At 38.1% G+C, this 56966-nt stretch carries 58 protein-coding genes and 2 pseudogenes (1 of these 60 cut by a window edge); 9 read left to right on the plus strand and 51 right to left on the minus strand.

The window, feature by feature from the left end:
- Positions 1-71: 71 nt before the first annotated feature.
- From F3G91_RS08550 to proA, 8 genes and pseudogenes are all read right to left on the minus strand, one after another.
- Positions 72-275, minus strand: a pseudogene (locus F3G91_RS08550) (hypothetical protein); the annotation flags it as partial.
- A gap of 290 nt (positions 276-565) precedes the next feature.
- A complete protein-coding gene (locus F3G91_RS08555) occupies positions 566-1204 on the minus strand; it encodes an HAD family hydrolase (RefSeq protein WP_149701290.1) in 639 nt (212 codons plus the stop codon).
- A 72-nt stretch (positions 1205-1276) separates the two neighbouring features.
- The gene (locus F3G91_RS08560; protein ID WP_009294838.1) at positions 1277-2293 is read right to left on the minus strand and encodes an OmpA family protein; all 1017 of its coding nucleotides are present in this window, start codon (positions 2291-2293) and stop codon (positions 1277-1279) included.
- Between the two features lie 155 nt (positions 2294-2448).
- Positions 2449-2838 (minus strand): 30S ribosomal protein S9, encoded by a 390-nt coding sequence (gene rpsI, locus F3G91_RS08565; RefSeq protein ID WP_002939337.1) that lies wholly within the window; start codon positions 2836-2838, stop codon positions 2449-2451.
- Between the two features lie 2 nt (positions 2839-2840).
- Positions 2841-3269, minus strand: a complete 429-nt coding sequence (gene rplM / locus F3G91_RS08570; RefSeq protein WP_002939292.1) for a 50S ribosomal protein L13 — start codon at positions 3267-3269, stop codon at positions 2841-2843.
- An 80-nt stretch (positions 3270-3349) separates the two neighbouring features.
- A complete protein-coding gene (locus F3G91_RS08575) occupies positions 3350-6169 on the minus strand; it encodes a RecB-like helicase (RefSeq protein ID WP_149701291.1) in 2820 nt (939 codons plus the stop codon).
- Complete coding sequence (locus F3G91_RS08580) at positions 6166-8511, minus strand: PD-(D/E)XK nuclease family protein (RefSeq protein ID WP_149701292.1); 2346 nt, start codon at positions 8509-8511, stop codon at positions 6166-6168. The genes F3G91_RS08575 and F3G91_RS08580 overlap by 4 nt, the downstream gene beginning before the upstream one ends.
- A gap of 231 nt (positions 8512-8742) precedes the next feature.
- Positions 8743-9102 (minus strand): annotated as a pseudogene (gene proA / locus F3G91_RS08585) (glutamate-5-semialdehyde dehydrogenase); the annotation flags it as partial.
- 187 nt (positions 9103-9289) lie between these two features.
- On the opposite strand from proA, the gene nhaA reads away from it, so the two are divergent.
- Complete coding sequence (gene nhaA, locus F3G91_RS08590; protein WP_103573807.1) at positions 9290-10450, plus strand: Na+/H+ antiporter NhaA; 1161 nt, start codon at positions 9290-9292, stop codon at positions 10448-10450.
- A gap of 105 nt (positions 10451-10555) precedes the next feature.
- On the plus strand, positions 10556-10684 hold the full coding sequence (locus F3G91_RS10600) for a hypothetical protein (RefSeq protein WP_258030348.1): 129 nt from the start codon (positions 10556-10558) through the stop codon (positions 10682-10684).
- 81 nt (positions 10685-10765) lie between these two features.
- Here F3G91_RS10600 and F3G91_RS08600 read toward each other — a convergent pair whose 3' ends face one another.
- From F3G91_RS08600 to F3G91_RS08715, 24 genes are all read right to left on the minus strand, one after another.
- Positions 10766-11236 carry a FixH family protein gene (locus tag F3G91_RS08600; protein ID WP_149701293.1) on the minus strand — a complete coding sequence of 157 codons (471 nt, stop codon included), beginning with the start codon at positions 11234-11236 and terminating at the stop codon, positions 10766-10768.
- Positions 11229-11798 carry a hypothetical protein gene (locus tag F3G91_RS08605; protein ID WP_149701294.1) on the minus strand — a complete coding sequence of 190 codons (570 nt, stop codon included), beginning with the start codon at positions 11796-11798 and terminating at the stop codon, positions 11229-11231. Before F3G91_RS08605 ends, F3G91_RS08600 begins: the two co-directional genes overlap by 8 nt.
- Positions 11799-11904: 106 nt before the next feature.
- Positions 11905-12117 carry a DUF4006 family protein gene (locus F3G91_RS08610; protein WP_021084770.1) on the minus strand — a complete coding sequence of 71 codons (213 nt, stop codon included), beginning with the start codon at positions 12115-12117 and terminating at the stop codon, positions 11905-11907.
- Entirely contained in the window at positions 12117-12980 is an 864-nt protein-coding gene (locus F3G91_RS08615; RefSeq protein ID WP_149701295.1) for a cbb3-type cytochrome c oxidase N-terminal domain-containing protein, read from the minus strand. Before F3G91_RS08615 ends, F3G91_RS08610 begins: the two co-directional genes overlap by 1 nt.
- Positions 12968-13180 (minus strand): cytochrome c oxidase, cbb3-type, CcoQ subunit, encoded by a 213-nt coding sequence (locus F3G91_RS08620; RefSeq protein WP_149701296.1) that lies wholly within the window; start codon positions 13178-13180, stop codon positions 12968-12970. Before F3G91_RS08620 ends, F3G91_RS08615 begins: the two co-directional genes overlap by 13 nt.
- A gap of 9 nt (positions 13181-13189) precedes the next feature.
- Entirely contained in the window at positions 13190-13855 is a 666-nt protein-coding gene (ccoO, locus tag F3G91_RS08625; protein WP_149701297.1) for a cytochrome-c oxidase, cbb3-type subunit II, read from the minus strand.
- Entirely contained in the window at positions 13855-15345 is a 1491-nt protein-coding gene (gene ccoN / locus F3G91_RS08630) for a cytochrome-c oxidase, cbb3-type subunit I (RefSeq protein ID WP_021084787.1), read from the minus strand. Before ccoN ends, ccoO begins: the two co-directional genes overlap by 1 nt.
- A 92-nt stretch (positions 15346-15437) precedes the next feature.
- The gene (locus tag F3G91_RS08635; RefSeq protein ID WP_012001191.1) at positions 15438-16121 is read right to left on the minus strand and encodes a response regulator transcription factor; all 684 of its coding nucleotides are present in this window, start codon (positions 16119-16121) and stop codon (positions 15438-15440) included.
- Entirely contained in the window at positions 16114-16854 is a 741-nt protein-coding gene (locus F3G91_RS08640) for a sensor histidine kinase (protein ID WP_149701298.1), read from the minus strand. The genes F3G91_RS08635 and F3G91_RS08640 overlap by 8 nt, the downstream gene beginning before the upstream one ends.
- Entirely contained in the window at positions 16847-17491 is a 645-nt protein-coding gene (locus F3G91_RS08645; protein ID WP_149701299.1) for a sulfite exporter TauE/SafE family protein, read from the minus strand. The genes F3G91_RS08640 and F3G91_RS08645 overlap by 8 nt, the downstream gene beginning before the upstream one ends.
- A gap of 22 nt (positions 17492-17513) precedes the next feature.
- Positions 17514-18632, minus strand: a complete 1119-nt coding sequence (carA, locus tag F3G91_RS08650; protein ID WP_103601096.1) for a glutamine-hydrolyzing carbamoyl-phosphate synthase small subunit — start codon at positions 18630-18632, stop codon at positions 17514-17516.
- Positions 18632-19183: a DUF507 family protein gene (locus tag F3G91_RS08655; protein ID WP_002939254.1), complete on the minus strand. Its 552-nt coding sequence runs from the start codon at positions 19181-19183 to the stop codon at positions 18632-18634. The genes carA and F3G91_RS08655 overlap by 1 nt, the downstream gene beginning before the upstream one ends.
- A gap of 49 nt (positions 19184-19232) precedes the next feature.
- Positions 19233-19673 carry an isoleucyl-tRNA synthetase gene (locus tag F3G91_RS08660; protein WP_107935572.1) on the minus strand — a complete coding sequence of 147 codons (441 nt, stop codon included), beginning with the start codon at positions 19671-19673 and terminating at the stop codon, positions 19233-19235.
- 249 nt (positions 19674-19922) lie between these two features.
- Positions 19923-20783, minus strand: a complete 861-nt coding sequence (locus tag F3G91_RS08665; RefSeq protein WP_103569455.1) for a formate/nitrite transporter family protein — start codon at positions 20781-20783, stop codon at positions 19923-19925.
- A gap of 185 nt (positions 20784-20968) precedes the next feature.
- Entirely contained in the window at positions 20969-21415 is a 447-nt protein-coding gene (locus F3G91_RS08670) for a hydrogenase 3 maturation endopeptidase HyCI (RefSeq protein WP_021085388.1), read from the minus strand.
- Positions 21415-21759, minus strand: coding sequence for a formate hydrogenlyase maturation HycH family protein (locus tag F3G91_RS08675; protein WP_021084790.1), 345 nt, complete (start codon positions 21757-21759; stop codon positions 21415-21417). The genes F3G91_RS08670 and F3G91_RS08675 overlap by 1 nt, the downstream gene beginning before the upstream one ends.
- Positions 21756-22580 carry an NADH-quinone oxidoreductase subunit B family protein gene (locus F3G91_RS08680; protein WP_103567767.1) on the minus strand — a complete coding sequence of 275 codons (825 nt, stop codon included), beginning with the start codon at positions 22578-22580 and terminating at the stop codon, positions 21756-21758. The genes F3G91_RS08675 and F3G91_RS08680 overlap by 4 nt, the downstream gene beginning before the upstream one ends.
- Positions 22577-23116, minus strand: coding sequence for a formate hydrogenlyase complex iron-sulfur subunit (locus tag F3G91_RS08685; RefSeq protein WP_002939210.1), 540 nt, complete (start codon positions 23114-23116; stop codon positions 22577-22579). Before F3G91_RS08685 ends, F3G91_RS08680 begins: the two co-directional genes overlap by 4 nt.
- A complete protein-coding gene (locus F3G91_RS08690) occupies positions 23113-24849 on the minus strand; it encodes a hydrogenase large subunit (protein ID WP_009294856.1) in 1737 nt (578 codons plus the stop codon). Before F3G91_RS08690 ends, F3G91_RS08685 begins: the two co-directional genes overlap by 4 nt.
- A complete protein-coding gene (locus F3G91_RS08695; RefSeq protein ID WP_012001182.1) occupies positions 24846-26327 on the minus strand; it encodes a hydrogenase 4 subunit F in 1482 nt (493 codons plus the stop codon). Before F3G91_RS08695 ends, F3G91_RS08690 begins: the two co-directional genes overlap by 4 nt.
- Positions 26328-26329: 2 nt before the next feature.
- Entirely contained in the window at positions 26330-26974 is a 645-nt protein-coding gene (gene hyfE / locus F3G91_RS08700) for a hydrogenase 4 membrane subunit (RefSeq protein WP_012001181.1), read from the minus strand.
- Position 26975: 1 nt separating this feature from the next.
- A complete protein-coding gene (locus tag F3G91_RS08705) occupies positions 26976-27896 on the minus strand; it encodes a respiratory chain complex I subunit 1 family protein (protein WP_002939300.1) in 921 nt (306 codons plus the stop codon).
- Positions 27897-27905: 9 nt separating this feature from the next.
- Positions 27906-29873, minus strand: coding sequence for a proton-conducting transporter transmembrane domain-containing protein (locus F3G91_RS08710; RefSeq protein ID WP_149701300.1), 1968 nt, complete (start codon positions 29871-29873; stop codon positions 27906-27908).
- Between the two features lies 1 nt (position 29874).
- Positions 29875-30444 carry a 4Fe-4S dicluster domain-containing protein gene (locus F3G91_RS08715; RefSeq protein WP_009294859.1) on the minus strand — a complete coding sequence of 190 codons (570 nt, stop codon included), beginning with the start codon at positions 30442-30444 and terminating at the stop codon, positions 29875-29877.
- Between the two features lie 416 nt (positions 30445-30860).
- Here F3G91_RS08715 and F3G91_RS08720 point away from each other — a divergent pair, with 416 nt between their 5' ends.
- A complete protein-coding gene (locus F3G91_RS08720; RefSeq protein WP_149701301.1) occupies positions 30861-31946 on the plus strand; it encodes an MBL fold metallo-hydrolase in 1086 nt (361 codons plus the stop codon).
- Positions 31947-31990: 44 nt separating this feature from the next.
- Positions 31991-32278, plus strand: coding sequence for a hypothetical protein (locus F3G91_RS08725; protein ID WP_103574025.1), 288 nt, complete (start codon positions 31991-31993; stop codon positions 32276-32278).
- 409 nt (positions 32279-32687) lie between these two features.
- Here F3G91_RS08725 and F3G91_RS08730 read toward each other — a convergent pair whose 3' ends face one another.
- Together F3G91_RS08730 and topA are read right to left on the minus strand one after the other, a co-directional pair.
- Positions 32688-33407 (minus strand): leucine-rich repeat domain-containing protein, encoded by a 720-nt coding sequence (locus F3G91_RS08730; RefSeq protein WP_149701302.1) that lies wholly within the window; start codon positions 33405-33407, stop codon positions 32688-32690.
- Between the two features lie 59 nt (positions 33408-33466).
- A complete protein-coding gene (gene topA / locus F3G91_RS08735; RefSeq protein ID WP_149701303.1) occupies positions 33467-35581 on the minus strand; it encodes a type I DNA topoisomerase in 2115 nt (704 codons plus the stop codon).
- Between the two features lie 202 nt (positions 35582-35783).
- Between topA and F3G91_RS08740 the strand changes: the two genes are divergently transcribed.
- A complete protein-coding gene (locus F3G91_RS08740) occupies positions 35784-37277 on the plus strand; it encodes a flagellin B (RefSeq protein ID WP_149701304.1) in 1494 nt (497 codons plus the stop codon).
- Between the two features lie 267 nt (positions 37278-37544).
- Here F3G91_RS08740 and F3G91_RS08745 read toward each other — a convergent pair whose 3' ends face one another.
- Both F3G91_RS08745 and pseI read right to left on the minus strand, forming a co-directional pair.
- Positions 37545-39563, minus strand: coding sequence for a motility associated factor glycosyltransferase family protein (locus tag F3G91_RS08745; RefSeq protein WP_149701305.1), 2019 nt, complete (start codon positions 39561-39563; stop codon positions 37545-37547).
- Positions 39560-40591 carry a pseudaminic acid synthase gene (gene pseI / locus F3G91_RS08750; RefSeq protein WP_149701306.1) on the minus strand — a complete coding sequence of 344 codons (1032 nt, stop codon included), beginning with the start codon at positions 40589-40591 and terminating at the stop codon, positions 39560-39562. The genes F3G91_RS08745 and pseI overlap by 4 nt, the downstream gene beginning before the upstream one ends.
- An 84-nt stretch (positions 40592-40675) precedes the next feature.
- On the opposite strand from pseI, the gene pseF reads away from it, so the two are divergent.
- A complete protein-coding gene (gene pseF, locus F3G91_RS08755; RefSeq protein WP_149701307.1) occupies positions 40676-41386 on the plus strand; it encodes a pseudaminic acid cytidylyltransferase in 711 nt (236 codons plus the stop codon).
- Entirely contained in the window at positions 41383-41937 is a 555-nt protein-coding gene (locus tag F3G91_RS08760) for a hypothetical protein (protein WP_149701308.1), read from the plus strand. Before pseF ends, F3G91_RS08760 begins: the two co-directional genes overlap by 4 nt.
- 21 nt (positions 41938-41958) lie before the next feature.
- Here the strand turns inward: F3G91_RS08760 and F3G91_RS08765 are convergent, their stop codons facing one another.
- The 7 genes from F3G91_RS08765 to F3G91_RS08795 form a co-directional block, all read right to left on the minus strand.
- The gene (locus tag F3G91_RS08765; RefSeq protein ID WP_188116821.1) at positions 41959-42948 is read right to left on the minus strand and encodes a 3-oxoacyl-[acyl-carrier-protein] synthase III C-terminal domain-containing protein; all 990 of its coding nucleotides are present in this window, start codon (positions 42946-42948) and stop codon (positions 41959-41961) included.
- A gap of 77 nt (positions 42949-43025) precedes the next feature.
- Positions 43026-43262 (minus strand): acyl carrier protein, encoded by a 237-nt coding sequence (locus F3G91_RS08770; protein WP_149701310.1) that lies wholly within the window; start codon positions 43260-43262, stop codon positions 43026-43028.
- Positions 43263-43270: 8 nt separating this feature from the next.
- A complete protein-coding gene (locus F3G91_RS08775) occupies positions 43271-44113 on the minus strand; it encodes an AAC(3) family N-acetyltransferase (RefSeq protein WP_149701311.1) in 843 nt (280 codons plus the stop codon).
- Positions 44113-44856, minus strand: coding sequence for an SDR family oxidoreductase (locus F3G91_RS08780; protein ID WP_149701312.1), 744 nt, complete (start codon positions 44854-44856; stop codon positions 44113-44115). The genes F3G91_RS08775 and F3G91_RS08780 overlap by 1 nt, the downstream gene beginning before the upstream one ends.
- The gene (locus F3G91_RS08785) at positions 44853-45575 is read right to left on the minus strand and encodes an SDR family oxidoreductase (protein ID WP_188116822.1); all 723 of its coding nucleotides are present in this window, start codon (positions 45573-45575) and stop codon (positions 44853-44855) included. Before F3G91_RS08785 ends, F3G91_RS08780 begins: the two co-directional genes overlap by 4 nt.
- Complete coding sequence (locus F3G91_RS08790; protein WP_149701314.1) at positions 45556-46665, minus strand: ketoacyl-ACP synthase III; 1110 nt, start codon at positions 46663-46665, stop codon at positions 45556-45558. Before F3G91_RS08790 ends, F3G91_RS08785 begins: the two co-directional genes overlap by 20 nt.
- Positions 46665-46883 carry an acyl carrier protein gene (locus F3G91_RS08795; protein ID WP_149701315.1) on the minus strand — a complete coding sequence of 73 codons (219 nt, stop codon included), beginning with the start codon at positions 46881-46883 and terminating at the stop codon, positions 46665-46667. Before F3G91_RS08795 ends, F3G91_RS08790 begins: the two co-directional genes overlap by 1 nt.
- A gap of 90 nt (positions 46884-46973) precedes the next feature.
- Here F3G91_RS08795 and F3G91_RS08800 point away from each other — a divergent pair, with 90 nt between their 5' ends.
- Positions 46974-48473 carry an amino acid adenylation domain-containing protein gene (locus tag F3G91_RS08800; RefSeq protein ID WP_149701316.1) on the plus strand — a complete coding sequence of 500 codons (1500 nt, stop codon included), beginning with the start codon at positions 46974-46976 and terminating at the stop codon, positions 48471-48473.
- 2 nt (positions 48474-48475) lie between these two features.
- Positions 48476-49747, plus strand: coding sequence for an FkbM family methyltransferase (locus tag F3G91_RS08805; protein WP_149701317.1), 1272 nt, complete (start codon positions 48476-48478; stop codon positions 49745-49747).
- A gap of 28 nt (positions 49748-49775) precedes the next feature.
- Here F3G91_RS08805 and F3G91_RS08810 read toward each other — a convergent pair whose 3' ends face one another.
- From F3G91_RS08810 to dcd, 8 genes are all read right to left on the minus strand, one after another.
- A complete protein-coding gene (locus F3G91_RS08810) occupies positions 49776-51116 on the minus strand; it encodes an ANL family adenylate-forming protein (RefSeq protein WP_149701318.1) in 1341 nt (446 codons plus the stop codon).
- Positions 51116-51817: an SDR family NAD(P)-dependent oxidoreductase gene (locus F3G91_RS08815; protein WP_149701319.1), complete on the minus strand. Its 702-nt coding sequence runs from the start codon at positions 51815-51817 to the stop codon at positions 51116-51118. The genes F3G91_RS08810 and F3G91_RS08815 overlap by 1 nt, the downstream gene beginning before the upstream one ends.
- 1 nt (position 51818) lies before the next feature.
- A complete protein-coding gene (locus F3G91_RS08820; protein WP_103638830.1) occupies positions 51819-52112 on the minus strand; it encodes a hypothetical protein in 294 nt (97 codons plus the stop codon).
- Between the two features lie 3 nt (positions 52113-52115).
- On the minus strand, positions 52116-53498 hold the full coding sequence (locus F3G91_RS08825; protein ID WP_149701320.1) for an MBL fold metallo-hydrolase: 1383 nt from the start codon (positions 53496-53498) through the stop codon (positions 52116-52118).
- Positions 53491-54441 carry a hypothetical protein gene (locus F3G91_RS08830; protein ID WP_149701321.1) on the minus strand — a complete coding sequence of 317 codons (951 nt, stop codon included), beginning with the start codon at positions 54439-54441 and terminating at the stop codon, positions 53491-53493. The genes F3G91_RS08825 and F3G91_RS08830 overlap by 8 nt, the downstream gene beginning before the upstream one ends.
- A 15-nt stretch (positions 54442-54456) precedes the next feature.
- Positions 54457-55563, minus strand: coding sequence for a UDP-4-amino-4,6-dideoxy-N-acetyl-beta-L-altrosamine transaminase (gene pseC, locus F3G91_RS08835; protein WP_149701322.1), 1107 nt, complete (start codon positions 55561-55563; stop codon positions 54457-54459).
- Positions 55560-56555, minus strand: a complete 996-nt coding sequence (gene pseB, locus F3G91_RS08840; protein ID WP_009295416.1) for a UDP-N-acetylglucosamine 4,6-dehydratase (inverting) — start codon at positions 56553-56555, stop codon at positions 55560-55562. Before pseB ends, pseC begins: the two co-directional genes overlap by 4 nt.
- 216 nt (positions 56556-56771) lie before the next feature.
- Positions 56772-56966: the 3' end of a dCTP deaminase gene (gene dcd / locus F3G91_RS08845; RefSeq protein WP_002939953.1), read on the minus strand. It continues 366 nt past the right edge of the window; only the last 195 of its 561 coding nucleotides appear in the window; its start codon lies beyond the right edge, outside the window — the gene reads right to left on this strand; it ends in the stop codon at positions 56772-56774.

Consider the following 56966-nt stretch of genomic DNA (forward strand, 5'->3'; position numbering starts at 1 on the left):
ATGATAGAGATCAAAAAGCGTTGCCATGCCACCAAGGTTAGCCAACGCTTCTACTACGCACTCTTTTTGGTTCATTTCTCACTTAGATACTCTTGTAAGCTTTTTACTTCAAGTGCTTTGCCAGTTTGAACTGTGCTTAGCGACTTAGCAGCTGCGAGTGCTGCACGGATAGTTGTGAAGTAAGGGATTTTAAATCTAAGTACATTTTGGCGGATCTTTTTGCCATCATCTACGCTTGATTTTGTATCGCTTGTGTTTATAACAAGTGCGATATCTATGAATTCCGGCTCCATTTCGATACCAATAAAATCTCTACCTAGTAAATTCAGTCCAAGCAAATTTATTGCATATTTTGTTAGTAAATTTATAAAAAATAACAGGCTTTAAATAATAAAACAAATGCAAATTTATTTAAAAAAGAATTAAAAATAGCGATAGATGTTTTTGATATAAAATTTTTGTATCTGAGCGAACTATTTTACAGTAAGTTATAATCAAAAATTTTTATGAATAGCATTGCGTTTAAAATAGTATAAGGCTCAAGAGCCTTAATAAATTTTAACTATCATGCCTCTTTTATAAAACCAACAGCTTCAAGTGGATTTGCAAATATACGCTCGCTAAACTGCTTTAAATCAGACACTTTGCCATATCCACACGTAAGACCAACACCAGTTATAAGAGCGGCCTTAGCAGCCTTTAGATCCATGATAGTATCGCCAACCATAAAGACATGATCTTTTTCTTTGTCTAGCCTCTTTAAAGCCAGATTTATAGGTTCTGGATCTGGCTTTGGATTAACAACATCGTCTCGTCCAACAACCGTTTTTATAAATTTCATAACGCCTAAATGCTCTAGCAAAATGATAGAAAATTTCGATGTCTTTGTTGTAACAACGCCAACATCAGCAAACGTGCTAGCTTCTTTTAAAGCATCCATAGCATATGGTAAAAGCACAGTCTCATCTAAATAGATCTTCTCGTAGCAAGCTTTATACTCTTTTACATATTCATCAATCAAATTTTTCTTGGCACCGAGTTTTTCAAACATTATTTCAAGCGGATATCCTACTAGAGATTTTAGTGCATCATGATCAGGCACTTTTTTATCGTGAGCTAAAAACGCCGCATCAAAACCTTTTAAAATAGCAGAAGTAGAGTCTATAAGTGTGCCATCTAAGTCAAAAAGTATAGTTTTTTTCATGAAATTCTCCGCAGAAATAAAAAAGGGCTCAGCCGAAGCCAAGCCCTAAAGAAGTAATTTTAAATAATAAAATTATTTATTGAAAGTAGCTTCAACACGTCTGTTTTGAGCGCGACCTTCTTTAGTTTTGTTTGTAGCGATTGGTTTAAGTTCACCGTAACCAACTGTAGAAATTTTAGCTTTTTCTACGCCGTAACCAGCAAGAACCTCAGCCACTGCTTTTGCTCTTTTTTCAGATAGTTTTTGGTTGTAAGCTTCTGCACCTACGCTATCAGTGTGACCAGCAAGTACAACTTTATAATCTGGGTGTTCACCCATAAAGTCAGCTACTTTTTTGATCTCAGCTGCATATTTTGGTCCAACTTTGTAGCTATCAAATGCGAAGTTAACATCTAGGTCTCTAAGAACGATAACTTTCTCGCATCCTCTTTCGTCAACAACTACACCAGCTGGAGTGTTAGGGCATTGATCGATATCATTTGGCACGCCATCATTGTCATCATCAAGAACTGGAGCTGGAGCTGCTGCTGGAGCTGCTGCTGGAGCTGCTGCTACAACTGGAGCTGCTTTTGAATCAAGACCTATGCCAAAGCCTAGTGAATAGAATAGGTTGTGATCAGCGTGCTCAAATTTGATAGCATCTCTTGCCTCTGCTTTAAGAGCAAATCTATCAGTTACTTGGTATCTTAAACCAAGACCATATTGACCAAAACCGCCATCTTCGTTTTTAACAAAAATAGCTGGAACATCTTCATAACCAGCACCGATTAAACCATATAGGCTAACTGGTCCAAAATCAACGATATTTTTTACAAGGTTAGCGTGGTATCTAAGAGCTCTACCCTCTCTTACAACGTTACCTGTTCTCTCTTTAAGTTTTTGAGAGTAATCAACACCAAGTTCAACTTGATCAAAGAAGAAATCTTCAAGGTTTCTAGCCGCTCTAATACCAACAAAGTTGTGGTCTTTTACACGTAGATTTCCTTCTGGATGAACACCACCGATAGTTGGAGTGATCTCATAGTTGTATGCTGCGTTAGACGCAAAAACCGCTGTTGCGGCAACCATAGCTAAAGCAATCTTTTTCATAATAGAATTCCTTTCAAATAGGGATTTTTAATGTTGACTATAATTTTACCTAAATAAAAATAAATCAACTTTAAATTATAACCAAATTCTTAATGTAAATCTGACAATTTACATAACCTAAATTTTGCAAATGCGAAAGCACTTGCAAAAAACCATTAACGTTTAGAGAATTGTGGGCTTCTTCTAGCCTTTCTTCTACCAAATTTTTTACGTTCAACAACACGAGAATCTCTAGTTAGCAAGCCTTTTGGTTTAAGAGCTGCTCTAAAATCAGCATCCATATCAGCTAAAGCACGTGAAATGCCGTGCCTTAAAGCTTCAGCCTGTGCTGAATAACCGCCACCTAAAGTTGTAGCTACTACGTCTATTAAACTCTCTTGTTTTGTTACTAAAAGTGGTTGAATAACTTTAAGCTTGATAGCCTCGTGACCGCCAAGCCAAGTGTTAAGATCCATACCATTTACTACGATTTTACCGCTTCCAGACTTTATCCAAACCTTTGCTACGGCAGTTTTTCTTTTACCAGTTGCATAAACTTTTGCCATAATTATTTTCCTTCTTTTTTAGCTATTTGTGCCGTATGAGGATGCTCACTGCCAGCATAAACTTTTAGTTTTTTTATCATCTCTCTTCCAAGTTTTGTCTTTGGAAGCATGCCACGAACAGCTAATTTAAATAGTTTTTCTGGCTTATTTGCTATCAAATCGCCAAATTTCTCGCTCTTTACGCTGCCAAAATATCCTGAGTGTCTGTGATAAAGTTTATCTTCAGCTTTGTTATTACCAGTAAATTCTACTTTAGAAGCATTTATGATGATAACATAGTCGCCACAATCTACGTTTGGCGTGAAGCATGGTTTGTTTTTGCCACGAAGTATAGTTGCTACCTCAGTTAGCAATCTACCAAAGCGCTTACCAGCTGCATCAACTACGATCCAGTCTCGCTTAACTTCGTTTGGCTTTGTTATTTTTGTCATTTTCTTACCTTTGCCAAGTTAATTTTTGAGTTGTGATTGTATTTAAAGAATGCTTTGACAAAGCTTAAATTAAGTAGCATTTAAACTTCAATATATAAAATTTTGCCTTCAAGAGCATAGAAAATGACGGCGATTATACTATGTTTTTCGTAAAATTTAGAAAGCGCATCTTTATACTCTTTTACCTGCTTTTTGTTCTCTTCTATATTTTTATCTGTCGTTTTATAATCAATCACACAAATTTCACGCTCATTAAAGCAAAAAAGATCCATCTGTTTTAGCTCATTTTTTACTTTAAACGGCTGCTCTTTATAAATTTCTTTGTCTTTTATGCACTCTATAAATTTTGGCTCACTTATAAGCATTTTTGCCCTAGAAAAGACATCTTCAAGTGCTTCAAGTGGCAAAAATTTATGAAATTTATTTAGCATCAAATTTTTAGCTTTTTCTAGTGAAATTTCATCAAATTTCTCGCTCATCTCAAGCAGATAGTGAAACGCCAGACCAAAATATATCGCACTTAAGTTTTTACCACTCGTCTTTTGCTCTTTCGCCTCTACCTCTTGCCTCTCTATCTTTAAAATTTCAGGCATTTTTTCATCTTTTTTTAGCTCTTTTTGCTCAGTTTTACTAGGCAAAATTTTGCCAAAGCTAAACTCTTTTAGGTCAAGATAGTCATTTGCTTCGCTCTTGTCGCTTCTTGTGTAAAACGAGAAAAAGCTTGGGCTATTTCCGCTTGGGACGGCTTGCTTGATGATGATGAGCGACTTTGTTGCCCTTGTGAAAGCGACGTAAATTTTATTGATATTTTCTTGCTTTTCAAGCTCTTTCATCTGCTCTAAAACGCTTGCATAGTCGCTATCAAAATTTTCTCTACCTGAAATTTTACTCTTTACGATCCATTCGCCCTTTTCGCTGTATTCGGTTATGAAATTTGAGTCATCTCCCCTGCCCTTGCCCATCATATCGCAAACTATAACGTGAGCAAACTCAAGCCCCTTTGACTTATGCACGGTCATCACTCTCACACCGTCGCTACTTTTTGGACTGATTTTAGAGCTAAAGTTTTCAAGGTTAAATATAAAATCACTTAAATTTTTATATCCCGCGCCTAGCTCAAATAGCCTCAAGATATCGACGTCTGCCATGCTTATGCCTAAATTTTTAGCTAAATAAAATAGGCTATTTGTAGCGCTCACTTCTGGCTTTATGTTTAGTTTTTTTACGTTTGCATTTACTAGCGCTTTTACATTTTTCTCATAAATTTCTTCACTAAAAAGGCAAAATTTAGCATACTCGATGATCGCCGCGACAAGTGGCGTTCTTTTTAGCTCCAAAGTGCCTTCATTGACGCTTTTTATCCCTGCGCTACTAAGCACTTCTGAGATGAGGCTAATGTCGCTATTTTTCCAGCAAAGCACGGTTATATCGCTTGCATTTACGCCAGCTTTTAAAAGCTCACTTGCTTGCGCAACGACCGCACCTGCGATATCTTCATCGCTTAACACACGCAAGTAGCCGTAGTCATCTTTTTCTACTTCAAAGTACTCGCACTCGCCACTTACCTCGTAGCTTAGCGTCTCATCTTTTTTAGCTGGCTCTTGTGGCTCAAAGCTAAGCCCATATCTATGATAAATTTCTTCAAAAACGGCGTTATTAAATTTCACCAAAGCCTTTAAACTGCGGTAGTTGCTTGGCAAATTTTCTATATCTATCTGAGTAAAATCATCTCCCAGCTTGTCAAAAAGCTCCTTTTTGCCACCTCTAAATTTATAGATGCTCTGCTTCGTGTCGCCCACGTAAAAGAAGCTTCCAAGCCCGTTTTGTCCGTATCCAGAGACGATTTCAGCGATGAGCGGCAAGATGATCTCATACTGGATCACGTTTGTATCTTGAAACTCATCAACTAAGAGGTGATTTATCCTGCCATCAAGCCTAAAATAAAGCGCCTCTTTATCCAAATTTTGCACCAAAAGCTTAAAAACCAGCTTGTTTATATCAGCAAAACTTAGCGCATTTATCTCTTTGTTTAGCTCTAAATTTGAAGCCTTATAAAGCTTTAATAGCTTGCTAAAGCCACTTAGCCTATACCTTTCGACCTCTAAAATGTAGTTTTTCGCTGCCTCTTTTAGCTCGAAAAAGAGCCTATCAAGCTCTGGGGTGTAAATTTTGTTAAAAGTGCGGTAGTCTAGGCTTTCTCTAGCAAAAACCTTACTCTTAAATAGCTCAAATAAATTCTGCTCGCCAAATGTCTTTTTAGCCACATCACTAGCGCCATTTTGCAAGGCTATATACTCATTTATCGCCCTTTGCGCCGCCCTTACTTTGCTATCATCTGGATAGCTTGCACCACTATCTTTTAGCTCGCCGCCAAAGCTCTCATAAAATTTCGCCAAAGTCTGCGAAAAGCTGGCCTCTTTTTGGCTTGAAATGATCATCATTAAGGCTAGCTCACTAAGAAGCTTTTTATCTTTGCTCACCTCTTTTACAAATTTTTTCCACGCCAGATCTTGCAGGCTATCTTGCACGCTGTAATCAGGACTAATGCCTAAATTTTGGCTAAATTTCTTCAAAATCCCAGAGAAAAACGCATCAAATGTATAAATTTTTAGCTCACTTTGCAAAAAGACGCTAAGCCTCTCATCTCGCCTTTTTATTGCCTCATCTTGGTTTATACCAAGCTCCGCGCACACCGCTTCAAGCTCGCCTTTTTTGTTCTGCAAGTCCAAAAAAGTAGCGATTATGCGCTCTTTCATCTCGTTTGCTGCCTTTTTTGTAAAAGTTAGAGCGACGATCTCGTTTATATTTTCGCCTCGAAGCACCAAAGCGATGTAGCGAACGCTCAGCGCAAAGGTCTTACCGCTTCCAGCGCTTGCTTTTAGGGCTAAAAAATTTTTCATAACTCTCTCCTACAAAGTGTGACGTATTCGCAAAATGCGCAAGCTCCGCTCTTTCTTTCAAAATTTATCTTGGTTTTGTTTATGCCTTTTAGCTTTTCTATCTCGCCGTTTAGATCCTCTACGCTTTTTTTCGAGCTAACTAAGCTAGGCTCGTTTTTTAGGGCATAGTAAGCACTTCGCACCTCTCCGCCGTAAAGCGCCTCGTAAAAGGCAAGCTGGAGCGAATTTACATTTGCCTCGCTCGTTTTATAATCAAGTATAAGCACGTCGCCGCTTGCGTCCGCATCGATCCTATCGATAAATCCCTTTATCTGCACGCCGCAAAACTCGCTTTGCACCTCTTTTTCGCACTCAAGCACCCTAAAACCAGCCCTTAAACGCTCGTTTTCATAAATTTCATACTCTTTAAATTTATGCGTCCAAATTTCAAACTCAAGTGGCGTAAGATTTTGCTTTGTTAGCATCTCTTTAAAAACGGCTAGATCAAAAGTGTTATTTTGCTTATAAAATTCGCTCGTGTAATACTCAAAAAGTGCGCTATGAACGCTATTTCCTTGTTTTGTGCCAAGCTCTTTTGCTACGCCTTTTGCAGGCTTTATGCCAGCTATCTTTGTGTAGTAGTATTTTCTTGGGCAGGTTAGAAATAAATTTAGCGTCGAAAACGAGAGTGGGTTTGTGAAAAAATCATGCTCTAAAATAACCTCATCATCCTTTAAATTTAAGCTCGCCTCTCCCTTTAAAAATAGCTTCAAATAGGCATCATCGCTAAATTTCTCATCTTTTATCGTTTTGAAATTTTTTAAAAATCTTGAAGGTATGCTCTCTTCATTTACACAGCAGCTTATCGCCACTTTTTTGGCGTTATTTATGAGGCTTTCGTAGTAAAATCTCTGCAAATTTTCACGCTCCACATAGCTTATAAGCCCCGCTTTTTGCCTCACTTTTGAGTTTAAAAACATCTCATTTGCGCTTCTTGCGGGGATGAAGTTGTCGTTAAAATCAACTATGATAACGCCATCAAATTTCATCCCGCGGCTCTCTAACATACCCATGACACTGATCTTTCCGCCGCCCACGTCATCGATGCTTAGACGCGAGATATTTAGCAAGAAAATTTCACATAGCTGCTTTAAGCTAAAGCTAAAATACCTGCATAAATTCTCCATCCTAAAAAGCTCAAGTGCGAGCTTCTCTTCGCATCTTGGCTCATTTTCAAGCGCCAAAAGCTCATCTATTAGCTCTTTAAATTTAGCAAATTCACACAGCTCAAAATAGCTAGTCCTAAATTTCTCAAAAAGCTGCTCACTCACACCAAATTCGCTCAAAATAAAGCCGAGCTCCTCGTAGCTCCCAAGCTTGCTTTGATCAAAAACTGGACTTGCTTCTTCGTTGATCGCTCTTGTGATGTAGTAAAGCGCTTCATAAAATTTTGTATTTTTAAAGCTCTCGCCCATAGCGTAGTTAAAAATTTTAGCGCTATCATGAAGCCTTAAAATCTCGCTAAAGCCCTCATCTGGCAAGATGACTGCGATGTTTTCAGGCTTTATGCCATCAAGCACAAACTCGCTCGCCTTTGCCATAGCGTAAGCGCACTGCAAGCTTCTTGTGGCAAATTCTCTTACTAAAACTGGCTCAAATTTTGTGATATTTTCTAGGCAGGTTAGCTCGTTTATATTTAAATTTAGCTCATATTTTTTATAGTTTTCAAACTCGCTAATGGCTGAAATTTGTCTTATCTTTTCGATAAGTTTTTTATTAAAAACGCTAGTTTGAAAGATGATCTTTAGCGTGCATAAATTTGCTATTTTTTCTAAAACTTCCCACTCAAACTCGCTTAAAATTCCATCAATATGCAGTGAAATTTCACTAAAACTTCTTATGTAAGCTTCATTGATGGAGTAAATTTTTGGCAAGGTTATATCATCATAAAGATCTTCTTTATCAAGCAAGCTCTCATACTCTTTTAAAACCGCCTCAAGTATGCTTAGATGCTCCTCAAAATCAGCGTAAATGTCGTTAAATTTTATCTCTTCAATACTCTTTTTGCTGATAGCAAGCTCTTTAAAAAACGAAAAAAGATAGTCGTTGTTTTTCAAAAACTCAAAAAACTCAGTTGGGATTTTTAGCACCGAATTTGCCTCTTTGACGCTGGCACAGGCTCTGTTCATAAGCACCAAAGCGTAGGTGCTATCGCACTCAAAGCGGCCATTTACAAAAACAGCTTTTTTATAAAACTCTGCGATGCTTAGGCTTTTTGGGATTAGCTCGTCATTAAAACCAGCATTAAATTCCCTGATCTTACGCGAGTTTGTAAAGACGAAAAGTTGATTTAGATTGCGCATTTTACTCTCTTAAATTTTTAAAAAATGATAGCCAAAAGCTGATAAAAGAGCGCTTTTTCTCACTTAAGGCAAGCTTTGAAAATTTTTCTAAATTCTTTAAAAATTTAAGCCTTAAAGCGCTGAGGGCTACAATCTAAAAAAGGAGCAAAAATGCATAAAGAGTTAAACAGATCTGGCTTTTACTACGGCTTTCCTGTCCTGCTTGCCACTACAAAAGATCAAAAAGGGCGAGATGATACCGAGCACCCCCAGCGGCACGCGAATGCGGCTGATTTGCATGCCGTTTGGATGGCTCCAGCCGCCTAAATTTTCGCCTACGACCTCGGCAAAGCCCGCCACCTCGCGCACGCCCTTTGCCATAGCCTCGATGCGGGCATCCGTTAGTCGCAAACGATCAAGCAACGCCAAGCTAAGGCCCGATTTCTCGCCGTTTGCAAGGTCTTTGGCGTTTGCCGCTTTTATAGCCTCTTTTTGCGCTAGCAGCTCGTCCGCCACGGCGTTTAAAATTTCAAATTTAGCCCTGCTATCAAGTCTCAAAAGCTCGCCGCAAGCAGCCTTTGCACGCTTACATATATCTAAAATTTCATTCATTTTCGCTCATTAATCTATAAAAACCGTGCGCAAACGTCCCGCTCCCGCAAGCGCGGCACGGCAAATTTTAGAGATGCGTCTACTAAATTTACCTTTAAATTTGAACTGATTATAGCCAAATTCGCCCGAATTTTATGCGAGCGTAAAAATACGCTATAATCGCCAAAGTTTATAAAAAGGAAGCAAAATGGGCGGAATAAAAGAGTTTTTAAAACACGAAGCCAGCGGCGGGATTTTGCTGATGATCGCTACGGTCGCGGCGCTACTGTGTCAAAACACGTTTTTGAGCGATTTTTACAACGAATTTTTAAAGACCAAATTTACCGTAAGCTTCGGCGAATACGGGCTAAGCAAACCCCTGATCTTGTGGGTGAACGACGGATTGATGGCGGTATTTTTCTTTCTCATCGGACTTGAGCTAAAGCGCGAGGTGCTGGAGGGCGAGCTAAAAAATCCGTCGCAAATCGCGCTGCCCGCCATCGGCGCGGTAGGCGGCCTGATAGTACCCGCGGTTATCTTCTATCTTTTTACGAAGCACGACTCCTTTGCGCTTGGCGGCTGGGCGATACCGACGGCGACGGATATCGCGTTTGCTCTGGGGATTTTGAGCCTACTCGGGCCTCGCGTACCGACCAGTTTAAAAATTTTCCTCATGACGCTGGCGATCGTCGACGACCTTTGCGCGATCGTGATTATCGCGCTATTTTACACGAGCGAGCTTAGCGTCCAAATGCTTGCGGTCGCGAGCGTTTGCCTAGCCGCGCTTTTTGCGCTAAACAGACTCGGCGTAAAGAGCAAGGCGGCGTATCTGATCGTAGGCGCGGTGATGTGGGTAGCAGTGCTAAAATCAGGCGTTCACGCCACGCTTGCGGGCGTCGTGGCGGCCTTTTTCATACCGCTTAGCTTTAAAGACGAGCCGGGTAAATCTATGCTAAAAAGCATCGAGCACGACCTGCACGGCTGGGTGGCGTTTGGCGTGCTGCCGATATTTGCCTTCGCAAACGCAGGCATCTCACTGCGAGGCGTCGGACTGGACGAGATTTTGTCTCCGGTCGCGCTAGGCACGGCGCTGGGGCTTTTCGTCGGCAAGCAAGTCGGGGTATTTTCTTTTAGCTTTTTAGCGATCAAATTTAAGCTAGCCAAGCTGCCAGAAGGGTCAAATTTCATTCAGCTTTACGGCATCGCGGTACTTTGCGGCGTAGGATTTACGATGAGCCTTTTCATTAACGGCTTAGCCTACAACGACACGGACGCCTTTGCCTACACCGACAAGCTTGCTATCTTGCTAGGTTCGGTAGTTTCAGGTACCGCGGGGTTTATATTGCTTAAATTTAGCACCAAAAACTAAAGCGCGCGCATAAAAGAGTGCAAGATACAGATAGAAACGATCGTAGAAAAGTGCGAGATAAAAGAGTGGTTTTGCATCGTTACTTGCAGGATAGTTGGCATCTTTGTGGATGAAAATTTGTTAAAAGATGAAAAGCTAGATACTAAAAAATACTCGCCTCTAATCTATAAATTTAAAGAGTATGTTACAACTGGCAAGCGTTTGGGCTTAAATTTTGGCTTTAGAGAGGTTTGAGCTGGAGTTTTGGCTGGCTAGAAAGTAAAAATTTAAATTTGATTTTGACCTTGGCTAAAAACTTTTAGATGCAAATTTAACTTACTTTGTGGCGTTAAAATCAAATTTATAATATCTCGTATCTTGCTTGTCGCTTAGCCTTAAAAGTAGCTGCCACCTGCCCTCTTTTAGGCCAACACTCTCACTTATAAGGTCATTTTCTTGCCATGAGGCGCTTAATGTTTTGTTATCTTTATTTGTCTGCGGGCGAGTTAGTAAAATTTCATAGCTAAGGCTTGAAATTTCGCCATTTTTTGGCGTTAGAAGAAATTTAAACTTACCCTGCAAGCCTTTAAATTCTGGCTCAAATTTAAGGCCAAATTTCTCATCAAATCTCGCCTCACTCTCTTTTATAAATGTGATGTTTTCATCGACGCTTTGATGACTTTGCATATAAGCGCTATCCATCTCGACTGGGTTGTTGATCGCAACAACGATGGTTGCGGCACAAGCCAAGATGATAGCGACTATGCTAAGCACGATGCCATAAGGCCAAAAGCTCTTTTTAGCCATTTTTTACCTTTTTATAAAAGATGATGAGAACGAAAAATGCGATCAAGCCGTAGATGAAAATTCGCAAGAAATTTAAGGTCGTTTTGTTTGAGCTGCCAATACCGCTTTCTAGCTTTAAATTTAAGCTCTCAGCGATCTGCTCGGCGATATCAGCGTAGCCGTTTAAGATAGCGGCGTTATATACATCTTTGCCATTTTTTGAGACCAAAATGGGGATAACGGTGCCTGATTCTGGATTTACACTTAGAATTTGCTCCTTGTTAAAAAGCTTTGAAGTGTTTGTATCGCTAAAAATTTCAACCTTTTGCTTGTCTTTTATGAGCGCTAAAAAGACAAAAGGCGAGCTTAAATTTTGCTCATTAAAAAGCGCGTCCAGCTCGCCATCTTTATACACACCAACTACTAAATTTATGTTGCTTTTTTGATAAAGCTCGCTGCCGATCTCATTTAGTTTTTGGCTCACTTTTTGGCTTAAAATTCCATCATCATTGATAACGAAATTTGCACCCCAAGCCAAATTTTGCCATAGCAAAATGATAAAAATGAGTGCAAATTTCTTCAAATTTAACCTACAAATAGGTGATTTGGCGTAAGTACTGACCAAGCACAAATGGCGCCTGCGACGACTATTAGCAGGATAATGGCTTTTTCTATTATGCCTAGCATCGCTACTCCTTTACAATGACGTGTTTAGCGTTATCTACGCTCTTCATCTCGATGCTAGCTGCATCTTTTAGTGAGTAAGGTTTGGTTGCGACCTCTTTTTGCAAGCCGATGCCAACGTATGTAAGCACCGCTAGGATAGAGAGCAAAAGCACCACCGCTATTAAAAACCCGCTAATGCCATTTAAGGCAAAGATGTTTCTATTTTTATTTTCCATTATTCGCCCTTTGATAGCGATATGACGTACTCGCCAACTGCGCTTTGCTGTATCTCGTTTAGCCTGCCATCATTAAATTTAGGCATAGTGCCGATCGCTCCTTTTTTGCCGCGATTTAGCACATCAGCCACAAAGCTAGCCGAGCCATATTTGCTAAGATCGACCGACATGCCATCCATACCCTTGCCATCTTCGCCGTGACATGCTGCACATGCAGCGTAAAGCTCTTTGCCAGTTGCTACTAAATTTTCATTTTTTGTGCTTTTTATCGCACTTATCTCTTTAGCTACGTATGCTGCGATCGCCTTTGCGCCATCAGCGTCAGCTAAGCCTGCTGGCATCTCGCCCATAGGGTAATCAAGCCCTTTTGAGCCATTTAGTATGGTCTCAACTATGCCTTTTTCACTACCCCAAATTTGTAAATTTGCAGCCTTGCCACCTATGCCATCGCCTGTGATGCCGTGACATGCTGAGCACTGCACAAGATATATGCTCTCGCCCATAGCGTGAAGCGTCTCTTTGCTTGGATTTGCATACTCTTTTTCAAATTTGGCGTTTGCCTCTTTAACCTCTTTGTTATACTCGCCGATTTGTGAGTAAGAATTTAGTGGGTAGCCCAGCAAATAGTACCAGATCGCCCAAATTAGCGCTAGTAAAAAGACGACCGCCCAGCCAAGTGGGACAGGGTTTTTGTATTCTCCTATGCCGTCCCAGTTGTGCTCGCTAAGCTCAACACTCTCATCTTTTTTAACCTTCATCTGCCCCACGTACCTACCAGCTACAACGATGGTAAGCACGATGATTAGAGCCGCTCCTATAAGAGCTAGTAAATTTACATTATCTTCTAAATTTAGCCATTGCATACGCTCTCCTTTGTAGCCTTACGCTCTAAAATTTCGTCACTGATCTCATCGTTAAGCGCTAGTTTTGAGTACTTCTCATAGTTTCTTCTGCCAGTTTTTTCGCTCTTATAAAGATGAAAAAAGTAGGCATACAAAGTGATCGCCAAAAATGCTGTCAAGAAAAAATAGCCATAAGCTTGAAACTCTCTAATGTTCTCCATCTTACACTCCTACTTTAGGCTATTTAGATAGGCAATCAGTGCTACGATCTGGCGAATTTCACCTTTTTCAAATGCACTTTTTACCTGCTCATCTTTCATATTTTCAACGATAGCTGCAGCCTCAGCCTTGACATTAGCATTTGTCTGCTCTAGCGTGCCAAGTGCTGGCATATCTTTTTCGTCATAAGGCGTGTTAAAGACCTTTTTAACCGTTAGCGCTTCAGCGTAAGCAGTCTCTATGTCAGCATTTTTCTTAAATAAAAATGGATATGCTGGCATGATCGAGCCTGACACTACTGAGGCTGGATTTAGCATGTGATTTTCATGCCAGTCAGTCGTTCTATAGTTGCCAACACGCATAAGGTCAGGTCCCGTTCTTTTTGAGCCCCAAAGATGCGGACGATCATAGGCAAATTCGCCACTTAGTGAATACATGCCGTATCTATCAGTCTCAGCCTTAAACGGGCGGATCATTTGAGAGTGACAAGTGTTGCAGCCATTTTGCATATAGATGTTTTTGCCAGCTAGCTCCAAAACGGTGTAAGGCTTTGTACCCTCAAGTGGTCTAGCTCTGTTTGCAAAGTCTGGTAAAATTTCAACTATACCAGCGTAAGCGATAACTATAAAGACGCAAACTGCAAAAAAGAATGGATTTTTTTCTAACCAAGCAAACATCACATCACCTCCGCGCTAGCTTTTGCCCCGCCGCCCATAGGCGAAGCGCTTTTTGGCTCTGCTAAGATAGCTTTAGCAGAAGTTGATTTATAGATGTTATAAGCAAACATCAAGAAGCCAACTAGATAAAGAAGTCCGCCAATAGCTCTTATATAGTAGTATGGGATAAGCACAACTACCGTGTCTATAAACGAGTAGAGTAAATTTCCGTAGCTATCAGTCGCTCTCCACATCATACCTTGTGTGATACCAGCGATCCACATAGAGGCAAAGTATAAGACAATACCTGTTGTTTGTATCCAAAACTGAGCTTCCATTAACGATTTTGAGTAAATTTCACGCTTAAACACACGCGGCGTCATGTGATAAAGTGCCGCCATGATCATAAAGCCAACCCAGCCAAGAGCGCCGTCGTGAACGTGTCCTGGTACCCAGTCAGTAAAGTGCGCTAGGGCATTTACAGACTTGATAGAAAGTATCGGACCTTCAAGTGTTGAGAACATATAAAATGTCGAAGCTAGAACCATAAATTTAATAAGCGGACTCTCTCTAAGCTGCGCCCATTCGCCCTTCATCGTAAGAAGGATATTTATGGCTGAGCCCCATGAAGGTAGGATCAAAACGATAGAAAAGACTGAGCCCATAGTCTGCATCCAATCAGGCGTAGCAGAGTAAATGAGGTGGTGTCCGCCAGCCCAAAGATAGATGAACATCAGACCCCAAAATGAAAATAGCGATAGTTTATATGAAAATATCGGCTGACCGCTCTCTTTTGGTAAGAAATAATAAATTTGAGCGATGATAGCCACTGTAAAGACGAATGCAACTGCGTTGTGACCATACCACCACTGAACCAAAGCGTCGTTTGAGCCAGCATACATAGAGACAGAGTGTAGCCATGAGCCATATCCGCTAACAAGTCTTGTTGGAACTTCCATATTGTTAAATAGATACAGCATCGCAACGCCAAGAAATGTAGCGATGTAGTACCAAACTGAGATGTAAAGTGTCTTTTCGCGGCGGATACCGATGAGGCCAAATATACTAACGCCCCAAAGCACCCAAACAACAACCACTGCGATATCTAGTGGCCACTCAAGCTCAGCGTACTCCTTAGCTGTGCTCTCGCCCATAAAAAGCGTAACAACAGCCAAAACCATAACAAGCATATATAGCCAAAAGTGAAGCTTGCCGATAAACATCAAAAATGGCGACTCGCTCATCGAGACCTTTAAAACACGCTGTCCGATGTAGTACCAAGTGGCAAAGATGCCTGAGAGCATGAAGCCAAAAATGATGCCATTAGTATGAAGAGGACGCAACCTCCCAAACGCCGAATATTCGCCGGCTATGTAGTTAAGCTCTGGACAGGCCATTTGAAAAGCTATAACTACGCCAACAACCATGCCTATGATACCAAAGAGTATCGTGGCAAACATGAATAGCTTTGCTACACTATAATCATAGTGTAGTAGCTGAGATGGTCGCATAAAATATCCTCCTAGTTAAATTTATATTAATGATTTGTTATTTTAGAGTATAAGGACTATAAAAAAACTTAATTAATATAAATTCTCATTAACTAAGAAAGTCTTCTGTCTATTTTGTAACCAAGTCCTGGGACATTTTTTATAAAATTGTTGCCAACTTTGTCTCTAACACGCTTAACAAAGGTTCTGATAGCTGCTTCTGTAACGCTCTCGCCAACCCAAACGACGCTTTTGATCTCATCATGAAGCACAAGCGTACCAAGTCTTTTTATCAAAAGTGAGATAAATGCGAGCTCTTTTTTAGTAAGTGAAATTTCAACACCGTCTCTGATAAGTACGCGCTTGATCTTATTAAAGCTATATCCGTTTGCAACTTGGATAATATTTGCAGTTTCTATCTTGCTTTTTGCGACATTTTCTATCGTTTTTAAAAGATCATCTGCCATGATAGGTTTTATGAGATACTTATCAACGCCAACATCGATAGCCTTTAATAAAGTCTCTTTTTCGCTATGCGCACTTAGGACGATGACAGGTGTGTCTTTAGAAATTTCCTTGATATATCTTGTCATATCAAGTCCATCACTAATTGGCATAAATACATCTGTAATTACCATATTTGGGTTGTATTTTTTAAATTTTTTCAAACCTTCATCGCCATTTTGAGCAGTAAAAACTTTCTCAAAATTGTCACTCAGCACATCGTGCATGATCTTTTTGCTGTCGCTATCGTCTTCAACAAGCAAAACCGTTAGGTTCTTTAAAATTTTATTCATCTATCTCTCCTTTGTGTGGTAACTTTATTAAGAAACAGGCACCATTATCGCTGTTGCCCGCTGTTATTTCTGCGTTAAATTGATCGATTATTTGCTTTGACATATAAAGTCCTAAGCCAGTGCCTTTGGCATCTTCTTTGGTAGTAAAATATGGCTTAAATATCTCATCTATCACATTTTTATCTATGCCACCACCGTTATCTTCTACGCTTAAGTAAGCAAATTTTTCATCGCTATCAATCTTTATTTTTATATTTTTATCTTCTATCTTTTTTAAATTTAGTGCGTCTTTTGCGTTATTTAGTAAATTTATGATGACTTGCATGAGCCTATTTTTGTGACCATAAATTTTTGAGTCCCCTAGCACCTCAAGCTCTATATGAATGCCCTCTTTTTTCATCACGCCTTTTACGATCTGTATAGATGCTCTAGCTGCGTCTGCTAGGCTAAATTCTTGCGAAAGTGTGTTTGGATTTAAAAACGAGCTAAACTCATCAGTAGTTTCTGACATATATTTGATGATCTGCATAGCCCTCTCATAAGAGCCGATAAATTCGTTATCTTCGCTGCGTGCTAGCTTTTTCATCTTATATAAAACTAAGCTTAGCTCATTTAGCGGCTGCTTCCACTGGTGAGTTATATTTGCCATCATCTCGCCCATCATCGCAAGCTTAGCAAGCCTCATACCCTCGCTACTTGATAGAAAATTTTCATCTAAATTTAAACTAGGCATTTGCTCTATATCCTAAAAATGATAGATAAAGTCCGTTTAAGATCATTATGCAAGCTGAGAGCTTAAACATGATCTCTTTAAATTTCTCTCTTAGTAAGCCAAAAACAAAGCTAGCTAGCAACATCGCTGGTAAGGTGCAAAGCCCAAAGATAAGCATTATCAGGGATGCGTCAGCCACATTTGCGCTTAAAACTCCAAGCGCTAAGAAATAATAGACCACACCACAAGGCAAAAGCCCATTTAAAGAGCCAAGCAGTAAAAAATTTGCCAAATTTCTCTTTTGCACGCTTGTTTTTGCCATTTTTACTATAAATTTAAGTGCTTTTTCGCTCTCTACAAATTTTAAAAGCTCACCCCTAAAAAGCAGTGCGATGCCAATAAATGCGATCACTAAGCCAACTATGAAAAATATCACGCCTCTTGCTTGCAAGCCAAAACTAATGGCTGCTCCAAAAGCGCCAAACAAAGCTCCCAAAGCCACATAAGCAAAAATTCTAGCTAGGTTATAAAGCGCGCTTAGCATTAAAATTTCACTCTTACTTTTGCCTTTAAAAAATAGAGCTTGCAAGCTCAAAAATCCGCTACACATGCCGATACAATGACTAAAGCTGCTCAAAATCGCAACTGAGATAATCATGTAAAGGCTTATGTTTTGCATATTATAAAATTTCTAAAAACTGCTTAAATATATATTTGCTCTCGTTAGGGCCGCTGCTTGCTTCTGGGTGGTGCTGGACTGAAAAGATCGGATAGTCCTTGTATCTTACGCCCTCGATCGTGTTGTCAAACAAATTTCTATGTGTCACAACCGCTACTTCAGCGATGCTCTCTGGCACGTTGTAGTTGTGATTTTGCGTTGTTATCTCGATCGCTTTTGTCTCTAAATTTAAGACTGGATGGTTTGCTCCGTGCTGACCAAATTTAAGTTTATATGTCTCGTATCCAAAGGCATTTGAAAGCAGCTGATGTCCAAGGCAGATGCCAAATATAGGGATCCTAGCCTCTATCATCTTTTTTATCTCAGCGATTTCAGCCTTTAAATTCTTTGGCTCGCCTGGACCATTTGATAAAAATACCCCGTTTATCTCGCCATTTTTAAATTTATCTATCAAAACTTCAGCCTTAGTATCGTGTGGCACGACGATGACCTCAAGACCAGTTTCGCATAGCTCATTTAGGATATTTCTCTTTACGCCAAAGTCAAAAACAGCTATCTTTTTGCCGATACTTTTTAGCGGCTTATATGACTTTAAATTTCTATCCCAAGCGCCTTTTTTATGCTCATACTCGTCCATTGCGCTGACTGTTTTTACGTAGTTTATATTTTCTATGCGCCCGCTGCTTTCAAGCCTGCGTTTTAGCTCATCTTTGTCGCTTATCTGCGTTGAGATATAAGCCATCAAAGCGCCTTCATCACGTAGCATCTTTGTCAAATATCTAGTATCAACGTCATAAACGCCAAATTTGCCCTGCTCTTCGAAAAATTTACCCAAAGACTTTTGCGAGCGGTAGTTTGACGGGGTTTCGTTGTAGCTTCTCATTATGACGCCACTTGCATGAATTCTAAGGCTCTCCATATCATCTTCGTTTATGCCAACGATGCCGATCTCTGGCATAGTAAAGACGATAAACTGACCAGCATAGCTTGGATCGCTCATGATCTCTTCATAGCCAGTCATAGAGGTATTAAAAACGAGCTCGCCTGCGCACTCGCCGTGAGCTCCAAAGGCTTTTGCCTCTAAAAAAACGCCGTTTTCAATGTAAATATAAGCTTTCATTAAAGCATTCCTCTTTTTTTAAGCTCATCTTGATACAAACGCTCAAAAATCAGGTCGTATTCGTCAGTTCCAGGGATAAGTTTGCGTTTGTAGTTTTGCATCATCTCATAGACGCTATCTTCTATCTTCTCATAACTTTTTAGATACTCATCTATCGAGCTATAAATGACATTTTTCACGCGGTTTTCTGATACGTTATACTCAACTAAATCGCTCTTCCAGATAGCTTCAAGTATCTTGTGAGCGACATTGCTAAATCTATCTTCATGAGTTAAAATGACGTCAAATTCGCCAGCAAGTTTCTTTTTAACGAGCCAAAACATATTTTTGCGGTCGATTTGCATAGTTTGCATCTCGTCCTCGTTTTTCTCTAAAAGCTCATTTACTCGCTCGTCCAGCGCTCTTTCTTTTTGAACATCAGTAGTTAAAATTTCACTTGCTTTTGCTACGATTGGCTCGATACCTTTGTTTAACTTTACAAAACCACAGTTTAAAAGATCTATTGCTATTTTATGTGAGACATAAGGTACGTGTGGAAGTTTTATACGCATTTTAAACCTTTAAATTTTTATGCCATTGTAACTAAATAAAGGTAAAACTTTACTTTGAAATTTTAACGACTTTATCATTGTCACTTCTTAGAAAATAAATTTCTCTTCGTCCGTCATAAAGGACTTTGCCGCTTGTTTTTTGCTCGCTTTGTAAATTTGAAGATAGATCCATCTCAAGTGGCTTACTCATAAAATAAGCCTCGCCCAAGCTTCGTCCAAGATCAGGATACCAACTGAGTGCGCAAAGCACAAGCAAGAGCAGATAAAAGGCTCTAAAAATTTTTCTAAATGGCGCGTAAAAGAAACAATATCCAAATATAAAAAACACAGGTAAAAGCCACAAAAAAGGCACGTTATCCACAAAAATCACATTGAAATACTCGTTTATGCCGTAGTGTGAAAAGTAGTTGTTGTAAATTCCAACAAATAGCGTAAAAATAGGAGCAAGAACAAATATAATGCCAGTAAAAAATGCATTGAAAATTTTCATAAGCTCTCCTTTTTTCGTGGGATTATATTAAATTTTAGCTTTATTATTGCTCTAAATTTATTAACTAAGATATTTTAAACTCCAAAATGTCACAAATTTTCAAAAACAAGAGAGTTAAAACGATAAATTTTAAATTAGTGTGACATTTTTTAGATGAAAAATAAGAGATTTTTTTGAAACTTTTAAGGTAAAAAAGAGAAATTTGTAATTTAGCCTTTGCCATAAAAGCAAAGACTAAAAGGGAGTTTATTAAGCTTTTTTCTTCATATCAAATTTATTAGCCATGAAGCCAACAAGACCAACAAAGAAAAGACCACCGCAGATGTTACCAAGTGTAACTGGAAGCAAGTTTTTGCTTAAGAAATTTGTCCAGTTGATGACATCTAGTTTATCAGCTGTAGTGTGAAGTAAAGCTGCTGCAGCGTTGATGTCGCCACCGCTTGCTGCTATGTAGTGAGCTTTAGAGATGATAGCTTCAGTGATGATGAACATATTTGCAACGCAGTGTTCCATTGAGCAAGCAACGAATGCGCCGATCATCCACATAATGGCAAAGAATTTACCAGATAGGTTGCTCTCGCTTGTCGCAGTCCAGATAGACATACAAACAAAGACGTTACAAAAGATACCACGAAGAAATAGCTCATGAAATGGTGCTGTGATCTTGCCAATAGCTGCTGGCACGAAGTGTTGCAAGATGTAGCCGTCATACTTTAGTGGCAAACCAGAGTAGTAATACATATAAGCGATCAATGCACCGCCAACGAAGTTAAATATCCAAACAATTACCCAGTAGCTTATGGTTTTGCCAAGTGGCAATTTGCCCTCATACGCACTAACGCCGCTTAAAACAGAGCTAGTAAATAGGTGACCGCCATAAAATACAACCATCATGAGGCCGCAGCTAAATGTGATACCACCGATGAAGTTTGAAAGACCGATAGACTGTTTTTCAGCCATACCAACTGTTGAGTGAGCCCAGAAGATATCACCCATCGCAATAGCAGCACCAGCCATGATAGCAAGAAATATAATGCTTACAAGTGGCGTATGGGCTTTATGCTCCATTGAATTTGAGACCGCTTGAGCGGTTTCTGCCGGATTTAACATCACGTCTCCTTTTTATTTAACCTTCTTTGATCTATAAGAAATAAAAGCAAAGAAGTAGTGCCAAAGATAGACTTTTTTAGCGTCAAAATTTAATGTCTAAAGCTTATTTTTACACTAAATTTCAAATCCAAAACGATCAAATTTATCTTTAGCAAACCCCAGATTTAATTTAGCACTTGCTAAATTTAACCAACTAAATTTTTATCAATCTCTACAATTCTTAAAAAGGCTTTTCTAGCACTTTTTTTAGCCTGCTCGCTTAGACCCTCTTCAAAATCAAGGACATTTTCAAGCAAGACACTAATGCCAAGAAAAAGCGTCTTTGGGCAAATTTTTCGCAAATAGCTTAAAAGCACTGGCGTTGGGAGGTTGTGGGTTGAGTAGATGTAGTCTCTATCGTCACTTAGATCAAAAAACTCTATCTTATCCTCATCAAAGCCGCTCATCGCATCGACTACTATCAAAATGTCAGGTGCAAATTCTCTAATAGCTGAAAATTCGTTCTCAGGCACATCTTGCCCAAAAAAGACCTTCCACTCTTTTAGCTCCTGCTCTACGATGCGGCCGACTTCATTGCCAACATCATCGTCGCCACGCATAGGATTACCGATGCAAAGGATGGCCTTTTTCATCAAAAGTCCTTCCTAAGCACGATATATCCCTCTTTTAAATTTGCCAAAATTTCTTTAAGCTTACACTCACAAAGCTGTGGCAAGAGTCTAGCGATATGCTCAGCAAAAATTTCAACTTCAAAATACTTGCTTAAATTTCCGATCTTAAATTTCACATATTCGCCTGAGTTTTTGATCATCTCGTCAAATTCCTCATCGCTTAGCTCCAAGATCTTCTCGCTAAAATCAATCGTGCCAACGCCGTGCCCCACGCAAGTGGAGAAAACTTTTATCTCCTTTAGCTCGCGTGGAAGCTTCTCGTTGTCGTCCATATGCCTTTTTGTAAGCTTATAAACTTGTATCATCTTTTACTCCAAACCTCACTATCAACATCAATCGCAAAATTTTTACCAGCTTTTGCGTATTTTAGATAGACATCGTTGTGTAAAAGTGCCATACACTCAGCATATCTAGGATCATCTTCTTTTTTGATAGCTGCTATAACCGCTTCACGTGCAAGCTCTGGGTTGTGGATATCACTTGAGGCTTTGATAGCGTCCATATATTTTTCAAATAGTGTTCTACCAAAGATATAACTCATCAGCCTTTTACTTTCAGCATGCAAGTCACGTTCAAACAAGATATCGCCCATTACTGACTTTTTAACTGGAGGAGGCGTAGTGCTGTCATTTTCATAGCTTTTTTTGTGCAATTTTTGATCGATGATGCCAAGAGCCATACCAAGACCATAAATAACACTTGCTGGGTGTGGAGGGCAGCCTGGGATATAGACATCAACTGGGATTATCTTATCTATACCGCCCCAAACGCTGTAAGCGTCGTGGAAAATTCCGCCAGTACTTCCACAAGCACCAAAAGCAACTACGATCTTAGGATCTGGAGCTGCTTCATAAGCACGAAGTAGTGGGTAGTACATCTGTCTTGTGACTGGTCCTGAGCAAAGCAAGATATCAGCGTGTCTTGGGTTTGCTACAAGCTTAAAGCCAAAGCGCTCTGGATCCCACATCGGAGTGATAGCAGCGAAAATTTCGATCTCACAACCGTTGCAGCTTCCGCAGTCGATCCTATAAACGCTAAAGCTTCTTTTGATATTTTTTAAATGCTCTAGCTTTGCAGTTAGGTCATTTGCTGTTTTTATGTCCTCTGGGACTTGATATAGACTCATTTTATAGCCTCCTCAACGCCTTTTGTTAGCCTTTCAGCAGATTGGTTTTTCTTGCACTCTGGGCAGATAAAAAGGTACTCTTTTGCCTCTTCAAGTCTGCCTGGGAGTAAATTTGCTGTGCCAAGCTTTTCAAGAGTGAAATTTATAAGCCTTTTTGGCGTAAATGGCTTGCCGCAGCATTTGCAAGTTTGCATCTCAAGCTCGCCTCTTTGTATAAGAGCGCTCTTGTCAAATTTAACCGCAAGCTCAAAGCTATCGCTAAGTCTTACAGCTCCAGTTGGGCAAACCTCATCGCAGCGTCCGCAGAATATGCAGCGACCGCAGTCAAACTGCCAAACAAGTCTTGTTTGCTCATCGTTCATCTTAAGCTCTATTGCGTTACTAGGACAAGCGATACCGCAAGCTGCACAACCTATACAAAGATCGTATGTATAGTCTGGCTGACCGCGGAAATTCTCAGGCACAATATATGGCTCAAATGGATAGGCGTATGTCGCCTTTCCATATTTTTCTGTGATGTCAAATAACTTCATCATCTTAAATCCTTCTTACTAACCCCGCCATCTTGACAGAATTTTTTAAGGTCTTTTTCTGTTAAAATTTTACTTTTTTTAGTCCTTACATCAACCAAAGTAACACGCTCGGTGCATGAGTAGCAAGGGTCAAGTGAGCAAACGATAAGTGCAGCGTCACTTATGTTGTTTCCTCTAAATTGATACCTTAGGCTTGGCCAGTTGTTATATGTCGCAGCCCTACATCTCCAGCGATATACTTTTTGAGCGCTACCTTGCATGATCCAGTGAACGTTCTCACCACGAGGTGCTTCATCGTGACCAAGTGCGAAATTCTCAGGCTTGATCATAGTCACAGGATCGATCATGATCGGAGTTTGAGGCATCATCTCAAAGCATTGGCGGATGATGTGGATAGAGCTTTTTAGCTCTTTATATCTAACCATCTCACGAGCAAAAACGTCGCAACCATGCTCAACTGCTACTTCAAATTCTATCTGTTTGAAGAAGTCGTATGGGTGATCGTAGCGGTTATCGCGTTTAAAGCCAGAGCCTCTCATGTTTGGACCAACTGGGCTAAAGTCACGTGCTATTTGACGGTCTAAGATACCTACACCTTTCCAGCGTCCGATTTGGCGTTTATCTTCCAAAACTGCATCCCAAATTTCTGAAATTTGAATGTCAAGTTTGTTGATGATCTCCAAGCCTTTTTTGATCTCATGGTTTGTCATATCACGTCTTAAGCCACCCATAACGACGTTGCCGTATGTTTTACGTCCGCCAGTTACAAGTTGAGCTAGCTCCATAGAGTACTCACGAACCCTAAAGATATGCATGAATGCATTGTAGTTACCAGTGACCTCACAAGCTAGACCTATATTTAAAAGGTGGCTGTGAAGACGCTCGATCTCAAGACAGATGACGCGTATAGCTTGAGCTCTTAGTGGGATTTCAAGCTTGATAGCTTTTTCTGCAGCTTCGATACACGCAATAGCGTGAGCATAACCACAAATTCCGCAAACGCGCTCTGCAAGATAGCCCATTTGATCATAGTTCATTCTGTTTTCAGCTAGCTTCTCCATACCGCGGTGTTGATAGAATAAGCGGTAGTCAGCGTCGATGATCTCGTCGCCGTCACAGAAAAGTCTAAAGTGACCTGGCTCATCAGATGTAACGTGTAATGGTCCAAGTGGTACATCAACTACTGCATCACCTGTTGGGAACAAAAACTCTGCATCAGGCTCATCTCTATGATCTACTGGATCAGGGCGGTAGCGGTAGTCCATAGCATCTTTTCTAAGTGGGTGAAGTCCGTCTGGCCAGTCATCACTTAAAACTAGACGTCTTTTATCAGGCAGACCCTCAGCTACTAGACCAAACATATCATAAGCTTCTCTTTCATACCAAACACAAGCTGGCACAAGCGGAGTAACTGATGGGAATGTCGGATCGCTTCCTGGGATAAGGGTTTTAACTGTGATAAAGCACTTATCCTCAGCTGCAAAGTCGTCCGCCTCAGTCATCTTGCTACCTTCCATTGAGATAGCATAGTAAAGCGCATAGCAGCCATTTATCTGACGCTCGTCGTTTGGTATCATAGTGCTTATAAAGCCACCGATATCATAATAAAGTGTTTTAACAGCTAGTGGAAGATCGTTTCTATCAACTAAAACTGTGATCTGATCGTCTGCTTGACGAGTTACTTCTAAAATTTTTACCTTTGTTTTTAGGATTTCAACAAATTTATCGCCTCTCATTTTAAAGCTCCCATCATTATATTAACACCGTTATTTACTAGCGTATAAAAGCTATCTACGTGCCATACGCCAAAGATTATGATAAGGGCACAGAGTGCTATAAGAGGTAAATTTTCAAATAAACTCATCTCTTTATTATGAACAACCACACCTTTTGGCTCGCCAAAGCTTGCCATGTTAAAGTGCGCAAAGTCAGCTATGAAAATAACTGCAAGTGCAATAGCAAATAGCGCAACTGCGATGTATTGACCACTTGTGATAGCTCCAACAAAGACGTTATATTCGCTAACAAATATAGCAAATGCTGGAACACCAACTAGTGAGCATACAGCTGCACCAAACATAATAGTTGTAATAGGTGCGATCTTAACCATGCCGCCCATCTTACTCATATCTTTGTGGCCGTAAATTCTTGCTATGTTACCTGTTGAGCAGAAAGCCAAAGCTTTTGTGAAGCTGTGAGCTAAGCAGTGGAATATCGCTGCAAATAGACCAAATTTACCGCCAACACCAAGTGCAAATGCGATAACACCCATGTGAACGATTGAGTGGTATGCAAACATTCTTTTTACGTTGTGTTGTCTTATTAGGAAAAATCCTGCTACAAAAAGTGTAATAGTTCCTGATACGATCATTACGCCTTCAACAAAGCTAAATCCAACTGCTTGAGCTGTGATAGCGTAGTATCTTAAAAGTGCAAGCATCGCACATTTTAAAAGTACGCCTGATAGCAATGCTGAGATAGGTGCTGGACCTTCAGCGTGAACGTCTGGCAACCAAGTGTGAGTTGGAGCAAGACCAGCTTTTGTACCAAAACCAATTAGCGCAAACACAAAGATAAGTTTTGCTGCATCTGGATTTAAATTTTTAGCGTTAGCCATTATGCTTGAAAACTGCATAGAAGCCTCGCCGTCTCCTAATGTGCTATATGTAGCTGAGTATAGAAGAACGGTTGCATAAAGAGCAAATGCTAGACCGATTGAACAAAGAACTATGTATTTGTAACCACTCTCTGTTGATTTTTGATCTTTGTGTATAGCAACCAAAAACACAGAAGCTAGTGTTGTAGCCTCGATAGCTGCCCACATAAACGCAACGTTGTTGCAAATAACGCTTAAAGTCATTGTAAAGATAAATACATGGCTTAGTGCGTAGTATTTTTTAAGATCGCTTAAGTGGATGTGTCCATCTTCAAGTTCCCATCTCATGTAATGGATAGAGTAGAAATTTACTATAAATCCAGTTACAGCGATAAGCACCAAGAAAACACAGCCTAAGCTATCTAAGAATAAAAATTTATCAAAACTATAAAAAGTTCCGCCACTTAAAACTTTAAGAACATTGTTAAGTAAAGCCACTGATGTCGCAGCAGAAAACAAGACATGAAGTCCGCTAAGTACTGCATAGTTTTTAGGACTTAAAAACAAGATCAAAGCACCAAGGAGCGGTAAGATAAGTATTAAAGCTAAACTATCCATCTCTAACCCCTTAAATTTGAAGCTTTAGAAGTATCTAAGCTATCATAAGCTTTATAAAATCTAATCGCTAGAACGCTCATGATAATAACAGCAAATATCGCATCTGTTAAAATTCCAAGCTCAACTAGCTCATGTGAGTTGTAAGCCATTAGAGCAAGGCTTAGGTGGATACCGTTTTCAAACAAGCAGTAAGCTAGAATTTGTTTTATAAATGAGTTTCTTAGCATGAAGCCAAAAATTCCCATCATAAAGACTGTTCCAGCAGCGATTAACATAATCTCTTCTTTGATAAGAGAGAATTTTAAAAATATAGGGTGGATACTCATTGAAAGAGCTAGAGAAAATCCCATAGCAATAACAGGACTTACAAAAAATCCACCAACTGGCTCATCTTCGCTAACTACGCCAAGTTTTTTGATAAGCCAGAACAAAATTCCTGGCACAAAAAGAACTTTGGTAAAAAACGCAACGATCGCCCAAGTTTTTAGCTGCTCAGCGTTAAATTTCTCAGATAGCAAGAAAAATATACTAACTAAAAGTAGTGTCTCTATCGCATAAGCGATGATTGAGAGTTTCAAGCTTCTAAGACCAAAAACCGCAAGCGAAGTTACGATCATGCAAATGGCTAATATATCTAGTGTTTGCATCTCACGCTCCTACTACATAAAGTGTTAGTGCAACAAACGAAATAGCAAGTGCACCAAGAGCATTTTTGCGTAAAGATGAAGTCATTTTAAAGCGTGGTCCAAAGTTGTCTATAAATACAGCTGCGACGTAAAATACTCCAGTTTTTATCACAAAAACGATAATAGCTAAGAAAGGATTGCTAAAATTCCATGGCTCAAATATGCTTAGAAAAAGTCCGATCATAGCAAACTGTTTTAATATAAGTGATGCTTGAACTAAGCCAAGGTCGCTACCAGCATACTCACCAAGAACACCCTCTTGAAGCTCTTGTTCTGCTTCAGCTAAGTCAAATGGCTTTCTACCAGTCTCAACATACATACACCACAAAAATGCGATAGAAGCAACGGCAAAACTTGGAATTTGATATCCGATAACACCAGTTCTTACCATCTCTTGGATCTCAACTAAATTTGATGTTTTAGCTGCAAGCATAACTACGATTAAGCACATAATCATAACTGGCTCAACATAAACACCAAGCATTTGCTCCCTGCCACCACCTGTTGCTGCAAATGGGTTGCCGCTATCCATTGAAGCTGCACCAAATACAAATCTAAGTAGCGCACCAAGATAGAGGATAACAAATATATCTGAGTAAGCTCCAAATACAGTGTCTTTGCTATAAGTGATAGGTATAGCAGCTAGCACTGCAGCTGAAGTTGCAAAAAGGAAAAATGGAGCCCATCTAAATACCCAGTGAGAACACTCAGGGACGGTTCTTCCTCTTCTAAAAAGCTTTATAATGTCGCGATATGTTTGAAAGAAATCGCTACCTTGTTTTGATTGAAGTTTAGCTCTAAGTTTTCTTGCCATACCATCAAACAAAGGAGCTACCAAAACGATAACGACTACTTGAAATATCATTAAAAGTATAGTTTGCATTTTCGTCTCCTAAACTAAAAAGTAGCTCACAGCAAGTATGACACAAAGATATAGCAAGATATAAAGTGTATATACATTTGTATAACCACTTTGAACGATACCTAGCTTATCAGCAAATTTCACACACCATTTAATGACTGGCTCATAAAACATTCCCCACCAAATATCTTTTGGATGGTTGTGATACTCAACCGCGTCAAAATAATTTCTAGTAACTACTTTTTTATCAGCTCTAAATAGCCATTGCATAATCTTTCTAAGGTCGCCAGTAAATGGACCACCTGTCATTTGCATACGTGAGCTATATTTAAAGCCACAAGCCCAAGGATCAGTTTCGCGTGGTTTATCTCTGTTTGCTTTCATAACAGCAAGGATGATAAATGGCAAAATCATAGTTGCACATAGGACTAAAGCGATAAGTGGAGTTGAGATCATGCTACCCATAGGTGAAGTTACATTTATAGCACCAAGGCTAGCTTTATAGTCGCTTATAGCGATAGAATTTACAGCTTGCATGATGTAATCAACTATGTAGTTTGCGCCAAGACCAAAGCCAACGCAGCCTATCATTAGGATGATCATACCAAGAACCATACCTATCGGACTCTCTTTAGCATTTTCCCAAATTTTTTGATCTCTTGGAGTACCTGCAAAGATAACAGCGTAAAGTTTAAGGTGCATACCAACCAAAACGCCTGTTAGCGCAAGAGCTACGACGCCAAGTGTAAATGCATATCTAACTAATGTTCCTTCTCCCATCGCACCTTGAAGCATACCTTGATATGTAAACCACTCTGAAACAAAGCCATTTACTGGAGGTAAAGCTGCGATACCCATGATACCTATAAACATACCAAGGCTTGTCCATGGCATCTTTTTAGCAAGACCACCAAGGATGTCCATATTTTGTGTATGAGTAGCGTGAATGACTGAACCAGCGCAAAGGAAAAGAAGACCTTTGAATATAGCGTGGTTAACTACGTGGTAGCAACCTGCTAAAAAACCTACTGCTGCAAGTGTTAAATTTCCAGCTGCAACGCCGTAGATACCAGTACCAAGACCTAGCAAGATGATGCCTATGTTCTCAACTGAGTGGTAAGCAAGCAAAGCTTTGAAGTCGTGTTGGCAAAGAGCGTATAAAACACCAAATAGTGAGCTAGCTGCACCAAGAGCGAGTATTGTAAGACCAAAATATGTGCTAAGTGGTAGGTAAAGTGTAAATTTAACTAGTGTAAATAGAGCAACTTTAATCATAACGCCTGACATAAGGGCTGAAACGTTTGATGGTGCTGCTGGGTGAGCTTGTGGAAGCCAAACGTGGAATGGCCACATACCAGCTTTACTACCAAAGCCGACCAAGAATAGTATAAATACAGCAGCAGAAGCGCCAAATGGCATCTTAACACCCATAAATGCGCTAAATTCAAAGCTTCCTGCGTAGTAAGCTGTGATAAGCAAGCCACAGGTTATACAAAATGCACCGATTTGTGCGATACCAAGATATACCATAACTGCTTTAAGTGTATTTTTACCGTCATTGACGATGATAAGAAATGATGATACAAGAGTCATAAGCTCCCATAAAACAACAAAGCAAAATACATTATCAGCACTGATTACTAGAAGCATTGAAAGAATAAATGTGTTAAACAAGCATGCAAACACACCAACATTTGCTTTTTTTATGTACTCTTCTGCATAGCTCATACCATAAACACTACTTGCAAATCCGATGAAAACAACGACAAAGCTGAAGAAATTTCCAAGTGGATTTAGTGCAAATTTTGGCGAATACAAAAAGCCATCCATAAGAGCAAAGCTATCACTTACTCCCATATTTGCAACGAAGTGACACATCGCATAAAAGCAGCTTATAGCACTTAGTCCAAAACCAACTTTAACAGCGGCTTTTGGAGCGCAGTAGAACAAGATACTAACGACGGCACTTACAAGAAATAGCATATAAACCGTAGTCATCTTATGCTCCTTGTCCGTTTAAAATTTTAGTAGCAAATTTATTCGCTGCATCGTAGTCTATCCTCTTGCCAAGCTTATGTTTGCCCTCTTCTGGATCTACCATTATAAGAGCGCTTGTTGGACATACATCAACGCAAGCTGGTCCATTTTCACGGCCAAAGCACATATCACATTTTACTGCGATGTTTTTTGCGCCTGATTGTGACTCTACTTCAAGATAGTATTTTGGCTCGACAGCGTAATTTACTGAAGGCATAAGCTCTGCACTTGAGCTTATCGCACCATAAGGGCAAGCGATCGTGCACATCTTGCAACCTATACAAATTTCCTCGTGAAGTTCGATGCAATTATCATTAAATCGCAACGCTCCAGTTGGGCATACATTTGCGCAAGGGCCATCGTCGCATTGTCTGCACTGAGTCGGCATAACACCGCTAGCTTCTCTTAAGACGCTTAGCCTTGCACGTGATAGTTTGCCGCGTTCATAAGCACTTTTAAAACATGCAGCCATACAGGTCGCACATCCTATGCAGCGTTTAGAATCGGCAATCACAAATTTATGTTTTTTCATAAATTCCTCCTAAAAAACAAGGCAAGACCGCCCTGCTCACTAATAGAGTGATTGTTAATCACATGAATAGAGATAGTTAAATTTTTATTTAACATCTCAAACGCTCCTTCCTGAAATTTTTGAAACAATTCTATAACTTCTGGCGATTAAATTCCGTCAGCTATCTGACAAATTTTGTATTTTTGAAATTAAATTTTTATTTTATATTAGTTTAAGATATGCTATTAAATGGCGTTATTATCGTGTGATTAATCAAAAAAGATTAATATTTCATAACGAATAATTAGTAAAAAGAGTAAAATTATCTTAATTAAGTTTAAATTTAAAAATTAGTTTTTTAAGCTTGGGTTAATTAAATGAAACTGAAATTTAAAAATCTAAAATATAATCCCACTTTTAAATTTAAAAGGTTATTGATGGAAATTTTTATAGTTATATTTTTGCCTATTTTTGCAGGTTTTGCATTTATGAAATTTGCCCCTGTTTTTGGCGGCAGACCAGACGCCAAAAGCCAAAAACTTATAGAGGCTTCGCCAAATTTTAATGGCAAAGTTTTTATAAATTTAGAGCCAACGATTGATATGGTAAAGAAAAGTCCGCAAGCGTCTATGTTAAATTTTACTCTCCAAGCGCTCTTTCCACCAAAAGACAAGCTACCAAAGCGTCCTTTGCCAAATTTAAAATTTGACGCAAATGCCCTCAAAAATGGCGAATTTATCTGGCTTGGGCACGTTAGCCTCATCTGCAAGCTTGATGGCAAAACCATCATCACAGACCCAGTTTTGCACCGCGCATTTCCGCTGCCAGTTGGCGGCAAGCCCTTTGCCTACAAGCACGCCATCACCGCCAGCGACTACCCAGAGGTGATCGACATCACCCTCATCTCGCACGACCACTACGACCATCTTGACCATAAAACTATCCTTGAGCTAAAGGATAGGATAGCTAAATTTCTAGTGCCGCTTGGCGTCAAAGCTCATCTCGTAAAATGGGGCGTAAACGCAGATAAAATTTACGAGTTTGACTGGTTTAGCGAGCAAAAAATAGGAAATTTAAACTTCACTTTTTGCCCTTCAAGGCACTTTAGCGGGCGCAAATTTAAAAGAAACGGCACGCTTTGGGGCGGCTGGGCGGTAGAGGAGGCTGGCTTTAGCTTTTATTTTAGCGGTGACGGCGGATACGGCGAGCATTTTAAGATGATAAGTGAGAAATTTGGCGGATTTGATCTAGTTTTCATAGAAAATGGCGCTTACAGTGACGGCTGGCCGTTTGTGCATATGAAGCCAGAGGAGTCGGCGCAAGCGCTAAAAGATCTTGGCGCAAGGCTTGGCGTGCCGGTGCACTGGGGCAAATTTGATCTTTCTTATCACGCTTGGGACGAGCCAATAAAGCGTTTTGCAAAGGCAGCAGCAAAACTTGAGCTAAATTTCGCCACGCCTATGATCGGAGAGGTTTTCACCGCGCAAAATCCACCTAGAAAAAAGTGGTGGGATGAAATTTAGGAATAAAATTTGCTCTAAATTTTAAAATCCAAAAGGAAGTGCAGATGAAAATTTCTGAGAATTTATCAAATTTAAAAAATGTCATCGACAAGGCAGCCAAAAACGACCTTGATGCAAGCGCTACTGGAAGCTTTTTGCAAAATTTAGAAAAAGCAAACAAAGAGACAGAAAAGATCTACGAAAAGCTTGAAAAAGAGCTAAAGAGCGACGCGCAGATGTTTAAGCAGTTTGACTTCATGCAGATGATGACAAAGCTTCAATACGGCAACCTAAAATCAAGCGAGCGTGAAGAGCTGATAAATAAAATGAGCAAAATCGCCAAAGAAATTTAGCCGTTAGTGTGGTTTTACGGCGAGCTAAATTTGGCTATTTTTGCAAAATTTAGTGGTTTTTGGTGAGTAAATTTGCTAGAAAATGTAAATTTACTCACTTAGTGGCTGTTAATATCCTTACATTTGCCACATCTTTTGCCAAACACCTGTTGCACACTGGGCGAGATAGCATCGACATATCACATACACAAAATTCAAGCAAATTTCTCAAATGCTTTTAACCTCTAAATTTAAGCTAGTCAATAAATAAAGGTAAATTTTAAAATTTCATGAACGAGTAATTTCGGCTCTAAAATTTGAACTAAGCTGTAAGCGAAGCCAAATTTTAGTAGTCAATTCTTGCGAGTGAGTGAAAGTTTAAAATTTGCCTTTAGAAATAAAACTATGCAAAAATTTAAATTTTACAGCATTACTTTTTCTTGTAAATTTCTGCTCTCTCTTTTAAAAGACCTGTTTTTAAATTTGGCAAAGCACTAAGCTCGTCGAAAAGTCCAAAAAGTGCATGCTGTGGCGGCAAGCTAAGGTGAGTGAGGGATTTTAGAGATAAGATGGGCGAGTAGTCCTTGCTCTTTAGCCTAGCCACCAAGATCACAAGGCTGGTTAGCCCAGGCATCTGGCGCAAAAACTCTAAGCTTTCTATATGGATAAATTTAGGCGAAAGTCCGTCGCCACTGATCTCTAAGCTCTTTAAATTTTGCAAATTTGAAATCGCAGAGTAGTCACTTATCTTTTGAAAATTCTCCACCGCAAGGCTTTCAAGCCCAGTAAGTTTAGCGATCGGAGCTATGCTTTTTACGCTAGCTCCTGAGCCGATAAAAAGGCTCTTTAGGCTAGAAAGATTTGCTAGCGCATCAAGGCTCTCATACGAGCCCCATTTGATGTGAAGGCTCTTTAAATTTCTTTGGCAGCACACCGCGTCAAAGAGCTCTTGAGGCATTTTAGTGCAAAAGCTAAGCTCATCAAATGCCTCTTGCTCGCTTCTTAAAAAGTCGCACCACTCATCAAGCACTGCTCTTTTTTGTTTGGAGGTTTTATACTGCGGTGTGAAGCTGTCCCCTAACTGCGTGCAGTTTATCACAAGGCTCTTTTGCCCTTTATACTGGCTAACTTCTATGATGGTGTCAGGCATTCAAGGTCCAAATTTATAAGCCAAATTTAGGCTCAAGGGCTTAAATTTGGCTAGAAGTTTTAATTTTCAGAGATAAGTGTCTTTTTCTTGCACTTTGTGCACTCTATAAATGTGCCTTTTTTTAGCTCTTTTTTGATCATATCGCCACCGCACTCATCGCATTTTTGCGCGACTGGCTCGTAGTTTGAGATGAAATCGCATTTTGGATAGTTGGCACATCCATAAAATTTGCCACGCCTGCTAAATCTCTCGACGATCTCGCCACCACATTTTGGACATGGCACGTCAAGCTTTTTAAGCTCACGTTTTGGCTTAGCAGCCGTTGTAGAGCCAGTTTCTGCGCTTTTTTCATTATCTTTTGCGACGTTTCTTGAGTATTTGCATTTTGGGAAATTTGAGCAAGCGATAAATTCGCCATATCTGCCCTTTCTAAGCACTAGCTCGCTTCCGCACTCTGGGCATTTTTCTCCGATCGGAGTGGCTGTTTTTAGGCTTTTTATGCCAGTTTTGCCAGCACTAATTTTTTCCATAAATGGATAGTAAAAGTCGCTTAGCACCTTTTGCCAGTCAGCCTTGTCAAGCGCGATCTCATCGAGCTTTTCTTCAAGATGTGAGGTAAATTCGCTATCGACGATGTTGCTAAAATGCTCCTCCAAAACGCCTATCATGCTAAATGCGATCTCGTTTGGTATGAGCTGCTTTTTCTCGATCCTCACGTAATCTCTTGATGTTAGCAGCGAGATGGTCGGTGCGTAGGTGCTTGGGCGGCCAATTCCTAGGCTTTCTAGCTTTTTAACAAGGCCAGCTTCAGAGTACCTAGCTGGTGGCTCGGTGAAGTTTTGCGTGCTTTTTATGCTCTGCAGGCTCATCTCGTCGCCCTTTTTTAAATTTGGCAAAATTTTATCCTTATCAAGCTCGCCATAAACCTTGTAAAAGCCGTCAAATAGCACTTTTCTGCCGCTTATCTTAAACTCGCCTTTTTCGCTTGCGACATAGACGTTTTGCGTTTGGCTTACACATGCGCTCATTTGGCAGGCTAAAAATCTATTGTAGATGAGCGTATAAAGTTTGAGCGCATCTTTTTCTAAAAATTTAGCGGCGATTTGCGGTGTGAAGTTTAAATTTGTAGGGCGGATCGCCTCATGGGCTTCTTGCGCACCTTTTGAGCTTGTCGTGTAGCTGATCGCTTTGGCCGGCAAGTACTCTTTGCCGTAGTTTTGAAGGATGTGCTCTCTAGCGGCTGTGACGGCCTCTTTGGCTAAATTTAAGCTATCCGTTCTCATATATGTGATCGCACCCATGAAACCCTCGTTTGTTTGCACGCCCTCATAGAGGCTTTGCGCGATCATCATCGTTTTTTTAGGGCTAAAACCAAGGCGGTTGCTCGCACTTTGCTGAAGTGTTGAAGTCATAAATGGCGGGCTTGGCTGGATCTTTCTATCCTTGCTCTCGATCTCACGGACGCTAAATTTCTCATTTTGTAAATTTTCAATGATATATTTTGCGCGGTCTGGATTTTGGATGGTTAGCTTTTCGATCTTTTGGTTTTCAAATTTAACTAGCTCGGCGTCTAGATCTTTTTTAAAAACGGTGTCAATAGTGTAGTATTGAACTGGTTTAAATGCCTGAATTTCACGCTCGCGATCGACTATTATCTTTAGCGCCGCACTTTGCACACGGCCAGCGCTTAGTCCTTTTTGTATCTTTAAATTTAAAAGCGGGCTTAGCTTGTAGCCAACTATGCGGTCTAGCAAACGCCTTGTTTGCTGGGCATTAACGCTATTCATATCGACGTGTCTTGGGCTTTTTAGAGCGTTTTGTATGGCACTTTTGGTGATCTCGTGAAAGACGATGCGAGGCAGGCTGGTTGGCTCTTTGCCGATGGCATTTGCGATGTGAAACGCGATCGCCTCACCCTCTCTATCCTCATCGGTCGCGAGATAAATTTCATCAGCACCCTTAGCAAGCTCTTTTATCTCTTTTACGATGGCGGAGTGATCGCTGCTGATGCGGTATTCTGGGGTAAATTTATCATCTTCTATCTTGATGCCAAAGCTCGTTTTTGGCAGGTCTCTGATATGACCTTTTGAGGCGATGACGTTGTAGCTTTTATCTAAGAAATTTTTTATAGTCTTTGCTTTTGCGGGAGATTCCACGATGATTAAGCTTTTCATTTATATATAGCCTTTAAATTTTTTGGCGTAATTGTAGCAGAAATATTTTTTTAGAGTGTAACGTGTGAAAAATTTTTTAGATGGCGAGTAATTTTTATTTTTGTAAAAAATTTTTATGCATAGCTCTAAACTTTTTTAAAAACCGATCGATATAGTTTTCGTGCGACATGAAGTCGTAACTTAAAACATAAAAGGATTTACAATGAGTTTTCGTATTAACACAAACGTAAACGCACTTAACACACACGCTAACGCAGTTAGCAACAACGTTGACCTATCTAAGTCACTTAACAAACTTAGTTCTGGTCTTAGAATTCAAACAGCTGCAGATGACGCTTCAGGTCTATCTATCGCAGATAGCTTAAGAAGCCAGGCTTCAGCTCTAGGTCAAGCTATTGCAAATGGTAATGATGCTATTGGTATCATTCAAGTTGCCGACAAAGCTATGGACGAGCAGTTAAAAATTCTTGATACTATCAAGACTAAAGCTACTCAATCAGCTCAAGACGGCCAAACAACTCAATCACGCCAAGCATTGCAGGCCGATGTCGTTCGTCTAATGGAAGAGCTTGACAATATCGGTAACACTACTTCATTTAATGGTCAGCAACTACTAAACGGAACATTCTCTAATAAAGAGTTCCAAATAGGTGCTTACTCAAACCAAACTGTTAAAGCAAGTATTGGTGCGACTACATCTGACAAGATCGGTCTTACACGTTTTGAGAGTTCAAAACTACTTACAGCTATGGGCGAAATAAAACTTAAATTCCTTAACGTCGATGGCGTAAATGATGTAGGCGTTACATCTGCTGTTATCTCAACTGGTATTGGTAAAGGCCTTGGTGCATTAGCAGAAAACATCAACAAAGTTGCTGATAAAACTGGTGTTAGAGCTACAGCTGACGTTACATGGAAGGCTGGCAAAGCAATTGAAGGTGGTCTAATTAAGTCTTTAACAATCAACGGCGTTAAAATAGGCGACCTAGATGTTAAGAAAAATGACTCAAATGGCGCACTAGTAAATGCTATCAACTCTGTTAAAGATCAAACTGGCGTTGAGGCTTCAGTTGATGCTGAAACAGGCGAAATGGTGCTAACAAGCCGTGATGGACGTGCCATTGTTGCAACTGGTGGAGATATTGAAAAAGGCCTTGGAGGCAAAGGCAATAACATAACAAAAGGATTTGTTGGTAGACTAAACCTTGTTCGTCTTGATGGTAGGGATATTAAGCTATCAGCAACAGCTGCCTTCAAGCTTGATACAGCATTCTCTACTGATGGTGGTGCTCAACAATCTGTTTCTCTTAGAGATGTAAGAGGACAAATAGACGCTAAACTAGCTGATGCTATGGGCTTCCAAAGAATGAGTAAGGGCCTCGATAAAAATCAATCTGCAGGTGTTATGACACTTCGCGGTGCGATGGCTGTTATGAGTATCGCTGAGTCAGCTCAAAAAACACTTGATCAAGTTCGTTCAGACCTTGGTTCAGTTCAAAACCAACTTCAAGCTACAGTTAACAACATAACTGTAACTCAAGTTAACGTAAAATCAGCAGAATCACAAATCAGGGACGTAGATTTTGCTAGCGAGTCTGCTAACTTCTCAAAACATAACATCCTAGCTCAATCAGGTGCTTATGCTATGAGTCAAGCAAACAGCGTACAGCAAAACGTAATGAAACTTCTACAATAACGTAGCTAGTTAAATTAAGTTTTAAATAGGGCTTTGTTGCAGTAGCAAAGCCCTAATGTGTTAATGCTTTTACAATACGCAAACCCCCAGCCCCAAAGCTAGTCTTTGGGGTTTTACAATAAATAAAATAACCAAAATATAGATTTGTTTGTTGATCGTTTTAAATTTAGATGTGATTTAAAGGATTTGTCGTGTTTAATTTATATAGATACTGCAAAAAAATAATATAAGTGCAAGTAAAAATTAAATTTTTACTTGCAAATTTATCTATATACTTAGCGTAAAATTCTCTTTTACACTTCCTATCTCATTTTTAGTTATTAACTTTCTCTTTTTAAGCTCAGTTACAAGTGCTTTTGAAGCCTTTTTAGTAACTTCTATATCGGCATTTAGACCGCCCGCTGCAGAGAACATCCAGTACTTATGCATTTCAACCCACATAAGAAGTTTGTTGACTTTTTGTAGTGTCGTATCACTTGGTGCAACAGAGATTTTAGCTAGCTCAAGCTCTTGATAATAAACTGAAATTTGTATAACATTTTCTATATATTTTTGATAACTTTTTTTTGCAATTATGTCTTTAAGCTTATCTATTTTTTTAGTTATTTTAAGAAGCTCATTAAAATGCTTTTCGGTTATTTTATTTTCATTGTCGAGTTTGAGCAACTTATCTATGCTAGGCACTACATCCAAAAAGACTTTTTCTATTTGATGTTTTACTTGGCTTTGGATTTTTACCTTTGTCTTTATTACTTCATAGGCTTTTAGTAAATTCTTATTTATAGTAGTTTCACTATCTTTTCTAATGTTAGGTAGTGTCTTTGCCTTTTTGTCTTTGCAAAGCTCCCCCATAACATCTAAAAATGATCTTTCTATGGTTCCTTCTATCCTAGCGCCGCCTTCTGTGCAATTATAAGACTTGATGCTTTCCAAACTTGATTGAGCAATGTCATTTTCAAACTGATTCTTAAACAATGTCCAAACATATGTTGTTCTAACCTCTCCAACTCCTCCATAAGCCTTAACAAATATATTCTCATCAGCTTGCGCAAAAGCATGTCCAGTAGCATGGCTCTTGCCATCTGGTGCAAAAGCTAAGTCTTGTCCTATAAAAACAATATTTTTGTGACCTAAAACATACGCTAATTGATATGCCATATTGGCACAACTGTGCCCAATGCCCAAATATCCATATCTTTTCATACCAAACATTTGCTCTTCTTGCTGAGGTCTCATAGTTAATACCAGCCTTCTTGGCAATATGTTTTTTATAGTTTGCTTGTGTGTAACAGAAGCTACAACAAAATATATATTTTTATCAATATTTGGATGCACTTTTTCAAAAAAAGTTGAAGTTGGCAATACTCTTTCCATAGACATTACATAATCAGGAGCTATATCATGTTTTGCTAATATAGGATAAGAAGCATCAACACTTATAACTGTAACATATGGTGCGAATTTTTTAAGTGTATTAAGTTGTTTATCAAGGCTCGGACCAGTTGAGACTATAATAGCCGTATCCATAAGACCATATCTTTTTTTAACAAGGCTTGTATAACAGTAGTTTTTAATCATATATGCTAAATTTTCGCAGTTTTGTCTCGTGCCAAGCAAAAGATCATCAATACTATTGCCATGAGAAACAGCTATCTGAGAAAATGCTCTTGTGATCTCTTTGTTTATCCTTACATAGTCTTCTTCAAACTGGTCATAAAAAGGGGTATGAACTTTAAGGTCGTAAGTCTTTGCGTATGAATTTAGCTTAGCCTCTGTTACCATATAATAAAAATGCGTATAAGTTGCAAATTTTGAGTAAAAAAGTATTATCTGTCCGCTTGTTAGCTCACTTGATAGATCAATGACGTTTAAAACAAGATATATAATTTCGATCTCTGGCTCAACGACTACAATTTTTTGATGAGTTTCATTTTTTGCTAGAGCTTTATAAAGTATGCCATTGCCAAGACCATAAAAAAATAGCATCGGATAACGCTTATAGCCCTTTTCAGTATCTTCAAGTAGTTTTAGGATATCGGCAGCTGGATTATCATATATATATTTAAAAGTATGTTTGTTTATTAAATTTATATCAATAGGGTCTTTTCCCATAAAGATTTCATAATCTTTATTACCAACAATAGACCAAAGCCTAGCTGCTAGAATTTCATCTTGTTGAAAAAGTGCTTGAAGGTTTTTTTGAAATATTGGATTTTGAACTTTTGCTCCGCCATTATCAGATAATTTAGTTTTATCACCAATTTGGTTACTATTTTTTTTACTCATTTTAAATCCTCTATCGTTAATCTTGCAGCAAACTTTATATCTCTTTTTGCTTTTTTACCTAGTAATTCATGTTTAAATTTCGGATGCAACCCAAAAAAAGGTCGAATACTCCTTACATTTTTCTCACTAAAAATTTCACCTTTTTTTATATCTGCGCTTGCATAAAGTGAGCGAGCACCATATCGATTTAATGCTGCTTTTTGATCTAGCTCATAGGTCACACTTCCTAGTAGTTTTTCAGTATCTCTTACGGCATCTGCCATCTGTCTAAATTCCATCTCGTCAAGACTAAATGCCTCATCTACACTTTTTACTTCTTTGTTTAGGATAAAGTGCTTTTCAACTATCCTTGCACCTAGGCTAACGGCTACAACTGGCGCTACAATCCCTAAAGTATGATCTGAAAAACCGGGGGTAACATTAAATTTAGCCTTCATATCTGCAATAGTGCGTAAATTCATATCTTCAAGTGGTGCTGGATAGCTTGATGTGCATTTTAAAAGAGCGACATCTTCATTGCCACAATCTCTACAAATTTTTACCACATCATAAATTTCTTCTTCTGTGGCTATACCAGTAGAGATAATAACTGGCTTACCTTTTTTGGCTATATGCTCTACAAAATCATAATCCGTCACTTCAAAACTAGCGATCTTATATGCTGGTGGATTAAATTGCTCTAGAAAATTTGCATCATCTTTACAAAATGGACTAGAAAAACAAATAAGCCCTTCTTCTTTTGCCGCTTGAAAAAGTTTTTCATGCCACTCTCTCGGAGTTAGAGCTTCTTCATAAAGGCTATATAGGTCATAGCCGTCCCAAAGTCCGCCTTTTATCACAAAGTCATCATTTTTTGAATTTAAAGTAAGACTATCAGCGGTATAGGTTTGTAGCTTTATCGCATCTGCTCCAGCCCTTTTTGCGGCCTTAATAGTCTCAATAGCAAGCTCTAGGCTACCAGAATGGTTTGCTGAAAGTTCGGCGATTAAAAAGACACTTTTATCGGTATCAAAATTTGCTATTTTCATATATTTTACTCCGTAATTTTAGTTTGATTTTATCATAAAATTTTACTTGCTAGGCTATAATCAGCCAAAAACATAAGGTAAAAAATGCAAGAAAAAACGATAGCCATTATCCCAGCACGTGGTGGCAGCAAAAGGATACCTAGAAAAAACATCAAACCATTTTTTGGAAAACCCATGATCGCATATAGCATCGAGGCTGCGATCAACGCAAAGCTTTTTGATGAGATCATCGTTTCAACAGATGATGATGAGATAGCAGACATCGCACAAAAGTTTGGCGCAAGTGTCCCTTTTATGCGTCCAAAAGAGCTAAGCGATGACTTTACTACAACAGGCGCTGTCATAGAGCACGCCATAAATTTTTTAAAAAATCGTGGCGAGAAAATAAAATTTGTTTGCACCATTTACGCTACTGCTCCGCTAATCAACGAAAAATACCTAAGGATAGGGTTTGAAAAGCTATCTAACTCAAATGCAAAATACGCTTTTTCTTGCACATCTATGCCTTTTCCTATCTGGAGGACATTTAAAATTACAGATAACGGCAGATGCGAGATGTTTTGGAAAGAAAATTTTGCCAAGAGAAGTCAAGACCTAGAAGAGGCTTACCAAGACGCAGGACAATTTTATTGGGCAAATTTAGACATCTCATCAAGTGATGATGTTTTTTTTGGACAAGATAGTGTGCCTATCGTTTTACCACGTCATTTGGTGCAGGATATAGATACATTGGATGACTGGCAAAGGGCTGAATTTTTGTATGAGGCACTGCAAAGATCAAAAGGTAAAAAATGAGAAAAAAAGAGCTAAGGATCACAAATTTCTTAAATTTATCTCATGAAAAATATATGAAAATTTTAGATTATCGCAATCAAGAATTCGTTAGAGTTGTTTCAAATTCGACTGAGCTTATAACTACCAAGCAGCACAACGACTATCATAAACTTCTAGAGAAAAGGGATATCTTTTTTGCCTTTTTAATAACATGTGACGACAAAGACTATGCCGTAATAAATTTTAAAAAACTTGAAGACGGGTCATTTTATGTCGGATACTATTTAGTAGATGAGCTATATAAATTTGAAGGTGGCGGAGTAGTGCTTCATAACTGTATGATGTTTATATGCTGGAAGCTTGGGATAAAAATTATATCTTATGATATAAAGATCGAAAATAGCAGAGTGTTTAGAGTTGGATATGGCGGAAAGACCATATCATCAAGCCAAAATGGCGATTCATATCACTATATTACAGAATTATTTGAGTTTGATAATGACATTGTAAAAAATACAAAATCAAGAAAACTTTTTGATAAGCTTTACGAGATAAAAGAGATACAGATATAAAATTTAAAAAGTAGATGGTTTTTAAAATTTCGTTACAACCATCTCGCAAAAATCAAATTTGCCAAGCTCCATTACTATGCCCGCATAGTTTAATCCTGCACCAAATCCAGCTAGCATACAAAGACGTTTTTCTCCCAAAAGCTCATCCTTTGCATTGTGCGCCATACACACAGGGATGGTTGAGCTATTTGAGTTACCATAAAAAGTAACAACATTACTTGGAACCTTTTGGCTTGAAACTCCTAGCTTTTGCGCTAGTTTATCTACCATAAATTTATTTGGCTGATGAAAGAAATAATATGCCATTTCATCTTTATCTTTTTTTGAAAATTCCAAGGTTTCATTTATATATTTTGGTACATCTTGCATAACGTATTGAAATACCGCTTGCCCATCCATATGGATGCACTCTAAACAATCACAATCACCATATTTAGAGCTTGCAAATTTTGCCCTCTCTTCGTCGGTAACACGCCTATAGCCCATTGATGGAAAGATAAGAGCATCATAGCCTTCTGTATTTACTACAGAGTGAAAATAAGCAGGAGAGTTATCGCCATCGTTTTCTACTATAGTAATGCATACTGCATCACCTGCTAAGGGATAACTACTTGTATTACTTCTATCTGGATTTTTGCACAAAACATCGCCAGTTATCAATACAACTTTTTTAGCATCATCATTATTTAAGAGCATAAAAGCCTCAAATAAACCATTTACAAAACCGGCACATTGTTGATTTGTATCCATACAAAAGGTTTCACTATTTAAATTTGCTGAAGCCATTATCAAATTTGAGGTAGATGGCATCAAGAAGTCAGGCGTTATGGTTGCAACAATAATTGCTGAGATCTCATCTCTTTTTAATAAACCATTCTCAAAAAGATAATTTAGCCCATAAGTTGCTATTTGAGATATATAAGAATCATCTTTAAAAAACCTATGGCGATCATAACCCATAGTATTTTTAAGCTTTAAATTTTGTTTTTCAGAGAGTGAGTTAAATTTCATATCCTCTTCAAAAGTAAATTCATTTTCTGGTAACAAAACCAGCATACCTGAAATTTTTTTACCATAAAATTTGGTTTTCATTGGACTTTAGCACCACTTTTAATAAGTAGATCTTTTATGGCATTTATACTGCTGAAGTTTTCTGGCAATATATCACCACCATCTATTTTTATATTAAATTTCTCCTCCAAATCAGTCACTAAAGTAAGAACATCAAAACTATCTAACATACCCGCTTCAATAAAATCTTTATCTTCCAAAAAATCATATTCAGGTCTAATATCTACTAAAATTTCTCTTATTTTATCTTGCATTTTTATCCTTATTTTACGCTTACTACACCACCATAAGAGTAGCTTTTGCCAAGTGGATACAAATCATAAGGTCTTTTAAGAAATACATTTATATCTTCCTTTAGCCAACCCATTGCCTCATCAAACGAACTCTTACCTTTTATTAACATTAGCTCTTTTTCACCTAGCGGCGACCTTTTTAAGATATTTTTAGCTTCTAGTCTATCTTGCAACTTCATATCTATGTAAGGTATTACAGTATCATAAAGGGTACAAAGCTTGTATGTATCGTTTGATTTTATACCATTTTCATCTATTGTTTCACCACTAAAATCTCTATCATACCTGTAAGGTACACCGTATATTGACTCAATATAGTGAAAAAAAGTAAAACACTCAGTAGGCTTCGCGCCAAAAAACAAAAACATATTTTCGTCGCTTTGTGCCATTATCTCAAATGCACTCCCTTTACCACATGAAAATTTTGAGATATTTTTTAATTCACTAGGCACTTCACCTATGACACAAACAGACATTAGTGGATCTTTTGTTCTAAACGCCCCATTTTGACATCTAGCATATTCGTTTAGCATTCCCATTGGTGTTTTTGAATTTTTTATATCATAAATTTCACGGTTACAAAAACTAAACGTATATGTTGGAAAAATGAGCGTTCTTACGCCCAGTGCTAGAATACTTGCATAAAGCTTTGCGATAAAATCTTTTCTTTTTAAAATCGGTTTGCCAAATCCGATATCAGTATGAATATAAAGTATTTTAGCTTTATTGGCACCTAAATTTTTCATGGCGTTTGTTACATCATCAAGGGTATAAACTTGTCCTTTAAGATCTGAAAATAGTTCTATACTCATTAAAAATAGCCTCCGTCCATAAAATAATTTTCACCAATTATATATCTTGCACTATCACTTAACAAAAATATTGTCATATTTGCTACCTCATCAGCAGATAAAATTTTAAAACTATCTGGTAGTATTTGTATTTCATCTCTAAGCATGCGATAAGCGTCGGTTTCTTTTACCATCTTAGTCATTACAGCGCCAGTTATTATGGTATTTAACCTAAAATTTCTCTTAGATAATTCATTGCTGATTGATTTTGCTGCAACATTGAAAGCCCCTTTGCTAACAATATAAGGAAGTTGTCCTTTAGTAGCGGTTTTAGTTAAAACAGACGATATAAATACTGCACTTATATTATCATTTGAATTTTGTTTTTTTAAAATTTGCTTTATTAGCTCAATAAAAGAATAGGCATTTATTTTAAAAGCTTTTTCAAATATTTCGTAGTCTAAAACTTTAATAGGGTAAATTGCTGGTACGCCTGCAGCATGAACTAAGCCGTCAAACTTTACACCGTCAACTAAAGCGTTTTTAACGAAGCTTGTGATATCATCTATGTTTTGCAGGTCATATGCAAATGCCCTATGCGCTGATGGGTTAGCCATTAAATTCAAACTCTCACTTAATCTAGCTTCATCGCGCCCAACTAGCACCACAATTGCTCCAAGTTCGCTTAGCTGTATAGCTATTTGCCTGCCTATGCCAGAGCTTGCACCAGTTACTAAAATTTTTTTGTTTTTAAAATTCATCATACCAGATAGCCTCTAACATCAAAATGCCTGCCATAAACGCCACTTGACGCATCACTTAGTAAAAAAGCTATCTGCTGGGCTAAAATTTTAGGGTCTATCGGACCAGTTTGCATCATAGCAACTAGTTCTTTTTCTCGCTCACTAAGTTGCTTATCGCTTTGCACTATAGCTGGTCGTATGGAATTTATTCTTATGCCTTTATAGTAAATTTCTTTTGCGATCGCAGACATGCTATTATCCATCGCTGCTTTTGATGCGCCATAGGCTATTTGTCCTTTATCAGCCCCTAGCGATGCATAGTTTGAAACTGCTACTATGCTACTATTTGGATTATAAACTTCTTCGCCAATAAAAGCCTTAATCACCTCAATAAAAGCAAAGAAATTTACCATCATAACATCTTGTAAAAGTTCTAACGAGGTATCCATTAAAGATGCGGTTAAATTTTTATCTACAGCATAAACCAGCCCATCTAGCTTTAGGTCATCAACACTAACAACTTTTTTTATAAAATTTTTTATTTGATCTACTTGTCTTACATCAAAAACTACTTTATGATGTTGCCGTTTGTCTAAATTCGATAAAACTTTATCTAAAACAAGCTCGTCTTTATCGCTTATTACAACCTTTGCGCCTAGTTCATTTAAAATTTCAGCCGCTGCACCACCTATAGCACCACAGCCAATTATTAGTATTTTTTTATTTTTTAGATTTATCATTGGCTTCAAGCACTTTTGATCTACCCTCATCCCATGTGATACCTGTTTGGATGATAGGCAAAATATCTTTTGGATTGATATATGCATCTGCAACACCTAGCGATAAACCGACGCCAAAACCAGACATTATAACCTTAACACTTTCATCTTTATCTTTATTGCCGTAGTAGTCGCACATAGCATTAGGAACGCTAGCCGATGAAGTATTAGCATATCTTTCGAGACTTAAGCGCAACTTATCTTGTGCTTTTATTTTTTTAGCTATCATGTCGATCATAGACTTATTGGCTTGGTGCAACAAAACAGAGTCATAATCATCTATAGATGCTTGAAATTTTTCAAAAAAAGACTTAAATAACTTTGGAACCTTGGTTATACTAAAAGAAACTACAGCTAGCCCATCCATATGCAAGGAGAAATCAAATTTTGGATGTCCCGCATATGCATATCTAGTTCCATAGCAAGCCCCTATAGCCTTAAATCCTTCTCCCATAGTTTGCAAAGCAAATCTTATGCCCTCATTTCCTTCATCATATTCGATCAAAGTCGCACTTCCACAGTCTCCAAAAAGAAGATCGTTTAAGTCACCAAATACACTAGGCATATTTTCGCGTATTCCAAATACAACACTAGGTTCAGTTACTTCTCCTGCTAGTAATATAACCTTTTTTAAATATCCGCTTTGTAGCATCGATGCCGCCGTATGTAAGCCATAGATATAACCAGAGCAACCTAAATTTATGTCATAAGCTATGCACTCTTGAGAGAGCCCTAGTCTATATTGCAAAGTTATTGCCGTAGCTGGCACATTGTAATCAGGGCTTTGCGTCACTAAGATAAGAGCGTCTATCTCATCTCTTGATATATTTTTTTTTCTTATTATCTCTTCAGCTGCAGCAAAACAGAGATCAGACGTTATAGTCTTATTGTTTTTACTATAAAATTTTTGCTTAATGCCAGTATCACTTACAAATCTATCCACTCTCTCTTTATCAAATCTTTGATAAAAGTCATCTATCGTAAGCTTATCTTCTGGCACAGCACAACAAACTGCTGAAATCTTTACATTTTTTATATGATCAAAAGCCATTATTTCATACTATCTAATATATCTTGAACAGTTTTAAAATTTCTTACATCATTTGGATTTGCTGTTACACCAAAATGTTCATCCATCATTACGACATAAGAGATGGCTGCTAAAGAGTCCCACTCTTCAAGCTCTTCAAGCTTCGTCTCTGGGGTAAAATCACCAACTTCAAGTTCTAAAAGCTCAGCAACAAGTTCCATCTTTGCTTTTGTATCCATCTTAAATTCTCCTTAAAAGTTTTAGTTTGATTTTAACTAAGATATAATAAAATTAAACTAAAATTTTAACCACTACAAATAAGGCAGAAAATGCAAAGAAACATACTCTCCTACTTACAAAACTCGGCTTTAAAATTTCCTCTCAAAACGGCGATAAAAGATGAAAAAGAAAGTATAAATTTTAGTGAGCTAAATTTTCAAGCAAAGGCGATAGCTGCACATTTGCAAAGCTTAAATATAGTTAGAAATAGACCTATTGGCGTTTTTTTGCCAAAAAGCATAAAAGCTATAAAGTCTTTTTTGGGAATACTTTATAACGGTTGTTTTTATGTGCCACTAGATGTCAAAAATCCTATGCCTAGGCTTGAAGCGATCATAAAGAATTTAAAGCTTGAGTTTATTGTTACCGATACAAAACACGCAGAAATTTTAAAAAATTTAAACGTAAATTTAATAATCTTTGATGAGATAGACCTAAGCGCCAAAGATAAATTTGATACAACAAATTATGAAAATACGATCGATACTGATCCAATTTATATCTTAAATACTTCAGGCTCAACAGGCGTTCCAAAGGGCGTAACGTTGCCACATAGATCAATTATAGATTATATTGATTGGATCGTAAAAGAGTATAAATTAGACGAGAATTTAATCATAGCAAATCAATCTCCACTTGTTTTTGATATTTCAACATCAGATATTTATGTAACTATGGCTGTCGGTGCGACGCTTATTTTGGTTGGCGAGCAGTTATTTACCTTTCCTATTAAATTAGTCGAGTTTTTGGAGTCTCAAAACGTAAATTTTATATTTTGGGTTCCTTCGATACTTTCAAATATAGCAAAACTAGATCTTTTAAAAGGCAGAAAGCTTTGCATAAAAACAATAATTTGCGGCGGCGAACTAATGCCAACAAAGCATCTAATGTATTGGCAAAAGTATTTACCAGATGCTGTGTGCGTAAATACAGGTGGAGCCACGGAAGTAGGCGTGGTTTGCACCTATTATAATGTAGATAGAGAATTTAGCGATACAGAGATACTGCCTATCGGAAAACCTTGCCAAAATACGGAAGTGTTGATTTTAGACGAAAACGACAAGCTAATAACACAAAAAAATGTTGTCGGAGAATTTTGCATAAAAGGTAGTAGCTTAGCACTAGGTTATTATAATGACCCAGCAAAAACTGCTAGTGCTTTTACACAAAATCCTTTAAACCTAGAATACCCCGAGCAAATTTATCGCACTGGCGATCTAGCCTACTATAATGATCTAGGCGAGCTAATGTATAAAGGACGTAAAGATTTTCAAATCAAACATATGGGATACCGCATAGAACTTGGCGAGATAGAGACAGCTGCACTATCTCTTAATGGCATAGATAGTGCATGCGCATTATATGATGATGCTATTATATTAATTTACACTTCACAATTTGCTATTTCACAAAAGGAAATCTTGCTATATTTAGGCAAGATTTTACCAAAATATATGCTACCAACACGACTTATAGCACTTGAGGAAATGCCATTAAATGTAAATGGAAAGATAGATAGAAATAAATTAAAAAATTTAATAAAGGAGTGAAAATGAACATAAAAGATGCCGATTTTAAAGGACTAGTTGATGCGCTTTTTGGGACGCAAGATGGTGAGTTTAACCATATTTATGAAAAAGAGAAGATTAAACGATTTAAAGAGCTTTGTAAAAATAAAAAGCTCATAGTTCTTGGCACTGGTTATTATCTCAAAGTGCTTCCTAAATTTTTAAAGCTAACATACGATGTAGATATATATGGCGTATATGATTGGGTAGCAGAGAGAGAAAGTGGTAATGGGATTTTTGCAAATTGTAAAGACTATAACTACATAGATTTACAAAGATATAATAAATACAAAGATAAAGCAAAGTTATTATCAAAAGAGGAATTTTATAAAGATCCAGAGAATACAGTTATTTTTATAAATAGTGAAGTATTTGCTCATATGCCACATATCCTTTATGATGATGGTTTTAAGCACTATTACAGCATGAGAAGTCTTGGCAAAAACCTAATATCAGATAGTGCTATGAATAAAGAAACACTAAACGACTTTAAAGAATACGATCTTAACGAACTAAATCACGTCTTTACCACTCCAGAAATTTCACGTCTTGTTACACTTTATAATCTACTTAGTGATGAAAAATCAAAAGAAGTTTATAAGGCTGCATTAAAATTTAAGCTTACCGAAGACTATCACTATCTTTTAGATGTAAAAGATGATCTTAAAAAACAATACTTTGATGAGGTAGTTAAATTTAGTGATGAAGAAGTTTTTGTTGATTGTGGTGGTTATACTGGAGATACGATAGAGGCTTTTATAAAAGCCGTAAATGGTAAATTTAAGCAAATTTATAGTTTTGAGCCAGATGGCAAAAACTATAAAATTTTGACTGAATATATAAATACACTTGAACAAAAAGATAAGATAAAAGCCATAGATGCTGGAGTTTATTATAAAACTAAAAGTTTTTATATAAGAAGCAACGATGCATTCTCTACATTGCAAGAAAGCGCAGATGGTGGCGAGGGTAAAGAGGTCAAAGTGGCTGCCATAAGTGACATAATAGATCAAGCTCCAACTTATATAAAAATGGACGTTCAAACTTTTGAAACATACGCACTACTTGGTGTTATGGATGATATTATCAAACATAAACCAAAACTTGCCATTTGTATCTATCATAAATTTAGCGACCTTTGGGATCTGCCTTTATTACTAAAACTATGGGTTCCAGAGTATGAACTTTTTATGCGTCATTACGACTGCACACAAGAAGAAACTGTTATTTACGCGCTGCCAAAGGGCTCAAAGTAATTTCTCAAGCTAAGCGGACAAAATCCGCTTAGCTTTTTATCCTGCTTTTTTTAAATCTCTCCGTAAATTCAGTTTTTTGCACGACATTAACCCTTGTTGGGATTTTAAAACTATCTAGCTTATCCTTACAAAATTTTCTAACTAAAATTTTAAAACCATCAGCTTCAACGCCACTTTTTAAAACTACATCACAAGAGACACTTTGCCCAGTGATCGCATTTTGCTCGCCATAAACTAAGCAATCCTCGATCTCATCCATGCCAAGTAACACAGACTCAACCTCGCTAGGTAAAACTTTTTGTCCTCCTACGTTTATGATCTCTTTATTCCTGCCAATTATCTTTATAAAGCCTTCATTATCAAGCTCTACCAAGTCACCAGTTTTAAACCAGCCATCATTAGTGAAGCTCTCCATTGATCTATTTAGATAGCCCAAAATTTGCGTTTTACTTCTTAGCCACAGCTCATTATCTACGATCTTATACTCTAAATTTTCATCGTCTATTTTCATAAAAGTAGAGCTAGAAGACTTTGATGATGTTGCTGCTATGCCTGTTTCGCTTGTGCCAAAAGTTTGTAAAAATCTCACTTTTGAAAAGACCGCTTTAAGTCTGCCTAAAAGCCCTTCGGGCATAGTCTCAGTGCCATAAGTTATCATCCTAAGCGAGCTTAGATCATATTTTTCATAAGATCTATTTATAAGGATTAAATTTAAAAATGTCGGACTAGAAGGCAACACAGCTATCTTATACTCTTCTATTAGCTGGCAAATGTCATCAGCATTTCTATTTTGCGGTATTATCATCGTTGCATTCATAGATAAGATGTTTAACATAGTATTTATGCCACCGATATGGTCAAACATCAAAAAGACTAGCATATTTATCTGCTTTTGCTTTTTATCCCCATAACTATCCACCAAAGTGTCCAAATTATGTATCATTGCCTTAGGAGCACCTGTGCTACCACTTGAAAATAGTATCAAGCCAGCACATTTTGAAGTTTGTAAGTCATTTATGATTTTATGACTTGCTTCACTTTTTATATTTGTAATTACTAAATTTTCATTTTCTAAATTTATTATCTTTGTGCTAAATGACTCTTTTACCTTTCCATCTATCTCTTTTTTTGATGTTGAAGTTATGGGTGCGATTATATTTTTATTCTCGTAAAGCGCAAAAAATAGCGCAATGCTAACAAATGAATAATCTGCCAAAATGGCAACCACTTCGCCACTTTTTATCTTATCTTTTATAAAATTCTCTATCTCTTTTATCTTTATATATAGTTCATTGTAGCTATACCTCTTGCCGTTATAAATTATTGCTATTTGTGCATTATCTTTAAATTTATCAACCATATTATTCATTAGCCATTAACTCCGCCTAGATACAAAATCTGTCCAGTTATAAATTCGCTCTTTTCATCTATGTAAAAATCAATCACATTTTTTATATCTTCAAAATTCCCAAGTCTCTTTATCGCTTGTTTTTCTAACAATGCATCAATCTTATCTTGCGGCACAGCTTTGATGAGATCAGTTTTTACAGGAGTTGGTCCGATGGCATTGACTGTAATATTAAATGGCGCAAGCTCTTTTGAGAGAGTTTGAGTTAAATTTTCTATTGCACTTTTACTAGCAGCATAGATCGCTTCGCCTTCTAGTCTTAACGCACTAGCCACAGTTGTATAATTTACAATGCGGCCAAATTTTTGCCTCATCATAATCTTTCCTACTTCTCTACTAAATAAAAATGTACCAAATAAATTTGTAGAAAATACCTTTTTCACGCTTTCAAAAGAGGTAGTTAGAAAATGGTTCATTGAAGCTATACCTGCGTTATTTATAAGTATATCTATCTTATTAAACTCTGTTTTTATCGCTCTTATCATATCGACAACTGCTCTCTCGTCACTCACATCAAGAACAAAATGCCTATAATTCTTATCTTTTATATCATTTTGACTTCTAGCACAACCGACAACCATATCGCCTTTTTGTAAGTAATATTTCGCTAGTTCAAGTCCAATACCCTTTGATGTGCCAGTTATAACTATTACTCTAGCCATTTTATTCTTCTAAGAGATTTTGTATATAGTTCGCTAGTGTTTCTACACTTCTAAAAGGTGATGTCTTTTGGCTCATAGCTCTTTCATCTGCTAAGACTATGCTTTTGTGAAAGTTTTTATAAATTTTATCTTCTAAATCGCCTATTACATAAACCAAGCCAAGACTATCTAATGCGCTAGAAGCACCATAAAGCCTAGTATTTATTGTTGGGTTTTCTAGCTCCTTACTTTCTAGCTCCTGGTTATATTCTTTTAACGTTTCAATAATTAAATTTTGTATAACTTCTAAACTCATCCATTATCCTTTTTTTATAAAAATATAGTCTTTTAAACCGTCTGGTTTATACCCTAATGCTTGATTTAGCCTAATTGCTTCGCTATTTTCATCATGCATCCATGCATAAAAAACCTGGGCTTCTTGCATTTGCTCTGGAGCTGACGCCAAAGCATACCCAATAAGCCCATTTTGAAAATCTTGTCTAACACAATTTAGTCTAAAATAACAAATTTTTTGTTTGAGCTCATATATAGCCACGCCAGCTACTACATTTTCAAGCCTAACAACAAATACTGCCTGCTTTAATATTAGCTCCTTTAACTCATCAAAATTTGGTAAATAATCACTCAATGGATCAAACGTTTTATTAATAAGCTCCAAAATTTCATCTATATCATCTAAAGTTGCGTTTTGCACATTTTTAAAGCTTCTATTTTTTTTTGTTGATTTGTATCTAGAATAAATTTTATAAGCCTTAAAATCTATATCGTATAAAAAATCACTCTTAATCACTTCTGTTGAGACGATCTCGGCTATAATAGGTTCATTTATAAGCCTAAAAAAAGCATCTAAATTTTTTAAATCAGCCAAACTATCAACCAAATAATAAAATTTATAAAAACCATTATGTTTAATGAGTAAAAAGCAGTTATTGCCACGCACTAGAATTTGTGCTTCATTTATTATTTTATTAAATTCATCAAAACTAACAAAAAGATTTGTAAATTTCGGACGATTTTTAAAAATCTCAATCGCTCTTTGTATGGCATTTAGTTTATCACCCAAGATAAAGCTCTCGCCATGCCCAGCATAAACGCGCAAATCTGGATCTAGCGATTTAAAAAATGGTAGAGAAATTTCATCATATCTTGCTTTTGCTTTTGATCCACCTAAAAATGAGGTTTGTGTAGCTTCAAATAAACTATCTCCACAAAATAGCCATCTATCAACCCTTATGCAGCAGCTTCCCTCGGTGTGTCCTGGCGTATGAGTAAGTAAAAGCGTATGATCTTGCCACAAGAGTTCGTAACTTTCATCAAATTCTATATCAGCTTTTTGTGCATTAAACTCCACGATATTTTGTCTCTTTGCAACCTTCATAACATCATAGATCATATCGCTAAATCTCGATAAATTCTTGCTTGATGTTGTGATATTCTGGCTCGCCGTCCTTTGTGCGATCACCTTAGCGCCAAAATGATCCCTTAACTCATTTAGTGCGAATATATGGTCAAAATGCTCATGTGTGATAATGATATACTCAAGTCTTTTACCTTGCAAAGCTTCAGCTATCTGTTTAAAATCCCCTGGATCGATCACGATCGCACTATCTTTACTCATAAGAATATAAGAATTTACACCAAGATCACCACCTTTACAAATTTTAAGGCTGATTTCACTCATCTATAAATCCTTCTAAAACTTTTGTTATATTTGCTAGCGCATTGCCATCTATCTTGTGATAGGCATTTTGACAAATTTCATTAACTCTATCAATGTTTAAATTTAATAAATTTACATAGGCATCACTGATATTTCCTAAGTCATTCATCATCTTTAACTCGCCAAAACTCTTTACTACATAAGCAAGATACTCCCACCGTACCCCACAAACTGGCACTCCAAGCGTCATAGCCTCATATCCGCTCATGCCACCTAGAGTAAGAAGGATATCATGCTTTCTTAGTAACTCTATCAGATCAGCTGGGCTATCGATAAAGTCCAAATTTGTTTTTTTAACGCTTTTAATTCTTATTTTTCGCTCTTCACTCATGGCAGGGCCGAGCACAAGCGTATAGCGATGTTTGTCGTTTTCTTTAATAACATCTGCAAAATACTCACTAAACATCGCTGGATCAGAGCCACCAAAGGAGAGTAAAACATTTTCTAACTGCTTTTTTGGTATAAATTTCGTTCGGTTTTTTAAAACAGCCTCGCCAACTATATAATAATTAAACGAACGAAAAACTTTAAATTTGCCATGTGGTGCTGGATAGTTAAACTCATCAGCTATGATCAATGCATCGGGTTCAAAGCCATATTCAAGAGTGTTAAAACTCACTATCTTTTGTGCTCCAGTGCCCCTTACAAAATCGCTCAAGCTTTTATCGGCATCTAGCAAATCATTGATGTAAATTTTAGGTTTTAGTCTGGCTATCAACTCTTTTGAGTGCTTCAAACTTTCGCTTCTAAAAGCATTTTGACTAAACCTAGAAAATAACTTTTCATCACATTCAAAAATAGCTCTTACTTCATGCTCTTTAGCAAGAAATTTCACAAGTTCATAGCATCTAGCAAGATTGCCTATGCCTATCTTTTCATTTCCTCGTGCATGAATTACAATCATTTTTTAACTTTAAAATCAAACGTTGCTTAGCACGTCAAAAAGCGTGCTTGCAACAAATTTAGCACCATCCACGCTCATGCCATGGTGGCATGGGATGCTAAGCTCGGCGCTATAAAATTTCTCCGCATTTGGCAGTAAAATTTCGCCAAGTAGCGCTTTATAAAAGCTAAATTTATATGTTGGCTTATAATGCACCTGCACGCCAACGCCTTTTTGCAAAAGTGCTTCAAAAATTTGCTCTTTTTTATCCCAAAATTTCTCATCCAAAAGCACTGGATATAGGTGCCTTGAGCTAGTTGTATTTGCTGGGATTTTTATGGTTTTAAAATATTCACACCCGCTAAATTTCTCATCATAAAATTTAGCTATCTCATTTCTTTTAGCGATAAAGCCGTCCAGCCTTTTTAGCTGGCTAAGCCCCAAAGCGCAGGCTACGTCTGTGATCCTGTAGTTGTATCCAAGCAGGCTCATGTCGCTATCCCAAAGCTTTGTTTTGGTGATGCCGTGGCTTCTATATAGCCTTGCTAGTCTTGCTAGCTCATCGTCGTTTGTAGCAAGCGCGCCACCCTCAAGCGTGGTGATAGGCTTTACTGGGTGAAAGCTAAATATGCTAATATCAGCCCTAACGCCCACTTTTACGCCGTTTTGCACGCTACCAAGGGCATGAGAAGCGTCATCTATCACTTTTATGCCGTGCTTTTTGGCTAAATTTATGATCTTATCTAGCTCCACTGGATTGCCACCGTAATCAACCGCGGTTATCACCTTTGTCTTTGGAGTGATTAGAGCTGGAATTTTCTCTTCATCGATGTTGCCATTTGCTTTTACGTCGCAAAATTTAACCTGCGCTCCAGCCATCAAAGCTGCATTTGCAGTGGCTGCAAAGGTAATGGGCGTCGTGATCACTTCATCACCAGCCTTTACACCAAGGCTAAGATAGGCTACGTGAAGTGCCGAAGTGGCTGAGTTCATAGCTATCACGTGCTTTACGCCAACATACTTTGCCAGCTCCTCTTCAAATTTACTGACCTTTTGGCCACCTGTTAAGATGTCATCTTTTAAGGCATCTGTGACTGCCTTTATGTCCTCTTCTGTGATCTGCTGACGGCTGTAAGGGATCATTTAGCATCTCCTATCATCTCAAGAAGGCCTGCTCTATCGAGCCAAATTTTATTTGTATTTGAGCTATATTCAAAGTCCTCGCTCACTGGTTTGCCCTTTTGATGAAGAGCATTTGTCGAGAAGTCTTGGGCTGTTAAAAACTGGATAGACGGACTAATAACGTAGTAATCATCAAATTCGTATGTAAGATGCGCGTCGTCTCTTGAGATCATCATCTCATGCATCTTTTCGCCTGGGCGAATGCCTATGATCTTGACGCCAAGGTCTGGTGCAAGGGCTTTTGCGAGATCGACCATCGTCATTGACGGGATCTTTGGTATGAAAATTTCGCCGCCTTTCATCCTCTCAAAGTTTTTAAGGACGAAATTTACACCTTGTTCAAGCGTGATCCAAAACCTAGTCATCTTCTCATGCGTGATAGGAAGCTCTTTTTCTCCTTGCGCGATCAGCTTTTTAAAGAGCGGCACAACTGATCCGCGAGAACCAACGACATTTCCATATCTTACGACACTAAATCTTGTTTTTTTGTCTCCAACGATGTTATTTGCAGCGACAAAGAGCTTATCGCTGGCTAGCTTTGTAGCTCCATATAAATTTACAGGGTTGCACGCCTTGTCGGTTGAGAGCGCGATCACCTTGCTAACGCCACACTCCAAAGAGGCGTCGATGACGTTTTGAGCGCCATCTATGTTTGTTTTGATGCACTCCATTGGGTTGTATTCTGCGATTGGTACGTGTTTCATCGCAGCTGCGTGGATGACGTAGTCTATGCCGTTCATCGCAGTTCTTAAGCGCTTATAGTCCCTCACATCGCCGATGAAAAAACGCATCGCCTTGTCTTTAAACATTTGGGCCATTTCGTATTGTTTTAGCTCGTCGCGTGAGTAGATAACTAGCCTTTTTGGCTTATATTTTTTTAACAAAATTTCAGTGTATTTTTTACCAAAACTTCCTGTTCCGCCGGTGATCAATATCGATTTGTTGTTAAACATTTTGCGCCTTTTTGCTAGTCATTTTTTGATTTATAAATGGCTAATTTAAATTATTTTTTATAAATTTTTAAGCAAAAGCTGTGCCAAATTTAAAATTTGTTTATCAAAGCTTCGCTCTTTCTAGCTTCTATTTCGTCAAAATTTCGTTATTGTTTAGGGTTTTTATAAAAAGTGGGCGATAAATTTAGCCTTTGCAAAGTCGCAAAGGCATGAAAATTACTTCAAAATTCTAGGCAGCGTGATGCCTTCTTGGGCTTGGTATTTGCCGTTTTTATCAGCATATGTCACCTCGCAAGGCTCATCACCTTCGATAAATAGCACCTGCGCGATGCCCTCGTTTGCGTAGATCTTCGCAGGAAGTGGCGTCGTGTTTGAGATCTCTATCGTGATATGTCCCTTAAATCCAGGCTC

Origin of the sequence: Campylobacter concisus (genome assembly GCF_902460715.1) — a bacterium.
Taxonomy (GTDB): domain Bacteria; phylum Campylobacterota; class Campylobacteria; order Campylobacterales; family Campylobacteraceae; genus Campylobacter_A; species Campylobacter_A concisus_AK.

Excerpts from the sequence above, each read along its gene's own strand:
- F3G91_RS08555 (WP_149701290.1), bottom strand. The coding sequence starts at position 1,204 with ATGAAAAAAACTATACTTTTTGACTTAGATGGCACACTTATAGACTCT.
- F3G91_RS08560 (WP_009294838.1), bottom strand. The coding sequence starts at position 2,293 with ATGAAAAAGATTGCTTTAGCTATGGTTGCCGCAACAGCGGTTTTTGCG.
- rpsI (WP_002939337.1), bottom strand. The coding sequence starts at position 2,838 with ATGGCAAAAGTTTATGCAACTGGTAAAAGAAAAACTGCCGTAGCAAAG.
- rplM (WP_002939292.1), bottom strand. The coding sequence starts at position 3,269 with ATGACAAAAATAACAAAGCCAAACGAAGTTAAGCGAGACTGGATCGTA.
- F3G91_RS08575 (WP_149701291.1), bottom strand. The coding sequence starts at position 6,169 with ATGAAAAATTTTTTAGCCCTAAAAGCAAGCGCTGGAAGCGGTAAGACC.
- F3G91_RS08580 (WP_149701292.1), bottom strand. The coding sequence starts at position 8,511 with ATGCGCAATCTAAATCAACTTTTCGTCTTTACAAACTCGCGTAAGATC.
- nhaA (WP_103573807.1), top strand. The coding sequence starts at position 9,290 with ATGGGCGGAATAAAAGAGTTTTTAAAACACGAAGCCAGCGGCGGGATT.
- F3G91_RS08600 (WP_149701293.1), bottom strand. The coding sequence starts at position 11,236 with ATGGCTAAAAAGAGCTTTTGGCCTTATGGCATCGTGCTTAGCATAGTC.
- F3G91_RS08610 (WP_021084770.1), bottom strand. The coding sequence starts at position 12,117 with ATGGAAAATAAAAATAGAAACATCTTTGCCTTAAATGGCATTAGCGGG.
- F3G91_RS08615 (WP_149701295.1), bottom strand. The coding sequence starts at position 12,980 with ATGCAATGGCTAAATTTAGAAGATAATGTAAATTTACTAGCTCTTATA.
- F3G91_RS08620 (WP_149701296.1), bottom strand. The coding sequence starts at position 13,180 with ATGGAGAACATTAGAGAGTTTCAAGCTTATGGCTATTTTTTCTTGACA.
- ccoO (WP_149701297.1), bottom strand. The coding sequence starts at position 13,855 with ATGTTTGCTTGGTTAGAAAAAAATCCATTCTTTTTTGCAGTTTGCGTC.
- ccoN (WP_021084787.1), bottom strand. The coding sequence starts at position 15,345 with ATGCGACCATCTCAGCTACTACACTATGATTATAGTGTAGCAAAGCTA.
- F3G91_RS08635 (WP_012001191.1), bottom strand. The coding sequence starts at position 16,121 with ATGAATAAAATTTTAAAGAACCTAACGGTTTTGCTTGTTGAAGACGAT.
- F3G91_RS08640 (WP_149701298.1), bottom strand. The coding sequence starts at position 16,854 with ATGCCTAGTTTAAATTTAGATGAAAATTTTCTATCAAGTAGCGAGGGT.
- F3G91_RS08645 (WP_149701299.1), bottom strand. The coding sequence starts at position 17,491 with ATGATTATCTCAGTTGCGATTTTGAGCAGCTTTAGTCATTGTATCGGC.
- carA (WP_103601096.1), bottom strand. The coding sequence starts at position 18,632 with ATGAAAGCTTATATTTACATTGAAAACGGCGTTTTTTTAGAGGCAAAA.
- F3G91_RS08655 (WP_002939254.1), bottom strand. The coding sequence starts at position 19,183 with ATGCGTATAAAACTTCCACACGTACCTTATGTCTCACATAAAATAGCA.
- F3G91_RS08660 (WP_107935572.1), bottom strand. The coding sequence starts at position 19,673 with ATGAAAATTTTCAATGCATTTTTTACTGGCATTATATTTGTTCTTGCT.
- F3G91_RS08665 (WP_103569455.1), bottom strand. The coding sequence starts at position 20,783 with ATGTTAAATCCGGCAGAAACCGCTCAAGCGGTCTCAAATTCAATGGAG.
- F3G91_RS08670 (WP_021085388.1), bottom strand. The coding sequence starts at position 21,415 with ATGAAAAAGGCCATCCTTTGCATCGGTAATCCTATGCGTGGCGACGAT.
- F3G91_RS08675 (WP_021084790.1), bottom strand. The coding sequence starts at position 21,759 with ATGATACAAGTTTATAAGCTTACAAAAAGGCATATGGACGACAACGAG.
- F3G91_RS08680 (WP_103567767.1), bottom strand. The coding sequence starts at position 22,580 with ATGAGTCTATATCAAGTCCCAGAGGACATAAAAACAGCAAATGACCTA.
- F3G91_RS08685 (WP_002939210.1), bottom strand. The coding sequence starts at position 23,116 with ATGATGAAGTTATTTGACATCACAGAAAAATATGGAAAGGCGACATAC.
- F3G91_RS08690 (WP_009294856.1), bottom strand. The coding sequence starts at position 24,849 with ATGAGAGGCGATAAATTTGTTGAAATCCTAAAAACAAAGGTAAAAATT.
- F3G91_RS08695 (WP_012001182.1), bottom strand. The coding sequence starts at position 26,327 with ATGGATAGTTTAGCTTTAATACTTATCTTACCGCTCCTTGGTGCTTTG.
- hyfE (WP_012001181.1), bottom strand. The coding sequence starts at position 26,974 with ATGCAAACACTAGATATATTAGCCATTTGCATGATCGTAACTTCGCTT.
- F3G91_RS08705 (WP_002939300.1), bottom strand. The coding sequence starts at position 27,896 with ATGCAAACTATACTTTTAATGATATTTCAAGTAGTCGTTATCGTTTTG.
- F3G91_RS08710 (WP_149701300.1), bottom strand. The coding sequence starts at position 29,873 with ATGACTACGGTTTATATGCTATTTCTTGTAAGTGCCGTCGTTAGTATC.
- F3G91_RS08715 (WP_009294859.1), bottom strand. The coding sequence starts at position 30,444 with ATGAAAAAACATAAATTTGTGATTGCCGATTCTAAACGCTGCATAGGA.
- F3G91_RS08720 (WP_149701301.1), top strand. The coding sequence starts at position 30,861 with ATGGAAATTTTTATAGTTATATTTTTGCCTATTTTTGCAGGTTTTGCA.
- F3G91_RS08725 (WP_103574025.1), top strand. The coding sequence starts at position 31,991 with ATGAAAATTTCTGAGAATTTATCAAATTTAAAAAATGTCATCGACAAG.
- F3G91_RS08730 (WP_149701302.1), bottom strand. The coding sequence starts at position 33,407 with ATGCCTGACACCATCATAGAAGTTAGCCAGTATAAAGGGCAAAAGAGC.
- topA (WP_149701303.1), bottom strand. The coding sequence starts at position 35,581 with ATGAAAAGCTTAATCATCGTGGAATCTCCCGCAAAAGCAAAGACTATA.
- F3G91_RS08740 (WP_149701304.1), top strand. The coding sequence starts at position 35,784 with ATGAGTTTTCGTATTAACACAAACGTAAACGCACTTAACACACACGCT.
- F3G91_RS08745 (WP_149701305.1), bottom strand. The coding sequence starts at position 39,563 with ATGAGTAAAAAAAATAGTAACCAAATTGGTGATAAAACTAAATTATCT.
- pseI (WP_149701306.1), bottom strand. The coding sequence starts at position 40,591 with ATGAAAATAGCAAATTTTGATACCGATAAAAGTGTCTTTTTAATCGCC.
- pseF (WP_149701307.1), top strand. The coding sequence starts at position 40,676 with ATGCAAGAAAAAACGATAGCCATTATCCCAGCACGTGGTGGCAGCAAA.
- F3G91_RS08760 (WP_149701308.1), top strand. The coding sequence starts at position 41,383 with ATGAGAAAAAAAGAGCTAAGGATCACAAATTTCTTAAATTTATCTCAT.
- F3G91_RS08765 (WP_188116821.1), bottom strand. The coding sequence starts at position 42,948 with ATGAAATTTAACTCACTCTCTGAAAAACAAAATTTAAAGCTTAAAAAT.
- F3G91_RS08770 (WP_149701310.1), bottom strand. The coding sequence starts at position 43,262 with ATGCAAGATAAAATAAGAGAAATTTTAGTAGATATTAGACCTGAATAT.
- F3G91_RS08775 (WP_149701311.1), bottom strand. The coding sequence starts at position 44,113 with ATGAGTATAGAACTATTTTCAGATCTTAAAGGACAAGTTTATACCCTT.
- F3G91_RS08780 (WP_149701312.1), bottom strand. The coding sequence starts at position 44,856 with ATGATGAATTTTAAAAACAAAAAAATTTTAGTAACTGGTGCAAGCTCT.
- F3G91_RS08785 (WP_188116822.1), bottom strand. The coding sequence starts at position 45,575 with ATGATAAATCTAAAAAATAAAAAAATACTAATAATTGGCTGTGGTGCT.
- F3G91_RS08790 (WP_149701314.1), bottom strand. The coding sequence starts at position 46,665 with ATGGCTTTTGATCATATAAAAAATGTAAAGATTTCAGCAGTTTGTTGT.
- F3G91_RS08795 (WP_149701315.1), bottom strand. The coding sequence starts at position 46,883 with ATGGATACAAAAGCAAAGATGGAACTTGTTGCTGAGCTTTTAGAACTT.
- F3G91_RS08800 (WP_149701316.1), top strand. The coding sequence starts at position 46,974 with ATGCAAAGAAACATACTCTCCTACTTACAAAACTCGGCTTTAAAATTT.
- F3G91_RS08805 (WP_149701317.1), top strand. The coding sequence starts at position 48,476 with ATGAACATAAAAGATGCCGATTTTAAAGGACTAGTTGATGCGCTTTTT.
- F3G91_RS08810 (WP_149701318.1), bottom strand. The coding sequence starts at position 51,116 with ATGAATAATATGGTTGATAAATTTAAAGATAATGCACAAATAGCAATA.
- F3G91_RS08815 (WP_149701319.1), bottom strand. The coding sequence starts at position 51,817 with ATGGCTAGAGTAATAGTTATAACTGGCACATCAAAGGGTATTGGACTT.
- F3G91_RS08820 (WP_103638830.1), bottom strand. The coding sequence starts at position 52,112 with ATGAGTTTAGAAGTTATACAAAATTTAATTATTGAAACGTTAAAAGAA.
- F3G91_RS08825 (WP_149701320.1), bottom strand. The coding sequence starts at position 53,498 with ATGAGTGAAATCAGCCTTAAAATTTGTAAAGGTGGTGATCTTGGTGTA.
- F3G91_RS08830 (WP_149701321.1), bottom strand. The coding sequence starts at position 54,441 with ATGATTGTAATTCATGCACGAGGAAATGAAAAGATAGGCATAGGCAAT.
- pseC (WP_149701322.1), bottom strand. The coding sequence starts at position 55,563 with ATGATCCCTTACAGCCGTCAGCAGATCACAGAAGAGGACATAAAGGCA.
- pseB (WP_009295416.1), bottom strand. The coding sequence starts at position 56,555 with ATGTTTAACAACAAATCGATATTGATCACCGGCGGAACAGGAAGTTTT.